The organism is Marinithermofilum abyssi (assembly GCF_014641195.1).
GTDB lineage: Bacteria > Bacillota > Bacilli > Thermoactinomycetales > DSM-45169 > Marinithermofilum > Marinithermofilum abyssi.
The window spans coordinates 55165-111076 of sequence record NZ_BMHQ01000007.1 but is presented as its reverse complement, the minus strand read 5'-3'; the positions used below and the strand labels follow the sequence as shown (position 1 = coordinate 111076).

Sequence of the window (55912 nt, the reverse complement as noted above, 5' to 3'; positions counted from 1 at the left end):
CCGGCGGCCACCTCGGTGGCGGGATTACCGGATCCCCGTGGCGAGGATTGGCCCGATCGGATGCTGGCACACATGACATTGGAAGAAAAAGTGGGGCAAATGCTGATGGTCGGCTTTCACAACGGCGATGCCCCGGCCTATGAAATGAACAGGCAAGCTCTCCGTCTGGTGCAGAAGTACCACGTTGGAGGCATGATTTTGTTTGACCGCAATATTGAGAGTCCCCGTCAGGTAACTCGGCTGACCCGGCAATTGCAAGGTCATGCGTTGGGTTCCTCTCCGGGGATTCCCTTGTTGATCAGTGTGGATCAGGAAGGGGGCAAGGTAAGCCGTTTTGATGAAGGAGTGACCCCATTTCCCGGCAATATGGCACTGGGAGCCACCCGGGATCCCGCTCTGGCGTTTCAGGCGGGGAAAATAACGGGAGCAGAGTTGCGATCCATGGGGATCCATATGAATTTGGCACCCGTGATGGACGTGAACAACAATGCCGCCAACCCGGTCATCGGTGTGCGCTCTTTTTCCGGAGATCCTGAGTTGACAGCGGTGATGGGCTTGGCGCAGATCCGTGGCTATCATGAAGGACAGGTATTAACGGCGGTAAAGCATTTTCCGGGACACGGGGATACGGATACGGACTCCCATCTGGATTTGCCGACAGTGAACCACAGCATGAAACGGCTGCATGAGGTGGAGCTGGTCCCTTTTCGGCAAGCGATCCAACGAGGGGTGGATGCCGTCATGTCGGCCCATATCACGTTTCCGGCGATTGAAGGGAAAGGGGGGATACCGGGTACCTTGTCCCACCGGGTATTGACCGGTTTGCTTCGGGAGCGGATGGGGTACCAGGGGGTGATCATCACCGATGATATGGAAATGGGGGCGATTGCAGAACACTTCGGCTCGGCCAAAGCAGCGGTGCGGGCGGTTCAGGCTGGTGCCGATCTCATCCTGATTTCCCATGATGAGGTCGTACAGCAAAAGGCGATGGCAGCGCTGGTGAACGCAGTCCGGCAGGGGACGATTCCCGAAAAACGGATCGACCAGTCCGTACGGCGCATCTTGCAGTTAAAGCAGCAACGACTGGGGGCCCATTCAATCGTGCGGGAACCCACGCCGAAATCTCTGCCGGCGGAGAAAAATTGCAGCCGGATTGCGGAAGAGATCGCCGAACGTGCAGTTACTCTGGTACAAAACCCGCAAAACATCCTTCCGCTGAAATCGGAGAAACACAGGAGGCTGCTGGTGATTGCACCTGTTCGCGGGGAGTTGTTGGCACAGGCGTTCCGAGAGTCGGGTTTCCAGGCAGCCTCCCGTGAAATGTCCCTTGATCCCGATCCGAAAGAAGTGCATTTATTGATCGAGGCAGGGAAAAAAGTGGACGCGGTGATCGTAGCTGTTTCCCAATCCCAGTTACACAAAGGGCAGCAGAAGGCCGTTCGAGGGATTTATTCGACACGCAAGCCGGTGGTGGTTTTGGGTTTGGATACTCCCTATGATGTTCTCGGGTTGCCAAAAGAGGTTCCCTATCTGGCACTGTACAGTGCTCACCCCGCTTCGCTGAGGGAAGCCGCCCGGATTGTTGCCGGAGAGGCAGAGGCTGCGGGACGATTGCCGGTGGAAATTCCCGGCCGCTATCCGATGGGGTACGGTTTGTCCCTGAAAAAGTGAATTTCATTTGAAAAAAGCCTTCCTCAGGGAGGCTTTTTTGCTTTGGAAATGGTATCCTTTGTGATAGATGTCCTTTTTCACGAATGTTTCTGACGATGTCAGCCTCCTGTGTTGCGTTTCAGCGGGAATCTCTGGGGAACAGGTGGAAGGAAGGAGGAGGGACAGTGGTAATCGAAATCAGTGTGGCTGTCATGGCCGCAGCAGTCGTTGCACTTGTAATCTATTTGATCCTTTCCCTGAAAAAGGTGAACCGAACACTGGACACCTTGGATCAGACTCTGAACCATTTAAAGCCCAAAGTGGATGAGGTAGTGGAAGAAACCAACCGGACTCTCCGGGAAACCCGTCAATTGGTGGAAGAGATCCGGGTAAAAACCCAGAAGACGGACGCTCTGTTCGACTCCCTCGGACAAGTGGGAACCAGTCTGCAGGAATTATCTACCGGCATATCCCGTACGGCTGTTCAATACAAGGAAAGATTGGGAAGGGTGGTTGCCCTGGCGGATACCGGTTTGAGCTGGATTCACCGGTTGCGCGGGTCCCGGAGTTCACAACATAAACCGATGAAAGTGAAATAACGAAAGGGGATAGACTATGGCCGATCAACACGGATGCAAAGGCAAAGGTGTATTTGTGGGGGCTGTCATCGGCGGATTGGTGGGTGCTGCTGCGACCCTTCTGTTGACACGGAAGGAAACCCGCGAAGATCTCCTGAAAGGACTTGCTGTTGCCAAGGAACTGTTGAAAGAACAGATGGGCGATGTTGCTGAACACGCGGTTGAAGTGAAAAGCACCGCTTCTGAAAAATGGATCGACCTGAAAGAGGCCATGTCCAAGAAAAAGGCGTAAGGAAAAAAGCCGCATTGATATGATCCCCTCTGGGTGACAGTAAGAAGCAACCCCCTTACTGTTAACTTGGAGGGGATATTTTTTATGGGGAAATTCGCAAAACCTACTCCAAGGTATGGAAGTGACGAGCAGTACGAATGCAAGATCAATCGTCAAGCTTTTTTATGCCTATCGCCATGTCTATCTTGTCCTCCTCACTCATATATATGGGACAAACTGAACGTTGGGGGACAGGAACATGAGCAAAGAATTCTTATATGCACTGCTGGCGGCACTCAGCTTCGGCATCGCCCCCATTTTTGAGAAGTTGGGCTTGGAACGGACGGAGCCAACGACGGCGTTGTTGATTCGGGCGGGGATTACTACCCTGTTGGTTTCCTTATTTATGTTGGGAAGTGCAAAGTCGGGAACTTGGGTGATGCCGGACGGGCGCTCCCTGATGTATATCGTGTTGGGCGGTATGTTCGGGGTACTGTTTGCGCAATTTTTTTATTTCAAGGCGCTTCAGTACGGCGAAGTGGGCCGGGTGATGCCGGTGGTAGGGAGTTTTCCGGTGTTGGCATTTCTTTTGTCGGTCCTTATTTTTGGAGAGACGGTTACCCCGGCCAAAGCAGCCGGCATCGTGTTGGTGGTAGTTGGAGTGGTTCTTCTGAGCGATTAACTGCAAAATCAAGTATATATCAGAGATAGCGACAGTATACGCGACCATGCAGTCACCCATTCCGTTGGAAGTGGGTTGTGCTTTTTCGTTGGACATGTTTCCCTTTTAAGTGTAACCTGGCCTTTATCTGTTTTTTTTGTTCTTCTTTTATGGATGAAATAACGAAAATCGCAACCGAGAACATTCAGGAGGTTGTTATGAGTTTAGAAGATACGGGCAAAAGGACGGTAACGGACGAGTTTCTGGAGCGGTTGCAACAACACCGCCGTTACCTGTATTCCATCGCATACCGTCTGACCGGAAATCCGGAGGATGCCAAAGATCTGACCCAGGAAACGATTTGGCAGGCCCACCGGAAGTCGAGTAAATACGTTTATGAAAAGTCCCTGAAAGCATGGCTGCGCACGATGATGACCAATCGCTTTCGGGATCAAAAACGGAAAAAAAGTTTGAAACTGGTTGCACTGGAAGATGCGTTTATTCAATCAGAACCGCCTCATTCCACCAATATGATGTCGGTGGAGGAGCAAGTGGAACAGCGGTTATTGCTGGAACGGGTAAAAGAGGAGATTCAAGATCTTCCGGAGATTTACCGGAGGGTGATCGTGTTGCGCCACTTTCACTCCTACTCCTATACCGAGATCAGCGAAACCTTGGAGATTCCCGAGGGGACGGTGAAAACCCAGCTGTTTCGCGCGCGGAAGATGTTGAAGGAGCGACTCTCCAAAAAGTAAGGGGATCAATGAATGTCTTGCAGGGATATGGATCGGCTGATTCAGTTGTATGTGGACCAAGAGATTACAGCGGAGGATCGTGTGCGGTTGCGCCGGCATGCTGCCGATTGTGAAGAATGTAGATCAAACCTGCAGGAGATGATCGCCCTCGTCCAATCCCTGGAGGAAATACGCCTGCATGCAGAAGCTGACCGGCAGTTCCATATGCCCACGTTATTCAAATGGGTCGCAGTCTACACGACCATCTTTGCCATGGTGTATTTTTCCCCCCAGATGGAACGGGAGCAGGCCGATCTCCCTGGCACTTCCTCGGTCAGATCGGTGGCTACTTCGTCCGCAGGCAACACGGACACCGTCCGGTCACAAGTGGCGGTGCTGGCTACGCAATCGGAAAAACTGCACATTCCCGATGGAGATTACATTCATGTGATTCCGCCCCGGAGCGGAACGGAAGATGTCGATACGGAGACGGCGTGGGTGTATCCCAGTGCAGTCCCCATTTTGATCAAGGATCGGCCCCCGTGGTACCGGGAATTTAAACGTTTGGTCTTCGTTCGTGTTCCAGATAATAAAACCTTGATCTCTCTCGCCAAAACCGCCGGGTTGGATGTAGAGAAAAACTACTCATCCCTACGCAACATGGCTTTTCCTACTTCCGTCATTTTAACCACGGGAGAACAACCGCATGTGCAGACATTTACGTTTCCACAAAAAGAAGAAAATATCGCGCGTTGGTTTGATAAATTGGCAACTACGCAATCCTTGCGCTGACTTGGTTCACATCCACACCCTTTGGGTGTATTTTTTTGTTTAAAACAATCATTACCCACTGACAGGTACTCGATGGTTCGATATAATAACCGTTAAATATCTTTTGAGGGAGGTCCTCCAATGAGCAACAAGCTGGAAGAATTGCGTCAGCAACTGGATGAAATCAATGGAAAGCTCTTGGAATTAATGAATCAACGGGCAGCCGTTGTCCAACAGATCGGTGAAGTCAAGAAGCAACAAGGGGTTAATAAGTACGATCCGGTTCGGGAACAAGATATGCTGAATCGGTTGGTGCAAGCCAATACGGGACCCTTTGACGATGGAACGATTCGCCATCTGTTTAAGCAGATTTTTAAAGCCTCCCTCGACTTACAACAACAGGATCAGAAAAAAGTGCTGTTGGTCAGCCGGAAACGTCAAACGGAAGATACCGTGGTCCAAGTGGGAGAAGAAGCTGTAGGGAATGGAAGCAGTACGGTGATCGCAGGTCCCTGTTCCGTGGAATCGGAAGAGCAGGTGCGTCAAGTCGCCCATGCCTTGAAGCAGCAAGGGGTGCGCTTGTTGCGAGGCGGTGCTTTCAAACCGCGGACATCTCCCTACGATTTTCAGGGACTGGGAGAAGAAGGCCTTAAAATTCTGCGCAAAGTGGCGGACGAAACCGGTTTGAAAGTGGTCTCCGAAATCGTCAATCCCGCTGATATGGAGCTGGCGGAACAATACGTGGACGTGATTCAGATCGGCGCGCGCAATATGCAAAACTTCGAATTGTTGAAAGCCGCAGGTTCGACACGGACTCCGGTATTGCTGAAACGGGGTATGTCCGCGACGGTAGAGGAATTTCTCTTTGCGGCGGAGTACATCGTTTCCAGGGGCAATACCCAAGTGATGCTGTGCGAGCGGGGGATCCGCACCTATGAGAAATGGACCCGTAACACCCTGGACATTTCCGCTGTGCCCTTGATCAAACAGGAAAGCCATCTGCCGGTTTTTGTGGACGTCACCCACTCGACGGGTCGTCGGGACATCCAGCTTCCGGTGGCGAAAGCGGCCCTGGCAGCCGGTGCAGACGGCATTATGCTGGAGGTACACCCCAATCCCGCAGTGGCATTGTCCGATTCCAACCAGCAGATCGATATCGAGCAGTTCAACAAGTTTATGCAAGAGATGCGCCGCGCTGGTTTCCTGAACCAAGAACTGGTCGGGGCTGATAAAGCCCATCTTTGAAAAAGAAGAGAGTTTGCTAAAAAATGACCTTTGAACGACATACCCAGCTTTGATGCACAGGACCGAGGCGGAGAGCAGGCTTTTTTGCTCCGCTTCGGTCATCGCTTCAGAGCGGGCAGAATCGTCGGAGAGAGAGCGACGGCAGGGAGTTTAGCGAAACCGGTTTTTCCGGTTCTTTTTTATTTTCACTGGACAAAATAAACCAAAACCAAAAAGTTAGGAGAACGAATGCGTTTGCACAGCGTCAGGTTTTGTCGTATCCTTACAGTGGATTCATCAATCGAAAATAGCAAACTTGAAATTGGGTGTGATTGAATAAATGGGAAAGAAAAAAGAAACGATTACGATTTATGATGTAGCCAGGGAAGCGGGAGTTTCCATGGCTACGGTTTCCCGTGTGGTCAACGGCAATCCCAATGTGAAACCTGTCACGAGGAAAAAGGTGTTGGAGACGATTCGTCGTCTCGGTTACCGTCCCAACGCAGTAGCCAGAGGGCTGGCCAGCAAGAAGACGACGACGGTAGGCGTGGTCATCCCGGATATCTCATCGGCTTTTTACGCGGAACTGACCCGGGGAATTGAAGATATCGCCAATATGTATCATTACAACATCATTTTGTGCAACTCCGACTTGAAGAAAAATAAGGAGTTGCAGCTGATCGATGCCTTGCTGGAGAAACAGGTGGACGGGTTGCTCTTTATGGGCGGCGAAGTAACGGAAGAACACCGGGAAGTGTTTGCCGGTGCTTCTGTCCCGGTGGTACTGGCAGCTACTCATGATGAAGAGCGCCCCTATGTAACCATCGATCAGGTGAAGGCGGCCAAGGATGCCACCTCTATCTTGATTAAGGAGGGAAATCAACGGATCGGATTGATTGGCGGTCCTTTGACTGATGCCATCATGGGGCAGCCTCGTTACCAGGGCTATCGGGAGGCCTTGGAGGAGAGCGGGATTGGCTTTGAAGAAGAATTGGTTCGCTTGGGCAACTATCGCTACCAGTCCGGTCTGGACGCCATGCAGGAATTGCTCGCCCTGCCGGAACCGCCGACTGCGGTATTTGCAGTGAATGATGAAATGGCGGTCGGTGCCATCCATGCCGTGCAGGATGCAGGGAAAAAGGTACCGGAAGACGTGTCGGTCATCGGATTTGACAATATTCCCCTGGCTTCCCAAGTGCGTCCCCGCCTGAGCACTGTAGCCGTGCCCATGTACGATATCGGGGCGGTAGCCATGCGTCTGTTGACCAAGTATATGAATGACGAAACGATTGAAGACAACCAAGTGGTGCTGGAATACCGCATAGAACTGGCGGATTCCACCCGGTTGAAAAACGAGGGAGAAGAGTAACTCCGGCGAAAGGATGAATAAGCTCTTTTGCTTTCACACAGATTCGGTTCACTGTGTCAAAAGTGAACCGAAGGGCAACCGTGATGAGCGAAAGGGTTTGGAATGTCTTGAAGAGAGCTCTTCTGCGGCGTCGGAAAGGGAGCATGGGCAGAAGAGCTCTCTTCCGTAATGGAAAAGGTCTTTCGGCTATCGGGCACATAGAGGAAAAAAAATGAATCACTTTGGGAGAGGAGAATGACCATTGATCGGCATCATCGGAGCGATGCAGGAAGAAATCGCTCTCTTTTTGGAGGAGATGGAGCGGGAAACGACGGAGAAGGTGGCAGGGATTGAGTATCATGTAGGCACCTTGGCCGGGGCGCAAGTCGTGCTGTGCCAATCCGGTGTCGGTAAAGTGAATGCCGCGGTGTGCACCCAGGCGATGATCGACCGGTTCCAAGTGGATTCCGTTGTCTTTACCGGAGTGGCAGGCGCAGTGGACCCTGCTTTGGATATCGGAGACATCGTCATTTCTGAAACCTGCCAGCAGCACGATATAGATGTGACAGCGCTCGGCTTGCCCAAAGGACAGATCCCGTTTCAGGAAGTGTCCATCTTCGAAGCGGATCCCGTATGGATGCAGGCTGCGGAGGAAGCGGCCCGGGAAGTGACGGAAGGCAAAGTGATCACGGGCAAAGTGATTTCCGGTGACCAGTTTATCGCCAGCCCGAGTATGGTCGTTCTTTTGCGCGAGGAGTTTAAGGCCGCCTGTGTGGAGATGGAGGGAGCGGCAGTGGCTCAGGTGTGCCACATGAACGAAATCCCCTTTGTCGTGATCCGGTCCATGTCGGACCGGGCAGATCACTCGGCCAACATCAATTTTGCCGAATTTGCCCAGACTGCCGCCCGCCGTTCCAATGAAATGGTAAAGCGGATGATTCAAAAACGGCAGGGATAACGATCTGCCGCCTTGCTAAGGAGATAAACCAAACAAAGGATACCAGGATACCGGCCAAGGCGAACCAGATTTTATTCGAACCGTGGTATGGCACGGAACCGGCTCCGATCACACCGATGGTGTCCAGAACGCCGGGATCAACCGATGGATCTTGACACGCAGGTGGCCAAAGTGAATCTTGACATGAGCTGAAGAACTCTTTTGCCCGAGCAGCGACTTTTGACGACGAACTGAGCGACAAGAGAGGAACGAGACAAAAAGCGGTGCATAGCACGACCTGGGAGTTTGCGACCAAGGCGTGACTTGTACTTTTTGAGTGCACTCCGCATGGTGCCGCGTCTCGTTGAATCTCTTGGAGCGGACAGTATGACTTCTGCGTCGGAGAAAAGGGAGCAACTGGCAAAAGAGTCGAATCTATGATAAAAGTTTGTCATTAATCTGGAAGCCCTTCAAGGGGCTTTTTTGTGGCGCCGTTCCTTAACCTCAATTCTCCTTTATCGCCTCGTTGTCATTGTTTCATTGGTCCGGATCTTTGTGCTGTTCGGATGTTTTCTTTCCCTGGAACGAAGGAGTCATTACGGAGAACAATATCAGGCCGGTGATTCCGATTCCGATCAGGACCCCACTCTCTACAGCCACACCAACGATCAACAGGAGCATCAACACTGCCAGCAAAACAAAGTACTTGACAGGGTGGTTCATGGATAACCCCTCTTTTTAATTTTGGGTTCCAAACGGACGCAAGAAAATACCTCTTTTGTTCATCGCCCATTAAAATGGACAAATCGTTGGCTACCTCTGCGAATTTTCGCTAGATGTGCGTAACTCCTTTATACATATATTCAGACCAGAGGAGATGATGATCCTGCCTTTGGAATGCGGTAAAGGATTTTTGGCAAGTCACAAATACTGCAACACTTGATCGACGACGGTCCGGTTTTTTTGTGTGATTTCCTCCCGGCGGGGAATCGGTTCAACTATCCCTTCTGGATCGTGCAGGGTATGCGGAAGCTCTACCGGACTCTCCCTTTGCCACCGCTTTCTCCACGCCGCGGGAATGTCGACTTCCCCGAGGGGTTGGTCGGACATTTCCGCCCATAGATAAGTCCAGGCCCGTGGAACGACGCGCCAGATGTCATAACCGCCGCCGCCTACTGCTACCCAGCGTCCGTCGCACCATTCATGGGCCCATTCGTGGAGGAGGCGGGGCATCTCCCGATAGATGCGTATGGTGGCGGACAGGTGGGTCAACGGGTCGTAGTGATGGGCATCACATCCGTGCTGGGAGAGGATGATGTCCGGCTGAAACTTGCGGATGGCGCTCGGGATGACCCGTTCAAAGGCCTCCATCCAGGAATCATCCTCGGTAAAGGCGTCCACTGGAATATTGATGCAGGCGCCGAATCCGGCATCGTGCCCCCGTTCGTAGACATTTCCCGTACCGGGAAAGAGGTATCTTCCCGTTTCATGGATGGAAACCGTCATTACATCGGGATCACCGTAAAAGGACCATTGCACCCCGTCGCCGTGATGGGCATCGGTATCGATGTACATCACCCGCGCATCGTATTTTTCCCGCAAATAGGCAATGGCGACGGACGCATCGTTGTAGACGCAGAAACCCGATGCTTTGGCGCGCAAGGCATGGTGCAGGCCGCCGGACAGGTTGAGGGCGTGGGGACGAGCCCCGGACATCACCTGTTTCACGGCGGTCAACGTTCCTCCTGTGATCAGGGCGGCGATGTCATGCATGCCGTCAAAAACAGGGTTGTCTTCGGTGGAAAGGCCGAACTCCAGCAGGCGGGATTCCGGTATCGTCCCTTCATGGGCGGTTTTTACGACCTCGACATATTCACGGTCATGGGTGAGATACAGCTCCTTGTCGGTGGCGGCTGTGGGCTCATACAGGTGATGGTCTTTTAACAGATTCAACGACCGGATCAGATCCAAGGTCAGCTCCAAACGTTGGTTATTAAAGGGATGATCATCGTGAAAGCGGTATCGAAAAAAAGCATCACTATGAATAAACAGGGCTTGTTCACTCATGGCACTCCCCCGGTTTTCCTGCATCCGGCGGCAACGGGGGCCACAGCACTCGGTGTCCGGCGCTCACAATATCGCGAAGTGCCCCCAGCATATTTATTGCCTGCACCCGAAACACCAGTTTCAACCGCCCCGGCTGTCGGCCCGGATACACCATCACACGATGAATGTTGGTTTTATGTTGGCTGAAGATGCGGGAGACTTCTGCCAGCACTCCGATTTTGTCCGCCACTTCCACTTCGACGTGTTGGCTGGGTTGATGGACGCCGAACATTTCGATCAGGGTCTTAAAGACATCTTTGCGGGTGAGAATCCCCGTCAGTCTCTCCCCGTGAACTACTGGGAGACACCCGATATTGTGCTGGTAGAGAAGGCGGGCGGCTTCCTCGACGAAATCCAGCGGATGAGCGGTGATGATCTCCCTGCGCATCACTTCGGAAACGGGGTGTGCCAAAGCTTCTGCTGCCGGCTCGTCATCCACCATGTGCAGGAGGGCGTGCCCCAGATCCCGGTCGGTGATAATCCCGACCAGCCGCCCCTCTTTTACTACGGGCAAATGACGGATACGATGTTGGCGGGCCACCTGAAAAGCTTCGCGGATGGAAAGTTCCGGTTCGACAGTATGCACAATCCGGTGCATGATTTCTTCCACCAGCATGCGGTTCACCGTCCTGTAAAGGGTTGATTCAGTATAAGTATCGGTAACGGAAGCGCAAACGGTCAAAGCGTTCCACAGACTCCATGGGCACGTTTTTGCCGATGCGGGCCATCAGGCAGTTGGCAGGATGTGCCGTGATCTCGGGATCATCGGTGGCAAACCACTCCAGGCCGACGCTCCCCATCACCTTTTCCATTACACGCCGGTATTCCCATACGTCCAGCCCGGTTCCTTGCAGATCCCAATGCCAATAATACTCTGTCGAGATAACGATGTAATTTTCCATGTAGGAGTCCTGAAATGCTGTTTTTAGCAAGGCTTTGGCTACTCCATACTTCCGGTAGGGAGCGGCTACTTCGATCGCACCCAGTTCCAAGAGATCTTCCATGTTGCCTTTGGACCAGTGTTCCAGCGGGTCGGGATGGAGAAAGGTGACGTATCCGACGATCTCTTTCTCGGTTCGGGCAACGATGATGCGTCCTTCCGGCAGGCGGGCGATGTCGACGATCGCTTCATGCTGCTCTTCAGGCGGGCGAAAAGCGACCAGCCCGGAGTGAAAGGGGTATTTCTCCAGCTCCTCCGGCGGAACGGGCCCTTCCACAGTCAGCTCGCCACTTCCGGCCGGGAGGGTGTTTCGGTAATAGGTTTTGAGATGCTCCATGGTTTGGGGCCTCCTCCGATTTTCGGCGGATCGGTATGGATCCTCCCGTTCAGTATAGCCGGAAGCACCTTGATGAGCAAAGGGGACAGACATTCGCCGAGAATTGCGAATGTTTGGTTCTGTGCTATAATGGGAGTGGATGAAGCCGTTTTCATATCGGCCGCTCCTTTCCCGTTGCGGTCGGCGGGCATTCGTGGAAGTGACGCACTCTTTTGAAATCACCCGTCAAAACTGCGTCAACCAACAGGGTGGAATCTGGGCCACCGTGAACAAGTTGACAAAGGAGGGCATCTGTTGTGAAACAAACGGAAATCATTGACGTGAAGACGACAGGCAATAACCTTACCTCTTATGAAGAAGCGTACCGCAATTTTGACTGGAAACAAGCGGAGGAAGCGTTCTCATGGCACCGGACGGGAAAAGTGAACGCTGCCTATGAAGCGATCGACCGCCATGCGGAAAACGGGCTGGGAGACAAAACGGCCTTGTTGTACAGCGATCCGAAGCGGGAAGAGTCTTATACCTTTCAGGAGATGAAAGAGCAGTCGAACCGTTTTGGGAACGTGCTGAAAAAAATCGGCCTTACAAAAGGGGATCGGATGTTCATCTTCATGCCCCGTTCACCGGAGCTGTATTTCAGCTTTTTGGGGGCGCTCAAACTCGGGGTGATCGTGGGGCCGTTATTTGAAGCCTTTATGGAAGGGGCGGTCCGGGACCGACTGGAAGACAGTGAAGCCGTGGCCTTGGTGACGACGCCGCAACTGTTGGAGCGCGTGCCGGTGAAGGAATTGCCTGCGCTCAAACACGTGATTCTGGTAGGTGCCACGGGTGAACAGGAGGAGGGCTTCTACTCCTTTGAAGAGGAGATGAAACATGCCTCACCGGAACTGGAGATCGAGTGGGTCGACAGGGAAGACGGGATGCTGCTTCACTATACCTCCGGTTCTACGGGCAAGCCGAAAGGCGTGCTGCACGTTCATAATGCCATGATCCAACATTACCAAACCGGCAAATGGGTGCTGGATCTTCAGGAAGACGATATTTACTGGTGCACGGCGGATCCTGGTTGGGTGACGGGAACCTCCTACGGGATTTTTGCCCCCTGGCTCAACGGAGTGACCAACGTCATCCGCGGCGGCCGCTTCAGTCCGGATGACTGGTATCAGACACTGGAGAAGAACGGCGTAACGGTGTGGTACAGCGCACCGACGGCTTTCCGGATGCTGATGGGAGCGGGATCCGAAGTGGTAAAGCAGTTTGATCTGTCCAAGCTGCGACATATCTTAAGCGTCGGTGAACCGCTCAATCCGGAAGTGGTACGGTGGGGGTTGAAGACCTACGGACTCCGCATCCACGACAGCTGGTGGATGACCGAGACGGGCGGGATTCTCATCTCCAACTATCCGCAAATGGAGATCAAGCCGGGCTCAATGGGCAAGCCATTCCCTGGCATTCAAGCGGCGATCATCGACGACCAGGGGAATGAGCTGCCTCCGTACCGCATGGGCAACCTGGCGATCCGCACCCCGTGGCCTTCTATGATGCGCAAGATCTGGAACAACCCGGCCAAGTATGAAGAGTACTTCCGGATTCCGGGCTGGTATGTTTCCGGCGACTCCGCCTATATGGACGAAGACGGCTATTTCTGGTTCCAGGGCCGGATCGACGACGTGATCAACACCTCCGGCGAACGGGTGGGTCCCTTCGAAGTGGAAAGCAAGCTGGTGGAGCACCCGGCAGTAGCGGAAGCGGGTGTCATAGGCAAACCGGATCCCGTCCGCGGGGAGATCATCAAAGCTTTTATCTCGCTCCGTGACGGATTTACGCCCTCCGATGAGTTGAAAGAAGAGATTCGGAAGTTTGTCAAAGAAGGGCTGGCCGCCCATGCGGCTCCCCGTGAAATCGAATTCAAAGACAAACTGCCGAAAACCCGGAGCGGCAAAATCATGCGTCGGGTGTTGAAAGCCTGGGAGCTGGACCTTCCGACAGGTGACCTGTCCACGATGGAAGAATGAACAGGAGAAAGGAACAACGGAACAACGCGAGCCAAGAGGGCTCGCGTTGTTTTTTCTTCATATCTTTACAAAATTCATCTTGACGAAGATTCCAACGGAGAGTACCATTTGTCTTAAATTGCAACAAACACGATTCAACCGCTGAATCCGTAAGGAACGGGGGACCCGTTTTTTTGGGGTGAATCCTGTATTGCAACATGCAGGTAGGGTGACCTCTCCGTATACCCGAACCCGACAGCTAACCTCGTAAGCGTTGGAGAGGAGTGGTGCTTTCGTGCGTGGTGGCTGATCAAAGCCATCGGGGCGGCCTGCTTCGATGGTTTTTGTTATGGAATTTTATTGTTATTGTTGGATTGGGATGGATTGGAATGGATCGGGAAGCCTAGTACCAAGATCTTCGACGGAGGAATGCAGCACAGTAATGTATACCACTTTAAAACGCTGGATTATCGGGAAACCGCTGAAGTCAGAGCAATTAAAAGAGGAGAAGCTGCCCATCTGGAAGGCGTTGCCCATTTTGTCTTCCGATGCTCTCTCCTCTGTAGCATACGGGACAGAACAGATTTTGACCGTTTTGGTTGTAGCGGGGTCGATGGCCCTTTGGTATTCCCTGCCGATTTCGGGTGCGATCGTCGGGTTGTTGTTTTTGTTAATTCTCTCCTACCGACAAGTGATCGATCAGTACCCCGGCGGGGGAGGAGCTTATATTGTTTCCATGGATAACATCGGTTGGTTTGCCGGCACGATTGCAGGTGCTTCATTGCTCGTAGATTACACTTTGACCGTAGCGGTCAGTGTAACAGCTGGAGCGGCAGCGATCACCTCAGCTGTGCCGATTCTGCATGATCATGCCGTTTTACTGTCCGTCAGCTTTGTCCTGCTGATTATGATATTGAACCTGCGGGGGCTGAGAGAATCGGGTACTATCTTTGCATTTCCCACCTATATGTTTATTATCGGGATCTTGAGTTTGATCTTGGTCGGTATATTTAATGTACTTAAGGGAGGTATACCTGCCAATGTCCCGCCGGTCACCAGCCATCTGCCGGAAGGGCTGACCTGGTTTTTGCTGTTGCGGGCGTTTTCCTCGGGGTGTTCGGCGTTGACCGGGATAGAGGCGATTTCCAACGCCACACCTACTTTTCGCCCCCCGGAAACGAAACATGCCGCCAGGACATTGGCGCTCTTGGGTGTGTTACTGGCCACTTTGTTTGCCGGGGTCAGTCTTTTGGCCTACCTTTATCACCTGACACCGGATCCAAAACAAACGATTATATCGCAAATCGCTGAACAAACGTTCGGACGTACGATCCCTTATTATTACGTGCAGGCCACCACGGCATTGATTCTCATTTTAGCAGCCAATACCGCCTACTCGGGTTTTCCATTGCTGGCTTCCATCATGGCAAAGGATAAACTGATGCCTCGCATGTTTATGACACGCGGCGATCGCCTCAATTTTTCCAATGGAATTATCGCGTTGTCCATTGCAGCAATCGTGTTGATTCTGGCGTTTGGCGGTGATATTGATCGCTTGATTCCCTTGTATGCCATCGGCGTGTTCACGTCTTTTACGTTGGCTCAACTGGGAATGGTTCGCCGTTGGCTGAAACACAAACCGACAGGATGGAGAACCAAACTGGCGATTAATGCCACGGGTGCGGTAGTTTGTTTTATAGTATTGATGATTTTTGCTATCACCAAATTCCACGAAGGTGCTTGGTTGATTGTGCTGGTGATCCCGATGTTTATCCTGCTCTTTTCCCAGATATACCGCCATTATCAAGGCATTGCGGACGAACTGCGGCTAGACAGGTCTACAGAAAAACCGGTTACCCAGGATCAATTGTTGATTATTCCGGTGGGAGGCGTCAATCGGGTCGTGCGCAATACGATTTCTTATGCCAAGTCCCTAGAGGTAGAAGCTGTAGCTTTGTATATCGCCTTTGAAAAAGAGGATCAAGAAAAGATGAAAAACAAATGGGCCGAATGGGATCCCGGTATTCCTCTCGAAGTAACATACTCACCCTATCGGAGTGTGATTCAACCGCTGTTGGATTTTGTTGACCAGATGAAGGCACGAAACAAAAACTGCCAAATTACTGTTTTGATTCCGCAGTTTATCCCCCGGCGCTGGTGGCACAATTTGTTGCATAACCAAACAGCGTTGATGATCCGGTTCATTCTGTTGTGGAAAAGAGATGTCGTAATCGGAACCGTTCCTTTTCACTTGAAGAAGTGATGGGGTGGTCAAAACCTTTGAACCCTCCTGCTCGGGACGGATCGTCCATGGATAAAAGGATGGTCTATGACTGTATGGATGGGGAGGATGGGATGGATGCATGTTCCCGGCTTGTCGGGGTGGATTCTCATTTTGTTGGTGGCGTTGATCATGTTCGGGCCCAAAAAGCTTCCTGAGATCGGCCGATCATTGAGCAAGGGAATTCGGGAGTTCAAAGAGGAGCTGAGTCTGAAAAGCGGGCAAGAAACCAATGAAAAAGAGAAAGAGTAACATGCGAGTGAAGCCGTCCCCATAGGACGGCTTCTTTGTTGTAATCCGAAAACATGGGCACTGTCCCGAAGTAATATATATTATCAATCGATCTGTAAGGAGGCGGGCTGATGAAAATTGTATTGGATTTCACTGCGGAGGAATGGTCCGTCACCCATCGATGCATTGAACGGCGATATCGGGATTTGCGGCAAAAAATACTTGAAGGGGACCGAAAGGGAAGAGGCGTCCGCCGCTATATAAAAGAAGCAGAGCTTTTGGAGAAGCTCCTTCAAAAAATGAAGGTGCCACCTGAGGAAGGATAATCCACTTCCTTTTTCTTATGCAGAGCTTGTGCTAAAATTAATTTAGTATTAATATTCGTAATATGAACAACATTAGATCTATCATTCTACAAACAAAGAAGGAGGGGGTAACCATTATCACTTTTGAAAATGTGAACAAATGGTTCGGGGATTATCAGGTGTTGAAAAACATCAACCTGAATATCCGCGAAGGAGAAGTTGTGGTTATCCTGGGGCCATCCGGATCGGGGAAAAGCACGTTGCTGCGCTGTATCAACCGCTTAGAGACGGTAAGTCAAGGGGATTTGACCGTGGATGGAATGAAGGTGACAAGCCCCAAAACTGATATCAACCGTTTACGGCAAGAGATCGGGATGGTCTTTCAACACTTCTACCTGTACCCCCATAAAACGGTACTGGAAAACATTACGCTGGCTCCGATCAAGGTGAGGAAGCTACCGAAGGATGAAGCAGAAAAAACAGCTCGTCATTATCTGGAAAAAGTGGGCATCCCGGAAAAAGCGAATGCGTACCCGTCGCAGCTTTCCGGTGGTCAGCAACAACGGGTGGCGATCGCCAGAGGATTGGCCATGAAGCCGAAAATCATGTTGTTTGACGAACCCACCTCCGCCTTGGATCCGGAGATGATCGGCGAAGTATTGGATGTTATGCGGGAACTGGCCAAAGAGGGCATGACCATGGTCGTCGTTACCCATGAAATGGGGTTTGCCAGGGAAGTGGCTGATCGAATCATTTTTATGGACGAAGGCATGATTGTGGAAGAAGGCGAACCCACAACCTTTTTCGATAATCCCAAAGAAGAGCGAACCCGGCGTTTCATCAGCCGGATTCTCAAACATTGATAACAAGGGGGATGTCTGATGAGATTTACTCACAAGTGGTTGATTTGGCTGTTTGTTTTGGGATTGGTGTTTTCCACAACAGCTTGTGGCACCAACGAAGCGGCCAAAAACAATTCATTGGATGCTATCAAAAAACGGGGCAAATTGGTGGCAGGTATTCGATACGATGTATATCTGTTTGGTTATAAGGACCCCTCCGATGGTCAAGTAAAAGGGTTCGAAATTGATCTGATGAAAGAGCTGGCCAAAAGAATGCTGGGAAGCGAGAAGAAATTGGAGTTGAAAGAGGTTACCTCCAAAACGCGGATTCCGATGTTGAACAACGGAGATGTAGACCTGGTGGCAGCGACGATGACCATTACCGAGGAACGAAAAAAGCAATTGGATTTCAGCCATGTTTACTATCTTGCGGGGCAGTCATTACTGGTTCGGAAAGACAGCGACATCCAAGGGGCAAAAGATTTGAACGGCAAAGTGGTCATGACAGCCAAAGGAGCCACCAGTGGACAGGTGATACGAGATATCGTGCCAGGTGTCCAATTGAAGGAATACGAAAATTATGCGGATGCCTTTACCGCGCTGAAAAGCGGTAAAGGGGATGCGGTGACCACTGATGACAGCATTTTGCTCGGGATGGAACAGCAAGCACCGGATCAAGTGAGACTAGTGGATGAACAGATCACTCAGGAGCCCTACGGATTGGGCATGGCCAAAGGGAATAAGAGCCTTGTGAAGTACGTCAATCAATTCTTGAAGGAAATCCAAGAAGACGGCACTTACGATAAGCTGTACAAAAAGTGGTTCAAAAAGGACCCTCCGAAAGATATTCCGGAAGAAGCGGTGCAAAAAGTATTGAAACAATAGAGGAAATAGGGAAGGGGGTGGGGGGGAACCTTCGCCTCCTTCTGTTTCCGGGTGAAAAGGAGGGGTGTCCGTGGGTTGGGATTTCACGGTATTGGAGGCTTACCAGCAAGATTTTATCGACGGTTTTTCGGTCACCTTATCTGCCAGTTTGCTGGCTCTGATCTTGAGCCTGATCGTGGGTACATTTGTCGCGCTGGCACGCATCTCCCCGATTCGGCTTCTGCAAGGATTGGGAACTGCTTATGTCGAGTTTTTTCGCAACACACCGTTGGTAATCCAAGTGTTCTTCTTTGCCATGGGTCTTCCCAGCATCGGGGTTGATATCTCCGAATTTGCGGCTGGAGCTCTGGGGTTATCCGTCTACACCGGAGCATTTATCGCCGAAGCCATTCGTGCCGGAATTCAGTCGGTGCCAAAAGGACAGATGGAAGCGGCTCGCTCATCGGGGATGAGTTATATGCAAGCGATGCGATATGTGGTTTTGCCGCAAGCCTTTAAAATCGTGATACCACCGCTGGGAAACCAGTTTGTCAACTTGGTGAAAAACTCCTCCGTATTGGCCATTATTGCGGGCGGAGATTTGCTGTACCACGCCGACTTGGTATACTCCCAGATCTTTAACGTTACCATGGTGTATGGATTTGTGGCTCTGTTGTATTTGGTGATTACGCTGCCGTTGAGTTACGGCGTCAATCGTTTGGAGCGAAGGTTGGCACGGAGTCACACTTGACGCGGGGGGATGGAGGATGGACTTTCAACAAGCATTTTCTCCGGAAAATATTCTGTTTTTGCTGCAAGGATTTTTGGTAACGCTGAAGGTTGCTTTTTTCGCTATCTTGTTTAGCTTTATCTTCGGCATTTTGCTGGGAATCAGCCGGTACAGCCGAATCCCCGTATTGTCCCATCTTTCGGTGGTGTATATCGAGGTGATTCGAAATTTACCCCTGTTGCTGATCATCTTCTTCGGTTTTTTTGCCTTTCGGGAATGGGGGTTACAGCTTCCCATCACCACTTCGGTGATTGTCAGCATGACCATATTTACGTCCGCTCTGGTGGCGGAGATTGTGCGCAGCGGTTTGAATTCCGTGGACAAGGGGTTGATTGAAGCGGCCCGTGCCCAGGGATTTACCTATGGGCAAACCATGATCCACATCATCCTGCCTCTCGGTTTGAAACGTACCATACCGCCCATGGTCAGTCAGTTTATCAGCTTAATCAAGGATACATCCCTGGCGGTGATCATCAGCTTGCCGGAGGTTACCCATAATGCCCAGATTATTTATAACAAGCATTTTAATGCAACCATCCCTCTTCTGATCATTGTGTCGTTGCTGTATTTTACAGTGAATTATACTTTGTCCCTTACAAGCCGCCGTTTGGAACAAAAATTGGTGGGATAAACGCATACAGCAAGAAGAGCATGCCCCTGATCATGGGAGCAATGATAGGGTGACATGCTCTTTTATTGCATCAAAACTGGAAAAAAGGCCAGCGTTTTTTGGCTTTCGTCTCCTCGAGCGGGTTGTCGGAAGGATCGAGGGGGGTAGCCGGTTCCGATTCCAGTCCCGCAACATCGACAGCCTTCACCTCATAATGTCCTGCAGGCCCGCTGTACATCAGGGGACAACCCAGCGGCAGGCTGGCTACTCGCTGTCCGTCGCGGTAGACGTGGTATCCTGCCACGCTGGGTTCCCCCGTATGTCCCCAGGTCAGAGTGACGCTCCCGTTTGTGGACACACCACGTACGGAGGGGGAGGCGGGGTTCCCATGGCTGACCCGATCATCCGATGCTTCCGGCAGCACCACTCCCGTGAAATGCTCTAACCAAGGAGTATCTTTGGGAACTCGGATACCTGTTTCTGTTTGGACGAGATCCTCCGGTGTCTGGTCTTGAGCCGCCATGCGCTGTCCATCTGCAATGACTATCCGTACGGTGTCATGGAGGGTGCAAGTCTCCTGGGGTACGGATTTTTCCGGCAACAATTCAACGGTGGCTTCTCCGGCGTTCCGGCAATGTTCCGTGGCTCGTTGTCCCGAGATGCTGCACATTTCCACTTGCGTTAGTCGGCCCGGCTCAGCAAACCGGACCCCGGCTGGAGAGAGTTGCGGTCGGGTCTGCTGTATGGAACGAAACAGGCGGGACCAGACCATCTTGGCTCGTCTGTCATTCGGCAGCGGATGGTTGTAATCGTAGCCGACCCAGACGCCCAAGGCGATTCGCGGCGTATATCCCAAAAACCAGACATCGTGACCGTTTTGCGTGGTGCCGGTTTTTCCGGCCAGATCATGCCCCGGTGAACGAACGCCCACATATCGTCCAGTGCCTGACCGGATCACATCCCGCAACATGTCGGTAGTAAGATAGGCGGCTTCCGGCGACAAGATCCGAACGGGGCGGTCTTGGTGACGATAGAGGAGATGGCCTTTGGCATCTTCGATGGATTCGATTAGATAAGGTTCCCGGTACAATCCGCCGCTCGCCAGCATCGCATAACCGGAGGTCACCTTTTCCACCGTAAACCCTCTGGTAAAACCGCCGATGGCGGAAGCTTCCCCGTCCATCGGCAATACGGGAAAATCCATTTTCCGCAAATAATCAAGGCCGTTGTCCACCCCGATCTCCCGCAGCACTTTGATGGCGGGGATGTTCAGGGAAAGCTTCAGCGCCTTGCGTGCCGTAACGGGTCCCATATATTTGTCGTTGTAGTTTTTGTAGGTTTTTTCCTGGCGGGGGTCGCGGGCGACCAAGGGCTCATCCACCAGTACGGTTCCGGGTGTGATCCGCTGCTGATCCAGCGCTGGACCATAATCCAGCAGAGGCTTGATAGTGGAGCCGGGCTGACGGCGGGAGTCCAGCGCGTGGTTGGTCTGGCTTTGCATAAAATCCCGTCCGCCCACAAAGGAAAGCAGGGCTCCCGTTTTGACGTCGATGAGTGCGGCGCCCACTTCCTCCCGGGCATTCTGGATCGTTTTGGATTGTCCGCCTACATTAACGGTGTAAGTGACCGGTTTTGCATAGAGCCGCTCATCCCGGGCGGTCCGGTTCATCGCTTCAAACAATCGGGGGTCCAGCGTGGTTGTGATCTTGTATCCGCCGGTTAATACTTGCTGACGATAACGTTCCAACGTACTCCGATACAAACCTTGCCGGCTTAAAGCTTCAGCGCTTTGCCCTTCCGCTTTCATCAAGATCTTGGCGGCTTCCTCTTCCACCTCATCCATGATAAAAGGATAACGCTGGTACGCATTTGCTTTTTTCGGAGCGAGGGAGCTTTTTAGATCGAAAGCAAGAGCTTCCTGGTATTGACGGGCGTTGATGCTGCCATTGCTTCGCATCCGTTTTAATACGGTTTGCATGCGCTTCATTCCCCGTTCCAAGGAAGCCTCGTCAAAGGGGTTATATGCATTGGGACGTTGAACCATGCCCGCTAGGTAAGCAGCTTGGGGCAGGTTGAGGTCCTTGGCGTCCACGCCGAAAATACCCTTGGCCGCTGCCTGGATCCCCATCAGGTTGCGCTGGTTGGCTCCTTTGCCGAAAAAGAGGCTGTTCAGGTAGTAGGTAAAGATCGATTCTTTGGGAAAGAGGCGTTCCAACCGCAAAGCGATCAGGATTTCCTTGGCTTTGCGTTCAAACACTTTATCCCGGTTTTCCAGGATCACGTTTTTGACCAGCTGTTGGGTGATCGTGCTGCCGCCGGTCGCTTGGGGGTCGTGGGTGACATTTTGATAGGCTGCCCGTAAGAGTGACCGGAGAACAATCCCGTGATGATGATAAAACTCCTTGTCCTCGGTAGCGATCAGAGCCGCTTTGACAAAGTTACTCACCTGGTCCAAGGTGACGAGCTTTCGATCGGCATCCGCGCGCAGCGAACCGATGGGAGTATGATCCCGAAAGTAGGCATGGCTGGTCTGTGTCCGGTTTTCCAGTTTTCGTTCCAGATCGGCCTTGACCCAAACCGGTTCCTTTTTGGTCCATGCTGCCAAGTAGCTGGCGGTTACTCCGGCAGCGGTAACTGCTCCCGTCAGTAAAATGAGAAAGAGGATGCCCAGCGCTGTCAGTGTTTTTTTTACGAGGCGTTTCCACAACATCCCTTGAACCCCTCCTGATTCTTGGGTAAACTAAGTAAAAGTGACAGAAACAATCCCTTTTATAGATGCAATGACGTTGAACAGGATCCAGTAGCACGAAGAAAGGCAGCCCGCAGAGAGCTGGTGGTCGGTGCAAACCAGCGCGCCTCTTCGCGTGAATTACACCCTGGGAGTCATGATTCGGATGAACGAATCCGGCAACCCGGCCGTTATCGGGCTGAGCGGGAAACGGAGTCTCCGTTTCCAACAAGGGTGGTACCGCGGGCTGGAACCCCGTCCCTTTACAGGGGCGGGGTTTTACTATTTTGCGAAAAACATCCGTTTTTTACTACACGCAGGTGGTGAGGAAAATGCAAGAGGAAAAAGAGATGACACCGGAAGTCAAAGAACAGGTGGAGCACCAGCTGGAAGTGATCCGGCGCGGAGCAGCGGAGCTGATCCCTGAAGAAGACCTGGTGAAAAAGGTGCGCCGATCCGTGGAAACGGGAGAACCGCTGAAGGTGAAGCTGGGGCTGGACCCCTCCGCACCGGACATCCATATCGGCCACACCGTGGTGTTGAATAAACTGCGCCAGTTTCAAGAGTTGGGTCACTTGGTCCAGTTGGTTATCGGGGACTTTACCGGACGGATCGGGGATCCGACCGGGAAATCGGAAACCCGGAAGCAGTTGACGGAGGAAGAAGTAAAGCAAAACGCCCAAACTTACGCTGAACAGCTCTTTAAGATCCTGGACCGGAACAAAACGGAAATCCACTTTAACAGCAAGTGGCTCAGCCCGTTGGATTTTGCCGCAGTGGTGGACTTGGCAGCCAAAACCACCGTTGCCCGAATGCTGGAGCGGGACGACTTTTCCAAACGCTACCACAGCGGACAGGCGATCAGCATTCACGAGTTTTTCTATCCGTTGATGCAAGGGTACGACTCGGTCGCCCTGGAAAGCGACATCGAGTTGGGCGGTACCGACCAGAAGTTCAACCTGCTGATGGGTCGGCAGTTGCAGCGGGAGTACGGGCAAGAAGAACAAGTCATCTTGATGATGCCGCTGTTGGAAGGGCTGGACGGCAACAAAAAGATGAGCAAAAGCTTGGGTAACTACATCGGTATCAACGAAGAGCCCAATGAGATTTACGGAAAAGCGATGTCGATTCCGGATGAGCTGATGCTAAAATACTTTGAGCTGGTCACGGATCTCTCTCTGGGAGAATTGAAGGAGTTGAAAGCTGGACTGGCAGATGGCAGCATTCATCCCCGTGATGCCAAAATGCGGTTGGCCCGCCGGTTGACTGCGATGTACCACGGAGATGAAGCGGCGGAGGAGGCAGAAGCCCATTTTAAACGGGTCTTCCAAAAACGGGCTCTGCCAGACGAAATTCCGGAAGTGGAAATTGCCGCATCCGAGCTGGAAGAAGGGCGCGTCTGGGTAGTGGAGCTGTTGAGCAAATTGAAGCTGGTGTCTTCCAAAGGCGATGCCCGCCGAATGATCAAACAGGGAGCCGTCCGGATCAACGAGGAAAAAGTAACCGACGGCAATGCCCATATCACTGTGGAAGACGGCATGGTGGTCCAGGTGGGCAAGCGCAAATTCGCCAAGGTGAAGCTGGCTTGATCCTTTAAAGCCACGATTACGAGGAAAGGAACCCTAAAATATAAACAACCCCGCCTGCATCGTGCAGACGGGGTTGTTTTTCGCTTCATTAACGGGAGTAGAACTCAACGATTTGACGCTCGTTGATTTCCGCCGGCAGTTCGTCCCGTTCCGGCAGCCGGGTGTAGGTACCTTCCAGCTTGTTTTCGTCGAAAGAGAGGTACTCCGGCAGGTAGGAGCGCTCTTCCAGCGCTTCCTTCACGACAGTCAGGTTGCGGCTTTTTTCCCGCAGACCGATCACGTCGCCCACTTGCACCAGGTAGGACGGACGGTCCAACTTTTTGCCGTTGACGGTGATATGCCCGTGTACGACCAATTGCCGTGCTTGAGCGCGGGTGCGGGCAAAGCCGAGACGGTACACCAGGTTGTCCAGGCGGGATTCCAGGAGTTTCATGAAGTTTTCACCATGAACCCCTTTCATCTTGCCGGCGCGCTCAAAGAGGCTGCGGAATTGCTTTTCGTTCAAGCCGTACATGAAGCGCAGTTTTTGTTTTTCCTGCAGCTGAAGGCCGTATTCGCTCAGCTTACGGCGTTGGTTCGGGCCGTGTTGTCCCGGAGCGTACGGGCGCTTCAGTTCTTTGCCGGTGCCGGAGAGAGAAATCCCCAGGCGACGGCTCAGTTTCCAACGAGGTCCAGTATAACGTGCCATGGATATCTTGCTCCTTCCTTTTTTGCCTAATAGCAAAACAGGGTCTGGCAGGTTCGCTGATATTGCCCTCACTTTCCGGATAGCGGCGAAAAGCGGGACACCTGCGAGAAAGAACAGCCGCGCCTCGCAGGGCGAACCTGTGAGGGTGAATCCTTCACCTATTTTTGCTGTGCTATCCTCAAGCTCCCAATGAAGGAACACATTGAGCCATACAAACCAATATTATAGCGCATGTATGGAGAAAGTCAAGGCAATAAGGAGAATCCCTTGAACTCTTTTTACTTCCCCGGATTTTCGGCCATCAGGAAATAGATCGGCATCCCTCGGGAAACAAATTTCTCTTCATATTCCGTCATCACATTGTCCACAGCAAAGGGACTGTTGTGAAGATCCCGCGTTTGTTCCAACAAACGGAAGCCGGCAGCTTCCAGTTGTTCCAGGGAGAAGTCAAACAACTGCTCGTTATCGGTTTTGAGAATGACATGGCCGCCGGGACGCAATACTTGCTTGTATTTTTCTAAAAAAAAGGAGTAGGTCAAGCGGCGTTTGGCATGTCGTTTCTTGGGCCAGGGATCGCTGAAGTGCAAATAAATCCGATCCGCTTCATTCTCAGCGAAAGCTTCATCCAATTGGCGGATGTCCATCCACAAAAAGCGCAGGTTTTCGCATTCGGCTTCTTCCGCTTTTTGTAGAGCTTGGAGAAGCACTTCTTCGATCCGTTCCACCCCGATCCAGTTGATGCCGGGCTTTACTTGGCAAACCGTAGACAAAAAGCGGCCTTTGCCCGTTCCCAGTTCCATGTAAATCGGCTGATCGTTGCCAAATAAATTCCGCCACCGGCCTTTTACTTTTTCCGGCTCCATCACTGTCAGCGGATGCTCCATCACTTTTTGTTTTGCCTCAGGTTTCCGTCGTAGTCGCATGGCTGACTCCTTATCCTTCTGAATTCATCTTTACCATTATATCCAATGGCGGCAGTGGTACAATAGGAAGTCTATCCAAGGTCGGCAACTGCAAGGGAGACCTGACAAAGAGAAAGAAAAGAACACATCTCGGTATGGACAGTATCCCATCTGTGACGCGGAAATAGATATGGATTCCTTTGAACCCTGCTTTTTTCTATTCTTGACAAGATATTGGGGAGATTTTTTACGGAGTGGGTAGCATTGGCGTGAGAAGGGTGACTCTGTCTGGGATGAGCATTGTATAATGAACAGGATGGAGAATCGTTTGCAAAGGAGGGAGAACCATCGAACTAAGTCGCGTGGAACGGGACAAACACCGGAAAAGAAGGCGCAAGTGGTGGTTGTGGACACTCAGAATTTTATTTTTGTTGGCGCTGATGTATGGTGGATATCTGTTTTATCAAGTTTATAACGCTTATCAAGATTCCTATCAACCTTTGGACCGTGAAAAATCGGATAAACGGGAGCAGGCGGTTACGCTGAATGATCCGTTTACGGTCTTGTTAATCGGTACAGATGTCCGGAATGCGTCGGATCAGGACTGGCGTCCGGATGTTTTGATGGTGGCTGCGGTCAACCCGAAAAAGCATTCCATCAAAATGGTAAGCATTCCCCGGGACACCTATACGGAGATTGCCAATGCCAACGGATTGAAAACCAAGATCAACTCCTCCGCATACTATGGCAAAACCAGCGGCGTGGGGGGAGTGACCAATACCGTCCAGACGGTGGAAAACTTTCTGAATATCCCGATTGACCATTATGTTAAAATCAATTTCAACGGGTTTATGGACGTCGTAGATGCTGTGGACGGCGTGGATGTCAATGTGAAGTTTCCTTTCGCCGTCCGTCTGTTCGGGAAAATGCAGTACTACGAACCAGGTCCCCAGCAACTCAATGGGGAGCGGGCTTTGGGTTATGTAAGGATGCGAAAATCCGACCCCCGTGGTGACATGGGACGGAATGAACGGCAGCGGGAAGTGCTGCAGCAGATTATGAGCAAAATTGTCAGCATCCAGTCTGTTCACCGCCTGGATGACATCGTCCGTTCTGTTGGAAACAACGTGCAATTCAGCTTCAGCTTTCAGGAACTGACTGACCTGCAGAGCGTCTACCGGCAAACGCCCAAAAAGAACATCGAAAACCTTGAAGTGCAAGGGAAAAATGATAATCACAACCCTCGCGGCATCTGGTACTTTTACGTCACCGATCAAGAGCGGCTGCGCCTCAGCCATTTGCTGCAAAAGCAATTGGAACTGCCATTGGAGGACCTAAACGGCCAACCGTATCACGGACCGAATCCCGCCGGAGGCGGGCAACCGGGTACCGGTCAACCTTCGACCTCCGGCGGGGAAGCTCCCGCAAATGGGACTTCCGGTGGAGTACCTTCAACCGGTACCTCGTCGTCCAGCGGAACCGGCACGCCGTGAGTGCATCATCAGAACAGCCATCTCGCTGATGGCTGTTTTTTTGTATCTATCCGTTGGCTGGTTCTAACCACTCCGTAGCCCAATTATATAGAGAGAGCATAAAACTTGTGTAAAGGTCCTCTTAGGATATCGTGAAAAACGATCAATGGATGTGTGTTACCGGCTTTTTCTAGGAAAATCGACCTAAAAAAAAGGTTGCAAGTTGTGGGAATCTTATTTATCCTCATATTAGGAAAACGTTTTCCTGTAACAAACTGCATGCGCTTACATAGGTGGGGCGGATGCGGCAGGTAGCAGTAATGGGTTTTTGTTGTTGGAATCGTTCCATTATTAAAACAACTATACCGTCAAGGAGGCTGCCTTATGAAACTGGGTGTGTTTACCGTTCTCTTTTCGGAAAAGCCCTTTGAAGAAATGCTGGACTATGTGAAAGAAGCGGGACTGGATGCAGTGGAAATCGGTACCGGGGGTTATCCGGGGACGGCTCACTGTGACCCGGATCTGCTTCTCGAAGATGAAGGAAAGCTGCGGGCATTCAAGAAAGCGGTGGAAGATCGCGGACTGACGATTAGCGGTTTGAGCTGTCACGGTAATCCCCTGACACCGGATGCAGCTTTCGCCAAAGCTTCCCATGAAACGTTTGTGAAAACGGTTCAATTGGCAGAAAAGTTGGAAGTGCCTGTGGTCAATTGTTTCTCCGGAACTCCGGGTGACCACGACGGCGCCAAATATCCCAACTGGCCGGTGGCTCCCTGGCCCAACGAATTCCGTGAAGTGCTGAAGTGGCAATGGCAGGAGAAAATCATCCCGTATTGGAAAGAATGGGGCCGTTATGCCGCCGACCACCATGTAAAAGTTGCTCTGGAGCTGCACGGTGGTTTTTCGGTACATACCCCCGGCACATTGTTGAAGCTGAGGGAAGCGGTTGGGGAAGTGATCGGAGCCAATCTAGATCCCAGCCATCTGTGGTGGCAAGGAATCGATCCGGTGGCTGCCATCAAAATTCTGGGCCGTGCCGGAGCGATTCACCATTTCCATGCCAAGGATACCTATCTGGATCAGGATCAGATCAATATGCACGGATTGACGGATATGACTTCTTATGCGGATTTGCAGGAGCGGGCATGGATTTTCCGTACAGTGGGTTACGGTCACGACATGAAGGTGTGGACGGATATAATCAGTGCCTTACGCATGACGGGATACGATTATGTCGTCAGCATCGAGCACGAAGATGCTTTGTTGTCCATCGAAGAAGGATTTCATAAAGCCGTACAAAATCTGAAACCGATCATCATGAAAGAAGAACTCACCGATATGTGGTGGGTATAGGAGGATCCCCATGAGCAAGCTGAAAATCGGTATCATCGGTTGCGGCAGTATCGCCAAACACCGGCATATTCCTGAATATGCCCAGAACCCGAATGTGGAGTTGGTTGCGTTTTGCGACCGTGCAGAGGAGCGGGCCGCCGCCTTTGCAGAGCAATACGGCGGAAAAGCTTTCACCGATTACGAGGAACTGCTGGCACTGGAGGAATTGGATGCGGTCAGCGTCTGTACGCCCAACGCCCTTCACGCCCCGATCTCCATTGCGGCGGCACGGGCGCGCAAGCATGTCTTGTGCGAAAAGCCGATGGCGACTTCCCGTGAAGAAGCCCAGGCGATGATCGAGGCGGCGAAAGAAGCCGGCGTCATTCTTATGATCGGGCATAACCAGCGCTTGATGCCGCCTCACGTCAAAGCCAAGGAAATCCTGCAAAGCGGAACCCTCGGCAAGGTGCTCACTTTCCGCACGGCTTTCGCCCACGGCGGGCCGGAAGCATGGAGTGTGGAAGGAGCCGGCGGTTGGTTCTTCCAAAAGGATCAGGCCTTTGTAGGGGCCATGGGAGATCTCGGAGTACACAAAGCGGATCTGATCCGTTGGCTGTTGGACGATGAAGTGGTGGAAGTGGGAGCCTTTGTCGGAACGTTGCAAAAGGAAAACACCGATGTGGACGACAACGCCGTACTCATCCTGAAAACGGAGAAAGGAACCATCGGTACCATGGCTGCCAGCTGGACCCACCAACCAGGGGAAGACAACAGCACCACCCTATTCTGTGAAAAAGGTGTAGTGGAGATTGGCACGGATCCGGTGGACCAAGTAATTGTTCGCCGCGTGGACGGTTCGGTGGAGAAATACCAGGTAGGAGCCATCGCGACCAATGAGGAAGGCGGCCAAACGGACAGCGGTGTGATTGCCGCTTTTGTAGAGAGTATCCTAGCGAAAAAACCGTCGCCGATTCCCGGAGAAGAAGGGTTGAAATCCTTGGAAGTGATTCTGGCTGCATTGGATTCTGCTGAGAAAAAGCAAGTCGTGCAGGTAGTGCAACCGATTGCCCGTTAAGTAGGAAAAGCGTCGGCACCTTTGACAGGCTTGGAAGGGAGGTGATCCGTTCCGCTGTTCTACTCTATGAGAGGCATCGTCGGGAAGGGATGAGGACACCTGCTCAAGGGGGAGATGTATTGTGAAATGGCAGCGCTTACTCAGTTTCGCGTTGATTGGCACTCTGATCTTGCCGCTTGCTGCATGCGGGAGCAGCGGTGCGGGCAAGGAAGCGGAATCCGATGATCAGGTGAAAATAGTTTACGCCCGAGGCAAAGATGTCACCGGTGCCACGCAGAAAATCATCAAGGCTTTTGAGAAGAAACATCCCAACATCGATGTGGAATACCGGGAAATGCCGGCAGACACCGGGACGAGCCATGATCAGTATGTGACCATGCTGAGTGCCAAGTCCTCTGAAATCGACGTGTTTGACCTGGATGTGATCTGGCCGGCGGAGTTTGCCCAAGCCGGATATCTGGTGCCGTTGGATCGGTTTATTCAAAAGGACGGCCTGGACCTGGAGAAATACAACGATGCCGCGATCGAAGCCGGCAAATACAACGGCAAGCAATGGACCATGCCGGCATATATCGACAACGGCCTTCTGTTTTATCGCAAAGATATCGTGAAAAATCCGCCGAAAACATGGGATGAGCTGATCCAGCAGGCGAAGCGGGATCAAGGTGAAAAAGGGACCAAGTACGGGTATCTGATGCAAGCCAAACAGTACGAAGGGCTGGTTTGCAACTTTATCGAGTTTGTCGAATCTTACGGGGGAAAAGTTCTGGACAAGAACGGCAAGGTGGCGATCAACAGTCCGGATTCGGTGCAGGGATTGAAGAAGATGATGGAGCTGGCCCAGTCTGATGTGGTGCCGGGGAATATTACGTCCTTTACCGAATTGGAATCCCACACGTCTTTTATCGAAGGCGAATCCCCCTTTATCCGGAACTGGCCCTATCAATACGCCTTGGCTCAGGACAAAAAGCAGTCCAAAATTGTCGGCAAAGTCGGGGTGACACAACTGCCCGAAGGGGATGAAAAGAGTGCGGCTACGCTGGGTGGATGGGCCACCGGAATCAATAAATTTTCCAAACACAAAAAAGAGGCTTGGGAATTCATGAAATTCTTGAACGGCCCCGAGGGACAAAAGATCGCCGCAGTCCACGGAGGCCGGGCACCGACGTACATGCCGCTATATGATGATGCCGAAGTGAAAAAAGCAAGTCCGCTGTTTGCCGACAAGGCGTACATCGAAGGGGTGAAGAATGCGGTTCCGCGTCCGATATCACCGCAATACCCCGAGATCTCCGACATCATCCAAATCGAGGTGTCCAAAGCCTTGGCCGGAAAGCAGTCCGCTGAAGAAGCCGTCAAAAACATGGATCAGAAGCTGAAAAAAGTGCTGAAGTGAGCGGTTTAAAGGAGGGAGACTGGAATGAACGGTTGGAAAAAATGGCTGGCAGCCGGGTTGGCTTTCGTCATGGTCGGCTCGCTGGCCGCGTGTAGCAGCGGTGGCAATGAGGCAGAAGAAGGCGGAAAAGTAAAGCTGATTTATGCCCGGGGGAAAGATGTGACCGGTGCGACGACACAGTTGGTGAAGGAGTTTGAGAAACAGCATCCCAATATCGATGTGGAATTTCGGGAAATGCCGGCAGATACCGGGCAGAGCCATGATCAGTATGTCACCATGCTGAGTGCCAAGTCCTCCGAGATCGACGTGTTTGATCTGGATGTGATCTGGCCGGCGGAATTTGCCCAAGCCGGATATCTGTTGCCGTTGGATCGGTTTATCCAAAAAGACGGCATTGACATGAGCCAATACAACGATGGGGCTGTGGAGGCCGGCAAGTATAACGGCAAACAGTGGACGATGCCCAAGTTTATGGATGCCGGGCTGCTGTTCTATCGGAAAGACATCGTGAAAAATCCGCCAAAAACATGGGATGAGCTAACCAAACAGGCTGAACAGTATAAAGGTAAAGGCGGAACCAAGTACGGGTATCTGATGCAAGCCAAACAATATGAAGGGTTGGTCTGTAACTTTGTCGAGTTCGCCGGCGCCTACGGCGGCAAAGTGTTGGATGACAAAGGCAAAGTGGCTGTAAACAATCCGGGCACGATCAAAGGGTTGAAAAAGATGATGGAAGTGGCCAAGTCCGATTATGTGCCGGGGAACATCAGTTCCTTCACCGAGCTGGAATCCCACACGGCCTTTATCGAAGGACAATCCCCCTTTATCCGGAACTGGCCTTACCAGTACGCGCTGGCGCAAGACAAAAAGCAATCCAAAATCGCCGATAAGGTCGACGTGGCTCCGCTTCCTGCCGGAGATCAAGGCCGGGCTGCGACCCTCGGCGGCTGGCACACCGGAATCAATAAATATTCCAAGCACAAAAAAGAGGCTTGGGAGTTCGTCAAGTTCATGACCGGGAAAGAAGGTCAAAAGATTACAGCGATCAAGGGCGGTTCCGCTCCGACCTACATGCCTCTGTACGATGATCCCGAAGTGAAGAAAGCCAGCCCGCTGTTCGCCAACAAAGATTTCGTAGAGGGCATGAAAAACGCCATCCCGCGTCCGGTCTCCCCGCAATATCCGGAGATCTCCGACATCATCCAGATCGAAGTCTCCAAAGCCTTGGCCGGAAAGCAGTCGGCAGAAGAAGCGGTTAAAAATATGGATCAGAAGCTGAAAAAAGTGGTGAAGTAAGCTTCAAGTCTGACTGGCGGAAAGCCGCAGAGGCCGTTCTTTGCGGCTTTCCTTCATCATCCCGTGCGAATTCCTGCAAAAGTAGGTGAAAAACATGAAGCAAGGAAACAGGAGAGGGATTTCCGAAACGCAGATCGGCTATCTGCTCGTTATTCCCGCCCTGCTCGTGATCCTCGTCATCGCGATCTGGCCGGTGATTCAGTCGTTTTGGCTCAGCTTACACGATGTGCGTTTGAACGATCCGGCCAAGAATAAAATTCATTCGGATTATGCCTTGAATTTAGAGCAATACGCGGACACGATCCCGTATTTTGGGCCCAACCTGGACAAGGAAATCAAAAAAGCGGACGCCAAGACAAAAGAACGGCTTGAGCGAGTCAAGCAGAATTTCCAAGACTTGCAGGCAGAGTTGAACAAAGATCCGGAGTTTGCCAAGAAGTATGACAAAGTGGATGAGTTGCTCCTCAACTTCGAAACGATCCCTGAAGATCTGAAGTTCGTGGAATTGCAGCCCGCTCAGGCCAAAGCCGCCAAACAGAAGCTGGACAGTGTCTACCGGGAGTTGGCGGCGTTGGATAAGGAGAAAAAGCTGAAAAAGCCCGACGATACCCTGGGGCTGGTAAAAGGGTTACGGGATTCCATGGTGGAACCCAACTTCGTCGGTTTGAAATATTATCAATATTATTTGAATGATAACCGCATGTGGACCTCCCTGGAAAACACCATGGTATTTACCGTGATATCCGTGACCCTGGAGTTGGTACTGGGGTTGTGGATCGCCATGCTGATCAACAAGCACTTCATCGGCCGGGGGTTGGTTCGGGCTTCGGTGTTGATCCCCTGGGCGATTCCGACAGTCATCTCCGCTTTGATGTGGAAATTTCTGTTTGATGGACAAAACGGCATCATGGCCAAGCTCTTTGCGGAGATCGGATTGATTCCCGATATGGGAACGCTTTTAACCACGAAATTCTGGTCGATGTTTGCAGTGATATTCTCCGATGTGTGGAAAACAACACCCTTCATGGCTCTCTTGATTCTGGCGGGATTGCAAACCATTCCCCAGAGCTTGTACGAAGCGGCCCGGGTGGACGGAGCTTCCAAAGTACAGCAGTTTTTTACCATTACGCTGCCTTTGCTGAAGTCGACCATTTTGGTGGCGCTGTTGTTCCGTACGCTGGACGCATTCCGGGTGTTTGATTTGATCTATGTGTTGACGGGGGGCGGTCCGGCTAACGCGACGGAGACCATTTCCGTCTATGCATATAAAGTGATGTTTGCCCAGACCAACTTCGGAGCGGGATCGGCACTGGCTGTGATTGTGTTCTTCTGTGTGGCGATTATCAGCATGGTTTTCGTCAAATTCCTCGGCAAGGACTTGGTCAGTGACGGCCGCGGACGATAAGAACGGCAAGGAAGGAGTGGGCAGGGATGCAGAAAAAAGCAGGACCGATGTTTTATGTATTTTTGGCTGTGTTTGTTTTCGCCGTACTGTTTCCTTTTCTCTGGATTTTAAGCGCTTCTCTAAAGCCGCCGAGTGAGCTGTTCGGGGATCATGCCTTCCGGGTGTTGGCTAACCATCCCACATTGGAAAACTATGAGCGTGTCTTTACCCAGCGTCCGTTTGTCACTTATCTGTGGAACAGCTTAGTGGTGGCGGCGTTGACCACCTTGTATTCCATTTTTATCGCCTCGATTGCCGCCTACGCGATCGCCCGGCTGCGATTCCGGGGTAAAACCGTTATTTTGGGAATCGTGCTCGCAGTGTCGATGTTCCCGCAGATTGCCACGATTTCCCCGATCTTTCTCTTTATGCAGGAAGTGAATCTGACCAACTCGTATCTGGGGTTGATCATCCCTTATACTACGTTTGCTTTGCCGCTGGCTATCTGGAATATGACGATTTTCTTTCGGAAAATCCCCTATGACTTGGAGGAAGCGGCCAGGGTGGACGGGGCTTCCGTGTTCCAGACAATGCGCAAGGTGATCTTTCCCTTGGCGTTGCCGGGAACGTTTACTACGGCCATCTTGGTCTTTATCGCAGCATGGAACGAGTTTTTCTTTGCCCTGACCATCAACACCGAAGAGAGCATGAAGACGGTTCCGGTGGGGATTGCCCTGTTTCAGGGGCAGTATACGATGCCTTGGGGAGAGATCTCTGCTGCTGCGATTGTGGTGACCATCCCCTTGGTGATTATGGTACTCATTTTCCAGCGGCGCATTATTTCCGGCTTGACTGCCGGTGCGGTGAAGGAATGAATGACGCATAAATAAGCAGAGGTAGACCAACGGGGCGGGTGGTTTGTTCATGAGTGTAACCATACGGGACGTAGCGAAGCGGGCAGGGGTATCCATCGCTACGGTTTCCCGGGTGCTGAATCAATCCAAGCCCGTCAGCGAGTCCTTGCGGAAAAAAATTATGAAAGCCGTTGAGGAGACCGGTTATCGACCGAATGCCGTAGCCCGCAGTCTCATTCATAAGCGGACCGGTTTGGTTGGGGTTATCATTCCGGAGATCTACAATCCTTATTTTTCCGGATTGGTGCAAGGGATTGAAAGTATCGCCCAGCAATCCGGGTATTCGGTTATGTTGGCGGTTTCCGGGAAAAGTGTGGAGCAAGAGCTGGAAATGCTGCAAATTTTTCAAACCCGTCAGATGGAAGGGGTGATTCTGGCTTCCAGCCGGTGGAGCAGGGAGCACCGCCGCTGGTTTACTCAGGCGCCGATGCCCTGTGTGATTATCGGTCGACCAGCGGGATCCCTTTCATCAGTCTGTACGGCAATCATCGATAATCGGAAGGCTGCCTATGAAGCCGTTCGCTACCTGATTCAGCTGGGGCATCGCCGTATTGGGATGATTCGGGGACCTAAGTGGGACCGGGCTTCTGGAGAGGAGCGATATGCGGGTTATCGGGATGCGCTGCGGGAAGCTGATATTCCGCCCCGGCGTCAGTGGGTCGCGGTGCGGGAAGAATTTCAAGTGATCGATGGGTATCAAGGCATGAAACAAATCGCTGCAGCCAAGGAGAAGCCCACTGCCGTATTTTGTGCCTGTGACCGGATAGCAGTAGGTGCGATGCAGTATTTGGAAGAGCAGGGGGTGAGCGTACCCGGCGATTTGTCGATCGTTGGATTTGATGATGAGGAACTGGCCCGGATCGTCACCCCTTCGCTTACCACCGTGCGACATCAGCCTTTTGAGATGGGTGTACAGGCGGCAACCATGTTGACCGAACAAATGCTGAATCAACAGAAAATGGGGAAGGAAGCTGTGCTTCCCCACCAATTGGTTGTCCGGAACAGCACGGCTCCGCCATCCGAATGAAACAGGCATCGTTCTCCCGTCTGCTGTTTAGAGGGAAAAGGTGGCTGTTTCATTTCGCCAGGCCGGATGGCTGACTCAGGCGAAAACCGCACATTCCTTGCTCCATCTGTTAATCTATGAAGAGTGTGAACAACCAAGAGCGGTTGTTTTGGTTGGTCGTTAAAAAAGGAGTGAGGTCGGATGGACGGAGTCTGGGATTTCTTCGGGTTGGCGGTTCTCTATGGATTGGGAATCAACGGCTATGCTTATTATCTCTTTCGCAAGGATAAACGGCAGGCACAGCAGGGCGGCTGGCGTGTGCCGGAACGATCCCTCTTTATAACGGCTTACTTGGGCGGCGGCTTTGGAGCCTGGCATGGCATGCAGACTTTTCACCACAAAACCCGGCAGCCCCGGTTTTTGTGGGGGGTTCGAGGAGCGATGGTGCTCAATGTGCTGTGTTTTTTGGGGTTGTGTTATATCCTGTTTGTGTAACTAAGCTCGTCACAAAAAGTGACGAGCTTGAGACTGCTGACAAAGTTTCTTGATATGAGCTGAAGAACTCTTTTGCCCGAGCAGCGACTTTTGACGACGAACTTAGCGAAAAGTGAGGAGACGAGACAAGAAGCGGCGCATAGCACGACCTGGGAGCTTGCGACCAAGGCGTGACGTGTGCCCTGTGGGTGCTTGTACTTTTTGAGTGCACTCCGCATTGTGCCGCGTCTCGTTGAATCTCTTGGAGCGGACGGTATGACTTCTGCGTCGGAGGAAAGGGAGCAATGGGCAAAAGAGTCGAAGCGATCATACAGGTTTGTCATCAATCTGGCCACGTACCCACGGCGGCTTTTGCTATCATTTAAACGAATAAGTTCAGTTTGGCATCATAAGCTTCACCGAGATAAGCGGCCACTCCGCCGGTTTCGATGCCGTCGATCAACTCGTCTTCCCGGATGCCCAGCACATCCATGGACATGGTGCAGGCTACCATTTTGACATCCAGTTCTTTGGCCATTTCCATCAACTGCGGCAAGGTGGAGATATTTTTCCTTTTCATCGCGTATTTCATCATCTTTGAACCCAGTCCGCCCATATTCATCTTCGAGAGCCCCAGCTTGTTGGGCCCCTTCGGCATCATGACGCCGAACATTTTTCCATCCACCCTTTTTTAGGCGGGACGGCGTTTTCCTTCCGCAGGATGTTCAATCCCCATAACGTGAAGAACATGGTTACTTGATAGCCGCAACCCCTGTAGCGATGATAAAGCTGGCAATGGCTTTATCCAGGTCGCCGCTGAACACAATCAATGTGGGTTTCGGATCAATGGATTGTGGACCAGTCGGCAGCCAGCAGTCCATATATACAGATGTCCACATATGAACCCTGTTTCAAGTAGGCCTGACGGAGTTGACCTTCCAACCGGAAACCGAGACGGAGCGGAACAGCTTGACTGGCTCTATTTTCTTTTTCACAGCGGATCTCAATTCGATGAAGCCGAAGTTCCATAAACAGATAGTCAATCAAGGTCCGGACCGCTTTGGTCATAATGCCTTTTCCGGTATGGGACTGAGCCAGCCAATATCCAATCTCTGCCGAATGATTCTGCTCATCCAGCCGTTCCACCGTCACAGAGCCGACCAGTGCCGGTCCGTTCCAAATACCAAAATGAGCTTCTCCTCTGCCGGCAAATCCAGAAAGGGATCGGAGGATATAGGCTTCGGCATCTTGTTGGGAATGAATACCGTCAATCCAGGAGATCCATAGCCGAAGGTGGTTCCGGTTGGATTGAATCACTTGAAATAAAGCAGAAGCATGGGAACGGTCAAACTGACGCAACTGAAGGGATGGTTCAACCATGAGAGTCAGCATAGGCATTCCTTCTTCCATAAGTCACCGATACAGGTTCGGATATAGTCTTAAAATGCGAGGGCTGCTCTTATACGTTCTTGGTCATGGTCATTTTGGCAATCATTCGCTAAGATAGAAATATCACGTGTTTCAGGGGTGGAGTGGCATGTCCTGCGGGCGGAAAATGATGGTTGCTTTGATCACCTGTGGTCGGAACAGCGTCTGATGAAACTGGCTGCCCACTGGTTGAAAGGGAAGGCCCGGATTCATCAGAAGGGGTGCTGTATCAGGCTGACGTCGACCGGTTTATTTTGATGGATACCCATGAAGAGGTACTGTTCCGAGGAAATGAACCCTGTCTGGTGAAAAAAGAGAGAGTATTGGTCGATCCCTCTATTCCGGCGGGGCCCAATGTTCGGTATCGGTTGCTGTTGACCCGAGGGTTATCCAAGGGCGGACAGCCGGAAAAGGTATTGACAGTGGATTAATGGCTGGGGAAAAGCAGGATGGTACGAAGTTATCAGTTGCGTTAGAATCCAAAGGAAGAGCAGGTGCACGAAGTAATTCACTCAGAGAAATAATCCGGGGAGGGAGCATGGATGGAAACCCAGGTCTATCTCATACGTCATGGCGAAACAATGTGGAACCGAGAGAAGCGAATTCAGGGACACCGCAATATTCCGCTGTCTCAAGAGGGGGTTCGCCAAGCGGTAAAGCTGGCAGCCGCCATGCAGGATACTTCTTTGGATGCGATCTACAGCAGTGACTTGGATCGAGCGGTCCAAACAGCGCAATTCATTGCGGAGGGTAAGGGGTTACCGGTGACAAAGATGCCGGAATTGCGGGAGCGTCACTTTGGGCAGTGGGAGGGCTGTACCCTGGATGAAATTCAGGAACAGTATCCTCTAGAATGGCGGGAGGTGTGGCATAAGGGCGGGGCGTACGATATCGAGCCTTTTGAACACACTCGAGGCCGTATGTTGAATCAAGTGCGGCAACTGGTGGACCGACATCCTGGAGAAACCATCGCGGTGGTCAGCCATGGCGGCAGTATCAACGCAGTTCTGGATGTACTGACTGAAGGGGAGTATGGGCCAGGAAAACACCGTCTCGGCAATACCAGTGTTACCCGCCTGGTATATCATCCAAAGCGAGGCTGGTCCGTCATAAAAGTGAATTGTACGGTTCACTTGACGGAATCATCCCAGACTGCGCTGTAAAGGCGTCATTGATACCTTTGTCCCTTTAGTTGGGCTCCCTATGTTACTGATGCCGTTGACCGGCATCCTTTTCCGGAATGGATGGAGCGGTTATCCGAGGAAGAACAGAGTAAAGGAACTGTTGGAAGAAGGGGGATACCGTGGTGCAAAACCAGCAATGTCCATCACGGGAAACCAAAACTTTAACAGTACAGCTGATCGTGGGACTGGCTATAACCCTGGCATGTATTCTTTTGTTTACCGAGTTGGGGGAAGATGTGTCCCAACGGGAAACGTTTGTGGTGGATTTGTTGTTGATCCGTTGGGTAGAAGCACTTCGTTCACCTGGGGTGACCAAGTGGATGAATCATGTAACGGATCTCGGGTCTGTCACTTGGCTGACCATGGCTACTATCATTACAACGATTGCCTTGTGGAGGCGGGGAAAGCTGCGGGACGGAGTGATGGTTGCGGCGGGAATGGCGGCGACCAGTATTCTAAATACAGCTCTGAAGGACATGTATGAACGGCAGCGGCCGGAAGATGCTTTGATTCACGAGATAGGGTACAGCTTTCCCAGCGGGCACGCGATGGGGGCGATGGCCTTTTACAGCTTTTTGCTGTATCTGATGATCAAAAGTACATGGCAGCCATGGATCAAAAGCTGTACGGGATTGCTGCTGCTCGGTATTATTGCGGTAGTGGGATGGAGCCGGGTCTACCTGGGCGTTCATTATCCAACGGATGTGATCGCGGGGTTTGTGGCTGGTGCGTTCATCGTCATCACGTCACTGTGCATCCGGGAGACGTATCGCCGTTATCGGCAGCGAAGCTCCTGGTCTTCCTCTTAGTTCAACAACCGTCCTGAAAAAACAGGACGGTTTTTTCATTCCTCCAATATTTCTCCTACATACATAGATAAATGACCGGGCAATATCGACAGGTTCACCGGGGTAAACTCCCCCTTTTCCCCGTCGCAGTCGATTTCTTGTGGAGGAGAGGCGGAGATCGTCAAGTCTTTGGCGTGAAAATACATCAGATCATCGCTGTCCGGCCATTCTTTGGTAAGGATGGACATCAGCATCGACCATATGCTGTCAAGGGAAGTTTCCTTGATCACCAGCACATCCATCTGACCGTCATCAATACGGCTGTGGGGGAAGAAGGCTTGCACACCCCCGATGTAAGAGCCGTTGCCGACCAGAAGCATGGTGGCTTCTCCTTCAAAAGCGATGTCTTCTGATTGAATCCGAAGCTGGAAGGACTTTTGATCCCACAAGTTTTGAACGGCACTGAAGTAATAAGCCAGACGGCCTAACCGCTCCTTGGATTGATTTTGGATATCCAGGGAGACTTCTGTAATCAGTCCGATTCCCCAAAAGTTGAGAAAATAACGCCCTTGGCTGCTCATCCCCACATCGATGCGGCGCTCCCGTTTCTGCAGAATCTGTTTCACTGCGGCGAGAGGCTCCTGTTCCATGCCGAGGGCGCGGGAAAAATCGTTGCATGTACCGCCGGGAAGGATGGCCAAGGGGGGGCGCTGGACCAGGGAAGACAACGCGTTGGTTAACTCATGGACCGTTCCGTCCCCGCCGCCGGCGATGATCAGGTCTCGATCAGTCGCCACTTCTTTCAGGCGCAAAGCTCCGTCTCCGGGTTGAGTCGTTTGGTAAACGGTTACTTGGTCAAATCCTGTTTGCAATAAACGGGTGATATCGTCCAGTGCGTAAAACAACTGGCGCCGTCCGGCGGCCGGGTTAAGTATCAGTTCGGCGTGTGTCATAAATCAGGCGGCGTCCTTCCTTTCATAATGAATGATTTCTTTCCATATTTTATCGCAGCCCGATGGTTTTTACTAGTTTTCCTGCATCGACAGGCCCAAACTCTTTCGAGATGGAGGGCCCTATACCGACAGACTGAACTCTCCGAAATATGGGATGCTAACAGTCCGTCGAGATCTGACTGTAACCGGAGGATGACAGCAGACCGGCTGGTCTCCGGGCTTTCACAGGACATCATGGTCATGGATCAAGGGTGTTTACCAAACATTTCACATAGAAAGGAAAAAAGGACTATAATAATATCAAATACAGATTAAACCACTCGGGATAATGGAGATGAATCGTGATGGGTGTAGAGTTTAACGAGCTGTTTGATCAATGGGCAGCGTCTTATGATGCCGCAGTGGCTGGTCAACATCCCGAATACCGGGAAGTGTTTGAGAAATACACTGATATTTTGAACAGAGTGGTTCGGACTTTAAGCTTGCCCCAGGGGTCGCGTGTTTTGGAAATCGGGGTGGGGACGGGCAACTTGACCCATCGATTGATCCAAGCTGGATATGAAGTAACGGGTGTAGAGCCCTCTTTGGAAATGCGGCGTCAAGCACTGCAAAAGCTACCTCGGCTGAATCTCTATCCGGGACACTTTTTAGATCTTCCCAATGGTAATTATGACGGGGTGGTCAGTACGTATGCTTTTCATCATCTGACAGATCCAGAAAAAGAAACAGCACTGGAAATGTTGGCAGAACGATTGGGTCCGAAAGGGCGTATCATTTTTGCCGATACGATGTTCCGGGATGACGAAACAAAATCGGCACGCATTCAGGAAGCGGAAAGGCGCGGAATGAAAGAATTAGCTGCGGATTTGCGGCGGGAGTATTATCCCACCTTGCCAGTCATGAAAAAGATTACGCAAAAAGCGGGGTTGAAGGCGGAGTTTATTCCGTTGAACAGGTATGTATGGTTGATGGAAGCGCGCAAAAATCTGGCGGAGTAATCGATTGGCATCGGTAAAGCCCTGTGAGGATGTGGCAAATCTCGTAATGGAGCTGACAGAGGGACGCGGCGTTGATGCTATTGTCGATCCGGTCAGTAGCGATAGTGTCTGCTGGCTATTTACGGATTGGCTCATCGGCAGTTTTGCGATCACGGTGATCATAACGCTGGCAGTACCGATCGAATCGGCATTGCCTCGACAAACGGGTTGGGTGTGATTGACTCGCGCACCTTCCCCCATTCTGGTAAAATGAAATTGCTGTACCCGATTGGAAAATCTTCTCCCTTTATCGGTCATACTGAATCTTGACGGGTCTAGAAGCCTTATAAGAGCCGACGGATGGCTGTAAAACACATCTGGAAACAGCACGAAAGAAAGAGGCAAGCAAAACGATGACTTTAGACGGATTGATGCAAGAGCTGAACGATTTAAACAGCAACGAAGTGGAAACGATTCACAAACTGGTGCAAGCACTGAAGCGAACGCGGGAAAGTCCGTTGGCGTACATTGAGGAATTGATGAACTTTCAATCCTTGGGCTTTGACGAAGAGGCGAAAGCATACGTACACCGCATGCTGGTTACCGATGAGTTGAAAAACCGCTACAAAATTTTGCACGGCGGCATAACGGCTACTTTTATTGATACGGCCATGGGCTCCACGGTATTTCAGGAAGTGGGGGTTGATCGGCGGGCAGTTACGTTGGATCTGAATGTCAGCTTTCTGGCTCCCGCTTTGGATGGGTGGTTGACGGCCCATACGGAAGTGGTGAAAAAAGGACGCACCATCCTCGTGCTGGAAACCAAAGTGTGGGATGAACGGGGCAAGCTGATCGCCCGGGCAAACAGCCATTTTTTTCGTCAAAGTGACAAACCGGGAACGTGAGAACGGTTGGGGGGTTGGGATGAAGAAACCATATAAAGTGGTGGCCAAAGCGATTATCTTTGACCAGGGACGGGTGCTGGTCCTGCGCAAATCCATGGCAGAACGGAGCGCGAAAGATACCCACGGCTGGGATTTTCCCGGCGGCGGGCTGGAGCCTTCGGAACCGCTGATGGAAGCCCTCTACCGGGAAGTAAAAGAGGAGACGGGCCTTCATGTTAAAGTGGTAGCACCCGCCTATATCTATGACGAAATCCAGGAAGAAAAACATCTGGTGATCATCAAGTTCGCCTGTCATCAACCGACGGGGGAACTTCGTCTCAGCGCAGAGCATGAACAATACTTCTGGACACCGGTGGAAGATCTTCATCAGTCGCCGTATCCTGAGTGGATGAAGGAGGAAATCCGACGGGCCTACCGGGTATTTGAAGTATGCCGGGGGACCAAGTAAAAACCAGCCTGACTGCACGTGGCAGCGGGCTGGTTTTTTGTTCAGGACATCTTGGACCAATCGATGTTGTCCTGCAGGACGGCAGCGAATTGCTCCAGATAGGTTTGATCCTCTTCGTCAAAGCGTTCCGGTTCCGGACTGTCGATATCCAGTACGCCGACGACATTTCCTTCGTGAAAGAGCGGAATCACGATTTCGGAACGAGTGGCAGCATCGCAGGCAATATGACCGGGAAACTTTAGCACATCCGGTACCCGCTGTGTTTGTTTTTCCGCAAACGCGGTACCGCAAACGCCTTTCCCGGCCGGAATGCGGATGCAGGCCGGCTTTCCCATAAAGGGACCGAGAACCAACTCTCCTTCCCGGTACAGATAAAATCCGGCCCAGTTGAGTCGATCCAAGGCATGATACAAAAGGGAAGCCGCATTGGCCAGATTGGCGACCCAGTCCGTTTCGTCAGCAAAAAGCCCCTGGGCCTGTTTCAGCAGATGCTCATAGACTTCCTGCTTACTTCCTTCCACTCGTTGAAAGGTAAACATGGCGATCCCTCCGCAGCAAAAAATGGTTCATTGAACCATGTGTTTGTTTGTAGATATACCCCTTCATTTTAATAAGAAACACGTTTGCTGGCAATGATGCCTTCCTTTCGGCTGCATGTTACAATATGGGTAAAGGGGCGGAAAATTCCGGTCGATCGGAATGGTTCGCCCCCATTTTAGCCTGAGTACATACGGGAAAAGGGGCAGAGGATAATGCGTGATCCACGAATGACCAAGTTGGCCCGCCTGTTGGTCCAGCATTCCATCCGTGTACAGCCGGGGGAAAACGTACTGATCGATGTGTTCGGGGAAGACAGCAAGGACCTGGCCCGGGCGATCATTCCCGAAGTGTTTCGTGCAGGAGGATATCCCTTTGTTCAATTGAACGACCATGCCCTGTTGCGGCTGCAGTTGTTGGGGACCGATGCGGAGCACATGGAACGGATGGCCCGCTATGATCTGGAAAAGATGAAGGGAATGGACGGTTACATCGCCATTCGCGGCCCGGAGAATGTGAACGATTTGGCGGATGTGCCGGCGGAGAAGATGAGACTTTACATGGACAAGTTTAACAGTGTGGTTCACGGTCAACGGGTAAACCACACCAAATGGGTAGTGATGCGCTATCCCAACAACGCCATGGCTCAGCTGGCCAACATGAGTACGGAAGCATTTGAGGATTTTTACTTTGATGTATGTACGGTGGATTATGAGCGGATGGATCAAGCGATGGAGCCGTTGGTGAAACGGATGGAACAGACGGATCAGGTACGCATTGTCGGTCCAGGAACGGACCTGACCTTCTCCATCAAGGGCATGCCGGCCATTCCGTGTGCCGGATTCAACAACATTCCCGACGGCGAAGTGTTTACGGCTCCGGTCCGGGATTCTGTGAATGGCGAACTGACATACAACACGGCAAGCGTTTACCAGGGGACTACTTTTGAAAATATCCGTTTCCGTTTTGAAAATGGCAAGATCGTGGAGGCAACCGCTAACAATACCGAACGGATCAACGAAATCCTGGATACCGATGAAGGGGCCCGCTACATCGGGGAGTTCAGCCTGGGGATCAACCCGGATATCCATCACCCGATGAAAGACACGCTCTTTGATGAGAAAATCAACGGCAGCTTCCACTTCACGCCGGGAAGAGCTTACCAGGAGTGTGACAATGGCAACACCTCCTCTATCCATTGGGATATCGTCTGCATCCAGCGGCCGGACTACGGCGGCGGGGAGATCTACTTCGACGGTGAACTGATCCGCAAAGACGGCCGGTTTGTCGTTCCGGACCTGGAACCGCTCAATCCGGAACACCTGCGGGGATAACAATAAAGCACAGGCTCACAGGCTGAGGGCCTGTGCTTTCAATGGATATGACAAAAACCACTTTGAGTGAAAAAAGCCCCGATGGACGGATCGGGGCCTTTACTGCTTTAAAACTTCCGAATGATGAAGTTCTTTTTGAGTAGGGGCCAGTTGCTTGGGAAATCTTCCCCAAGGACCCAATAGCTGATACCTCGAAGACCGTATTCTTTGACCAAGTTGAATTTGGCTTGAGCGCTCTGCTCGTTTTCAAACCAGACTTCGTGTTTCTTACCATTGGTGTCCGTGTAATAAAAATATGGGGCTTGGTCCCGGTTGTTGTATTGAATCTTCAGCGACCTCTGTTGGGCTAAGTCTTCGGCCTCTTTGGGAGAGATCCGCTTGGCCGGGGGACCTCCTTTTCGGTACGGTAAGGTCCAGTCATAGCCGTACAGGGGAGCACCCATCACGATTTTTTTCCTCGGTATCTTGGTAACCGCATAATCCAATACGTTACGAACCTGGGGAATCGGAGCAACAGCCATGGGAGGCCCTCCCGTCCAACCCCATTCATAGGTCATCAGAATGACAAAGTCCGCAATTTTACCATGAAAGGCGTAATCGTGAGCGCCATGCCAGGGACCTGCTTGTGTGTCACTGTTTTTGGGCGCCAGGGCAGTGGAAACAAGATACCCTTCTTTTTTCACTCGTGGCAATATCGTCTCTAAAAAGCCGTTATAGAGTGTTCGGTCGGCTTCCCGGATATGTTCAAAATCCACATTAAGAGCCCGATATCCCTTTTGCTTCATGACTCGGATCACATTGTTAATCAGGCGTTTGGATGCGGAACGATCGGTGAAGATACGATGGGCGATATCCGGGGAGAAATTCCCTTCGGCGAAATTGGTGATCACCAACATCGGGACCGCGTTGTTCCGGCGCGTGGCCGCAAGAGCAGCATCATCCTTTAAAGGAATCAGATCTCCGTTGGATTTGGCCCGGTAGCTGAAAAAACTGACATAAGTCAAGTTTTTAGCGGACTCATTCACATCGGAAACCGCTTGTCTAGGGTCCGTCGGTTCCAGAAACCCAATGGTCTCAATCCTTTTTCTGTCTCTTTTCACACGATAAGTGTTTTCGCCCCTTTTGGTTCGTACCTCTCTTCCTTTGCTTTTCATGGGTACCGCCTCGGGCTTGGCCGACTGGTTGGTCTCCTGCCGGGGGCTTTTGTCCTGCGCGCCCGGCTTTTGATTCCAGGCGCACCCTGACAAAAGAAAGATGGTAGCCAAGAAAATGATATGGATTCGTCTCATGTTTATCACCCTGTCGTTCTAAGTCGTTAAATATAACATTCTACAGATTTCTGCTTTTATTCATCCGGCAACGGAACCAACCGCAAACTATTCTTTGTAAAAACAACAATAATCATCTAAGCGTCACCCGACCCGGATTATTGGAGACGGGGTCGGACTTTGGTGATCACCTGCTCAAGTTCGTTTTGACAGGCGCGATACATTTTTTTGGCCTCCGGGTTGTTCGTATCCAATGCGAATCCTTTTACATCAGCCAGAGCTTTTTCCAAGGTGGCAAGCAACAACTGACGGGTTTTCGGTTTTGGAACCTGAATGGTATCGTCGAATAAGTCGAGATATAATTCCCCCATGTCATCCACTTGCCCGAGAAAGACATTTTCGACCGATACTCCCGCTTTCTTCAACTCGGTATGCAACCACCGACGATTTAGCCCCAAGTTGTGAAGCGAATGATCTAAGATCTTTCCGTCCATAATGACGGTTTGTGGTACGGTTTCATGCGGAATACGTATCCCTAGATCCTTGGGGGTTAATGGTTGATTTTCTTTCCTGGGAAATACATTGATTTCGCCGTTCGGTTCCATAATGGCAAATTCCACGTCGGCGACTTTAAACATGTTTTTCTGCCGTAACCGCGTTAACAACTCATCACTCGTGATACGGATTTTCTTTAAATTGTCCTCTAATATCTTTCCGTTTTGAATCAGAACCGTTCCTCGGTGATCCATAAAATCCCGAGCCTTTTTGCTTTTCAATTGCAGATACTCCATCCCGATCGTTACCCCACCCCAAGTGACGAGCGATACTACACCTAAATACCAACTCGTATTGATCTCCACACAAATATAGGCCGCGATGCTTCCAAGTGTGATCCCGGTTATGTATTCAAATAAGGACAGCTGGGAAATTTGTCGTTTTCCGAGAAGTTTGGTCATAAAAAAGAGCACCGCAATAGCTAATAACGAACGTAAAAAAACGATGATCCAATCCGGCACTTGTTGAACTCCTTTCCGCCTAACCGTTCGGTTAGAATCCTTTGTACTGAGGTTCTTCGAATTCCAACTGTTGCATTCGTTCTTCGAGCTGGTCGATCACCTGTTCCACCTGCTCTGTGGCTTCGTGAAATATTTGTTTATCTTTCTCTTGCTCAATGATCTGGGCGTACATCGCCAGCGTGGCATGTGCGCCTTTTAAGCTGGCAACGGTTTGTTTTACCTTTGAACCTACCGTCATAACAGCCCCCCCCCCCCTAATCATAGGTTCCTCTTTTAGATTTTGATACGGGAACCGTTTTTTTATGCAGTCGATCAGAAGTAGCCAAGGGCTAACTGGCTGAACCCAGGGAAACCAAAGGCTTGGCTTGTAAAATAGATCGCAAACGTTCCACGTCTTCTTCCGAATACACTCGGTATTGTGATTCGGTTCTCTCGGGTGGGTCGACCCGACTTGTTCATAATGACGGCCAGCGCGTTTTTTATTAGATCAAGTTGTCGCAACCCTCCTTGGATTCATCTTTCTTATTGTAGGTATATGAAACCACCGGCAGGACTTTATCGGAGAAAATAATGGCAAAAGATTCAGGAATCTGGTTGGGGTGAAGCAGGATAACAGTCAACTCCTCCAGAATATAAAAGAGAGCCATGAAAGGATGAGAAACACATTCGTCCGATACGGCGATGGATTCGTGATAGGAAAGCCCTTTTATCTGGTCGAAACGGAATCATATGACAAATGAAAACAATATCTTCCATGATGTCGAATGTACGATTACATTCTGGTATTTGGTGGTATAGAAATATCACAGCTTTATAGAGTCCAAATGGAGGTGGAACATATGAAAGCCACGGGAATCGTAAGAAAAGTGGACGAGTTGGGTCGAATCGTGCTGCCGGTAGAGTTGAGAAGAACCATGGACATCGATGTACGGGATCCGTTGGAGATTTATGTGGATGGATCCAATGTCATTTTGAAGAAGTACTCCCCCTCCTGTATTTTCTGCGGCAAGGTGGAAGAAGTTCGTGCATACCGCAATAAAAACGTGTGCGTCCAATGTTTAACCGAACTGGCATCTGCCGTGGAAGAAGCGTGACAACTTCTGACAAACTCCATCTTTGAGAAAGAAGAGACACCCCTCTCACGGAGCAACAGCTTTGAGAAGCGATTTTGTCTGTATTCAAAAGATATTCCATGAAGCCGAAGCCGCGAGGGCTTCTTTTTCTTTTTGATGACAGAACATTTAGGCTTATAATGGGGAGGGTAGCTCAAACGGAAAAGATAAGGAAGGAAGTTGGAAATGAATGCTATTGTTGAACAGTTGGTGGAACTGGTGAAGATTCCGAGTCCTACTGGGCGAACGGAACAAGCCGTGGCATATTTGGAAAACCAAGTATCCGACTTGGGTTGGAAAGTCCGCAAAAGCGCCAAGGGTGGGTTGTGGGTCACCATCCCTGGAGAGGATGCTCAACATCACCGTCTCCTGACCGCGCATGTGGATACACTGGGAGCGATGGTCAAAGAAGTCAAACCGGAAGGACGTCTCCGGCTGACAAACATCGGCGGCTATGCTTGGCACTCGGTGGATGGAGCCTATTGCATGGTGGAGAACAACGAAGGAAAATGGATCACCGGCACCATTCTGGCGACTCATACTTCCGTCCACGTGTACGACGATGCTCGCAAACAAGAGCGGAAAGAGGAAAACATGGAAGTGCGGCTGGATGCCCCGGTCAAATCCGCAGAGGATATTCGGGAGCTGGGGATTGGCGTCGGGGATTTTGTGGCGTTTGACCCCGGCATTCAAGTGACGGAGACAGGATTTATCAAAGGGCGCCATATGGATGACAAAGCGAGTGCCGCCGTGTTGCTGCAACTGATTCGGCAAATCAAGGAAGAAGGTTTGACCCTGCCGCACACCACACACTTCTATTTCAGCAACTGTGAAGAAGTAGGCGTGGGAGCCAATGCGGAAATCCCGGCTGCCGTACGTGAGTACCTGGCTGTGGATATGGGAGCGATCGGCGAGGGACAGACCACCGATGAATTTTGCGTCTCCATCTGTGCCAAAGATTCCACCGGGCCCTATCATTTCGGATTGCGCAAAAAGCTGGAGCGTTTGGCCGTTAAGCACGACATTTATCATCAGGTGGACATCTATCCCCATTATGGTTCCGATGCAGGTGCCGCCTTGCGCGCCGGGCATGATGTGATGCACGGCTTGGTGGGCCCAGGTGTGGATGCGTCTCATGCCTATGAACGCACCCACCGGGATGCGCTGGAAAATACATACCACTTGTTGTATCACTACATCCAAACGCCTTCGCTGTGAAAGAAGGAAAGGTGGGGAATCGTATGACATGGGAGGAAGAATGGCAGGAGATTTTGACCAACGGCACCGACGAGGAGAAGGAGATTCTTCGGTTGGCGACGGCGGCGATCCGGCAGAAACGGGAACGTCAGAGTGCTTATCCTTCCGGGTTTTTGGGACTGAAGGGAGAGTTTGTAGAGAAGGGGGTATACCAGTTTCGCATTCCGATCACACCTTACATGTTGAATCGGGGCGGGGTGGTTCACGGCGGAATTCTTGCCACCCTGGCGGACTCCACGATGGGCTCCCTCATTAACAAGAGCTTGCCGGAGAACGCGTTTGCAGTAACGGTGGAGATGAAAGTGAACTATGTTCGCCCCGGTACGGGGACAGAGCTGATCTCCCGGGCTTCCTTGATCCGGCTAGGTCACACGTTGGCGGTTGCGGAGTGCCGCATCGCCAACGAGAAAGGGTCGGAGATAGCGGTTGCCATCGGCACATTTTCCATTCAAAGCCGCCGCGGTTAAAGCTCGTAAAAATGTAAAAAGCCCCCGGGAGTTTTTTTCCTACCCGGGGGCCTTTCCTGTTCCCCTTTACACCACTTCCAGACGGGTGATGGCACCGATCGGATTCTCCTTGTTACTGCCGTCGCCGAAATAGAAGAGTGCCGGACCGTTGGGGCGGATCGGCTTTCCGTCCCGGGCAAATTGAAGTACGGCTTTGCGGGCCATCTTCAGGGGAACAACCGTTTTACTCCCATCTTGCTGATGGATCACCACTTTGGCTGCGTCGGGTTTCGGTTGGGCATGCTCCAAGAAAGGAGCCAACTCCATACCCAAACCGTTTACTCCGAACCGTTCCTGCATATCGAAACGACGGTCGTCAAAAATCCAAATGGTGGGGTCCAGATTGATCTGAAACGCCACATTTCCCGTAATTAGGATGACATCATTCATCGCTGCAACGCTCCTGTGAATAAAAAGTTCGTCCCTCATACGCATCTTTTTTTTTTCATTCCCATTATACATGATCGAAGGCGGTAGAAAAATAAAGGGGACGGATGACAAAGGAGGAAACGGATATGCAGGAGTTGTTGGAGCGGTTGCTGGAAAAAAACCGTCCCTTGACCCAAAAAGGAAAGTTGGCGAAGTACATACCTGAATTGGCCCGACAGGATCCTTCCACATTGGCGGTTTCCGTAGTGACTGTCGACGGAGAAACGGTCACAGCGGGGGAATGTCCCCAGAAGTTCACGATACAAAGTATTTCCAAGGTGATCACCTTGATTCTCGCTTTGATGGATCATGATGAAGAGGACGTGTTTGACAAGGTAGGGATGGAACCGGCTGGTGACCCATATAATTCCATCTATAAATTGGAAATGATGACCCCGGCCAAACCCCTTAATCCGATGATCAACGCCGGTGCCCTGGTGGTCAGCTCCATGATCGTCGGCGGCTCCGTCAGCGAACGGTTGGAGCGCATCCTGGATTTGGTGCGCCGCATGGCGGACAATCCGGAGATCGGGATCGACTCGTCCACTTTTCGGTCAGAGCTGACTACGGCTTACCGCAACCGATCCCTCGCGTACTTCTTAAAAGAGTACGATGTGATCGGCGATGTAGAAGAAACATTAGAGCTGTATGTGAAACATTGCGCCATTGCCTTGAACTGCTTGGACCTCGCCCGGGTCGGCTTGTGTTTGGCCCAATACGGGAAAAATATCCGGGGCGAGCAGGTAATCCCCAGGGACTTGGCCCGATTAGTCAAAACCTTTATGGTCACCTGCGGTATGTACAATGCTTCCGGCGAGTTTGCCATTCGGGTCGGCATCCCTGCCAAAAGCGGTGTTTCCGGAGGGATTCTGGCATCCGTTCCGGAAACGATGGGCATTGGGGTCTACGGTCCGGCATTGGACGACAAAGGAAACAGCATCGCCGGGATCCGTCTGTTGGAGGATCTGGCCAAAGAAAAAAACTTGAGTATCTTTTGACCGAACCCATTCCTTGCGGCTGCTCTTTGCAAATGGACGCTGCTCGTGTTACACTTACTGTAAAACCTGATTGGATTACGGAAGGTCTTTGGCGAACAGTTTGGCGACAAACTGTGCGGAAATGGGGGGGTTTCATTGTCTACGCCGACTCAGACCGATTTAAACCAGCGGGCGGAGCAGCTCCTGCGCGAAGACGCACAAAAAATCCAACAGTTGATCAAAGTTCAGCTGGAAAACCTGACCGCGCCCAAATGTCCGTTGTATGAGGAAGTACTGGACACCCAAATGTTCGGCCTTTCCAGGGAGATCGACTTTGCGGTGCGTGCCGGCCTGATCACCCGTGCCCAGGGCCGGGAGATCATCAGTGATCTGGAACAAGAGTTGGCTCACCTTTACTCCATCGTACTTCCCTCCCCGACTGAGCAGCAGGAATCTGAATAATGGTTCATACACCAGACTCCGCAAGGGGTCTTTTTTATTTTTTCCATAGAAAAAACAGCCGCTTAGTGCGGCTGCTTGGCGATCCATTCATCCCATCACACCATAAAGAAGGCTGTTCCCAAAATGATATAGACCAGCAGGAGTAAAACCCCTTCGAACCAGTTGGTGGAACCGTCCTGGGAGATGGACTTGGCGATAAAGGCGGCCACGGCGATAGCGGCCAACTCGTAGCCGGTGAAGACGAAGTCCATCGGCTGGCCGAAGAGCCAGCTGACGAAAACCAGCACCGGGGCGACGAAGAGGGCCACCTGAAGGCTGCTGCCGATCGCGATTTCCACCGCGGCGCCGATGCGGTTTTTCATGGCCAGGAAAATGGCGGCGCTGTGTTCAGCGGCGTTTCCGATGATGGCGATGAGGAAGCCGCCGACGAACAGCTCCGACCAGCCGAGGGTATGGGCGACGGCTTCCACGCTGCCGACCAGCCATTCGCTTTGCAAGGCTACGAATGCAGTGGAGACGATCAATAATAACAGCGAGATGCCTTTAGACCAGTCCGGGCTTTCCTCTTCGGCTGCGGCAACCACTCCGGAAGCGGGAGTTTCGCCGGATTCCCGTTGAATTTCTTTTTTTTCATCGGCGGGCAGTCCGTCGATCCCTTCACCCAGTTCTTCCTTGTGCGTGATCATGGAAAAGAGCAGCCAAAGGAAATAACCGAGAATCAAAAGAGAGGAGATGACCAGACTCAGGGTATGTACTTCCGACTTTTCCAGCCCTTTCATAAAGGCGGCCGGAATAAAGAGAGCGATCACAGACAGCAGCATCAGGGAAGCGTTATGGCGTGCTAGCATGGAGTTAAAGCGCTGGATTTTGTATTTGAGTCCGCCGAAAAAAACACTCAGCCCCAGCACCAAGAGAAGGTTCCCGATGATGGATCCGGTGATGCTGGCTTTTACCATCTCAAACAAGCCTTCCTGGACCAGGAAAATGGCGATGATAAGCTCGGCGGCATTGCCGAACGTAGCGTTGAGAAATCCGCCCAGCCGCTCTCCCGCATAGTGGGCCACGTTTTCGGTGGCTTTACCCAGCAAGGCGGCCCAGAAGAGGAGGGAGAGACAGGCAGTGGCAAATTTGAGAGGTTCGCTGTGGGTGAAAAAGTGGGCACCCACACTAATCAGCGTAGAAAGGATCAATAGAGAAAAAAACCATTTTGAGTTCAAGACAAGATTCACTCCCTTTATATAAGATGACATCATTTTAGCATACTGTCTTAGGTCCAATGTACAATATGTAGCTGAACACCAGAAAGCATGCCCCATTCGTGCCGAGAAATACAGATACCTTGATACTTGGGCTTCCTTCCGGTGCATGCTATAATAAGGGAACAAACGACTAGAATAGTTCTCACAAAAGAGGAAATCATTAACGCTTCTCGGGGTTCTAAAAAATTGCTAATAATCCGGCAGTAAGGGGTTGGAGCATGAATTTGGGGTTACAGGGAAAAGTGGCATTGGTGACCGCATCCAGCCGCGGGCTGGGCAAAGCGATCGCTATGGAATTGGCTCGTGAAGGCTCCCGGGTGGCCATCTGCAGCCGAAGCCGGGATCGAGTGGAAGAAACGGCGGCTGCGATTCGGCGACGAACGAATGCCGAAATCCTTGCCTTGACAGGAGATGTATCCCAGGGAGACGACATCTCCCGTATCGTCGAACAAACGATTACGCAGTGGGGCAGGATCGACATACTGGTGTGCAACGCCGGAGGTCCTCCCAGCGGTCCCTTTGAATCCTTTGATGACGTTGCATGGATGCGTGCTTTTGAAACCAATCTTCTAAGTGTAGTCCGGTTGGTAAGGGCGGCGCTACCTCACATGGACAGGGGCGGAAGGATATTGACCATCGCTTCTTCTTCCGTTAAGCAGCCGATTCCCGGATTGATCTTGTCCAATACGATGCGGGCGGGAGTAAACGGGTTGATGAAAACCCTGGCAGAGGAACTGGCCCCCCGCGGCATTTTGGTCAACACCATCTGTCCGGGACGGATCGCGACCGGTCGTTTGCAAGAGCTGGATCAGGCGGCGGCAGAGCGGGAAGGAATCTCCCCGGACGCCGTGCAAGACCGGGTGGTTCGGCAAATCCCGTTGGGTCGGTATGGTGAACCGGAAGAATTCGCGCGGGTGGCGGCCTTTTTGGCATCCGACGCCAACAGCTATGTGACGGGTGCCACTCTACTGGTGGACGGAGGTATGGTGAAGGCGCTTTAATCGAGAAGGAAAGAGAGACAACCTTTATGGGAGGGTGTTCAAATGGCAGAACAACCAATCGCAGGCGGCGGTGCCATTCGGATTGCAGATGACGTGGTGGCGGTGATCGCCGGTCTGGCGGCTACGAAGACGGATGGGGTGGCCAGCATGTCCGGCGGGATTACCGAAGGTTGGGCAAAGCGGGTAAGCGGCAAAAATGTAACCCGCGGCGTGACGGTGGAAGTCGGTCAGGTGGAAACGGCCATCGACCTTCGGGTGATAGTGGAGTACGGGGTGAAAATCCAGGAAGTGTCCCGCCTTCTCCAAGCCAATGTGAAAGAAGCGGTAGAAACGATGACCGGGTTGAGTGTGGTCGAGGTTAACGTCAAGGTGGAAGGCGTTGAAATTAAAGAGGAGCCGGCAGCGGAAACAGGGCTGAAGTGAAGGACGAGGGAAAACCAACACGATAAATAGCCCCATGGCAACCGTCCATCTTCGCTGTCGGAAGGGGAGCTGCGAGTCGAGGTGTGCGTTTCATCTGTCGTAAAGAACGCCCGTACCAATAGGTACGGGCGGCTTTTTCAAGCGATCGTTTCTTTTACTTTGCCGAGCACCTCGTCTACCGTCTTTTTGAATTCCTCCGGGATTTCGGTATCCGGATCAAGGCCGTGGGGGAAGATATGGCGGAGAAAAACCGGGTGATCCATTTCTACCACCGCTTTCGGGTTTTCCAGCTTTCCTTGAATCACATGGGCTTGAATACGCAGATAGTAATCGCTTTCTTTTCCTTCAAATTTCATATCAAAACTGGCCTTGTCGTAATCCCAGGCCCAGCGGACAAAACCGAGACGCTTCATTTCTTTTTCCAAGGAACCGAACTCTTTTTGAATCCCTTTTATTCCCGCGTCTTCCAATACCATGGATCGTTCCTCCTTTACTCTCTGAAACCGGGACGATTCTTTTTCATCATAGTATGTTCTTGAAATTCGCGCAATATGGGTAGGAGGCGGAGAACGCTTTTTCAGTATGGCGACAGGAGTGATGATATGACGAATCCGGATCGTGTGAAGCAATCCGTGGATCAATTATTTCCGCAGATGGTGGAGTGGCGGCAGTATTTTCATCAGTATCCGGAGCTTTCTTTTCATGAAGAAAAGACCTCGACCAAAGTGGCGGATATTTTGCGGAAAATGGGCTACCCAGTTCAAACGGGAGTGGGTGGGTTTGGCGTAACCGCGGTGTTGGAGGGCGCAAAGGCCGGTCGGACGATCGCCTTGCGGGCGGATATGGATGCGTTGCCGATTCAGGACGAAAAGGAATGTGAATACCGTTCCCAAGTGCCGGGGGTGATGCATGCTTGCGGCCATGATGCCCACATGTCCGTGCTGTTGGCAACGGCCGCGCTGTTGAAGGGGATGCGGGAACACATTCTCGGACGGGTGGTTTTCCTTTTCCAGCCGGCGGAGGAGATGATCCCCGGAGGTGCCCGGGACATGATTGGAGCGGGTGTGCTGGAAGGGGTGGATGCAGTGTACGGCATTCATTTGTGGACTCCGCTCCCCACCGGTGTAGTTGGATTAAAGCAAGGTCCGCTCATGGCCGCTTCCGATTCCTTTGCGATCGAAGTAAAAGGAAAAGGAGGGCATGGAGGTTTGCCCCATGAATCGGTGGATGCCATCGCGATTGCTTCTCACTTGATTGTGAATCTGCAATCTATCGTCAGCCGTCAGGTTGATCCGCTGAAGTCAGGTGTCATCTCCATAGGTACGATCGAAGGAGGCAAAGCTTTCAATGTGATTGCCGATCGGTGTTCGTTGAAAGGGACGGTGCGCACCTTTGATCCCCAGGTAAGGGAATGGATCCAGCGTCGAATCGGAGAAGTGGCTGAGCAAACTTGCCGGATGTACGGTGCAGAGTGCAACTATCAATATGGCTGGGGATATCCGGCGGTGGTGAATCATCCGGTGGAAGCGCACCGGATGGCGGAAGCGGCCCGTAGCTTTCTCGGCAACGAACAAGTGTGGGAGATTGCACCGGTAATGGCAGGTGAAGACTTCGCCTATTATCTGCAACAGCGACCGGGAGCGTTCTGTTTTGTCGGAGCGGGCAATCCGGACCTCGGGGCACAATATCCCCACCATCATCCCCGTTTCGACTTGGATGAATCGGCGATGAAAATCGCTGTTGAACTTTTTATCCGGACGGTAATGAAAGAGTTGGGAGAAGGGTTGTCTTAAGTCGTGAGAAAACGCCCCGGTTCAATAAACCGGGGCGTTAAGCTGTCCACTCTGACCAACCTGTATAATGCATGTATTTTTTACCCAACGGACATGATAACAAAAGAAAAGGAGGGTAAAACATG

General features: G+C 51.6%; 61 protein-coding genes, 1 pseudogene, 1 riboswitch and 1 other annotated feature (2 of these 64 running past the window's edge). Of the genes and pseudogenes, 44 read left to right on the top strand and 18 right to left on the bottom strand.

What is annotated here, in order from left to right; all coding sequences use genetic code 11:
• The 9 genes from nagZ to IEW70_RS10905 form a co-directional block, all read left to right on the top strand.
• Positions 1 to 1671, top strand: partial view of a beta-N-acetylhexosaminidase gene (gene nagZ / locus IEW70_RS10945; RefSeq protein WP_188647972.1) — the 3' portion only. 75 nt of this gene lie to the left of the window's left edge; only the last 1671 of its 1746 coding nucleotides appear in the window; its start codon lies beyond the left edge, outside the window; the stop codon is at positions 1669 to 1671.
• A gap of 164 nt (positions 1672 to 1835) precedes the next feature.
• Positions 1836 to 2249, top strand: a complete 414-nt coding sequence (locus IEW70_RS10940) for a DUF948 domain-containing protein (protein ID WP_188647971.1) — start codon at positions 1836 to 1838, stop codon at positions 2247 to 2249.
• Between the two features lie 16 nt (positions 2250 to 2265).
• Positions 2266 to 2520: a YtxH domain-containing protein gene (locus IEW70_RS10935; protein ID WP_188647970.1), complete on the top strand. Its 255-nt coding sequence runs from the start codon at positions 2266 to 2268 to the stop codon at positions 2518 to 2520.
• A 238-nt stretch (positions 2521 to 2758) separates the two neighbouring features.
• Complete coding sequence (locus IEW70_RS10930; RefSeq protein WP_188647969.1) at positions 2759 to 3181, top strand: EamA family transporter; 423 nt, start codon at positions 2759 to 2761, stop codon at positions 3179 to 3181.
• Positions 3182 to 3378: 197 nt separating this feature from the next.
• Entirely contained in the window at positions 3379 to 3915 is a 537-nt protein-coding gene (locus IEW70_RS10925) for an RNA polymerase sigma factor (protein WP_188647968.1), read from the top strand.
• A 12-nt stretch (positions 3916 to 3927) separates the two neighbouring features.
• On the top strand, positions 3928 to 4686 hold the full coding sequence (locus IEW70_RS10920) for an anti-sigma factor family protein (protein ID WP_188647967.1): 759 nt from the start codon (positions 3928 to 3930) through the stop codon (positions 4684 to 4686).
• A gap of 120 nt (positions 4687 to 4806) precedes the next feature.
• A complete protein-coding gene (locus tag IEW70_RS10915) occupies positions 4807 to 5910 on the top strand; it encodes a bifunctional 3-deoxy-7-phosphoheptulonate synthase/chorismate mutase (RefSeq protein ID WP_188647966.1) in 1104 nt (367 codons plus the stop codon).
• 319 nt (positions 5911 to 6229) lie between these two features.
• Positions 6230 to 7258 carry a catabolite control protein A gene (gene ccpA, locus IEW70_RS10910; protein WP_188647965.1) on the top strand — a complete coding sequence of 343 codons (1029 nt, stop codon included), beginning with the start codon at positions 6230 to 6232 and terminating at the stop codon, positions 7256 to 7258.
• A 241-nt stretch (positions 7259 to 7499) separates the two neighbouring features.
• Positions 7500 to 8195 carry a 5'-methylthioadenosine/adenosylhomocysteine nucleosidase gene (locus IEW70_RS10905; RefSeq protein ID WP_268234862.1) on the top strand — a complete coding sequence of 232 codons (696 nt, stop codon included), beginning with the start codon at positions 7500 to 7502 and terminating at the stop codon, positions 8193 to 8195.
• Between the two features lie 516 nt (positions 8196 to 8711).
• Here IEW70_RS10905 and IEW70_RS10900 read toward each other — a convergent pair.
• From IEW70_RS10900 to IEW70_RS10885, 4 genes are all read right to left on the bottom strand, one after another.
• Entirely contained in the window at positions 8712 to 8897 is a 186-nt protein-coding gene (locus IEW70_RS10900) for a hypothetical protein (protein WP_188647964.1), read from the bottom strand.
• Between the two features lie 198 nt (positions 8898 to 9095).
• On the bottom strand, positions 9096 to 10241 hold the full coding sequence (locus tag IEW70_RS10895; protein ID WP_188647963.1) for an acetoin utilization protein AcuC: 1146 nt from the start codon (positions 10239 to 10241) through the stop codon (positions 9096 to 9098).
• The gene (locus IEW70_RS10890) at positions 10234 to 10896 is read right to left on the bottom strand and encodes a CBS and ACT domain-containing protein (protein WP_188647962.1); all 663 of its coding nucleotides are present in this window, start codon (positions 10894 to 10896) and stop codon (positions 10234 to 10236) included. Before IEW70_RS10890 ends, IEW70_RS10895 begins: the two co-directional genes overlap by 8 nt.
• 28 nt (positions 10897 to 10924) lie before the next feature.
• Positions 10925 to 11557 (bottom strand): GNAT family N-acetyltransferase, encoded by a 633-nt coding sequence (locus tag IEW70_RS10885; RefSeq protein WP_188647961.1) that lies wholly within the window; start codon positions 11555 to 11557, stop codon positions 10925 to 10927.
• A gap of 296 nt (positions 11558 to 11853) precedes the next feature.
• Between IEW70_RS10885 and acsA the strand changes: the two genes are divergently transcribed.
• The 8 genes from acsA (at position 11854) to IEW70_RS10845 (ending at position 19495) form a co-directional block, all read left to right on the top strand.
• Positions 11854 to 13572 carry an acetate--CoA ligase gene (gene acsA / locus IEW70_RS10880; protein WP_188647960.1) on the top strand — a complete coding sequence of 573 codons (1719 nt, stop codon included), beginning with the start codon at positions 11854 to 11856 and terminating at the stop codon, positions 13570 to 13572.
• 129 nt (positions 13573 to 13701) lie between these two features.
• A riboswitch (cyclic di-AMP (ydaO/yuaA leader) is annotated at positions 13702 to 13840 on the top strand.
• A 153-nt stretch (positions 13841 to 13993) separates the two neighbouring features.
• Entirely contained in the window at positions 13994 to 15814 is a 1821-nt protein-coding gene (kimA, locus tag IEW70_RS10875) for a potassium transporter KimA (RefSeq protein WP_188647959.1), read from the top strand.
• Between the two features lie 66 nt (positions 15815 to 15880).
• On the top strand, positions 15881 to 16084 hold the full coding sequence (locus IEW70_RS10870; RefSeq protein ID WP_308423154.1) for a twin-arginine translocase TatA/TatE family subunit: 204 nt from the start codon (positions 15881 to 15883) through the stop codon (positions 16082 to 16084).
• A gap of 110 nt (positions 16085 to 16194) precedes the next feature.
• Entirely contained in the window at positions 16195 to 16389 is a 195-nt protein-coding gene (locus tag IEW70_RS10865; RefSeq protein WP_188647958.1) for a hypothetical protein, read from the top strand.
• A gap of 113 nt (positions 16390 to 16502) precedes the next feature.
• Positions 16503 to 17231 carry an amino acid ABC transporter ATP-binding protein gene (locus IEW70_RS10860; protein WP_188648055.1) on the top strand — a complete coding sequence of 243 codons (729 nt, stop codon included), beginning with the start codon at positions 16503 to 16505 and terminating at the stop codon, positions 17229 to 17231.
• Between the two features lie 18 nt (positions 17232 to 17249).
• Positions 17250 to 18095 (top strand): ABC transporter substrate-binding protein, encoded by an 846-nt coding sequence (locus tag IEW70_RS10855; protein ID WP_188647957.1) that lies wholly within the window; start codon positions 17250 to 17252, stop codon positions 18093 to 18095.
• Positions 18096 to 18165: 70 nt separating this feature from the next.
• A complete protein-coding gene (locus IEW70_RS10850; RefSeq protein WP_188647956.1) occupies positions 18166 to 18825 on the top strand; it encodes an amino acid ABC transporter permease in 660 nt (219 codons plus the stop codon).
• A 16-nt stretch (positions 18826 to 18841) separates the two neighbouring features.
• Entirely contained in the window at positions 18842 to 19495 is a 654-nt protein-coding gene (locus IEW70_RS10845; protein WP_188647955.1) for an amino acid ABC transporter permease, read from the top strand.
• 70 nt (positions 19496 to 19565) lie between these two features.
• Here IEW70_RS10845 and IEW70_RS10840 read toward each other — a convergent pair whose 3' ends face one another.
• On the bottom strand, positions 19566 to 22184 hold the full coding sequence (locus IEW70_RS10840; RefSeq protein WP_188647954.1) for a transglycosylase domain-containing protein: 2619 nt from the start codon (positions 22182 to 22184) through the stop codon (positions 19566 to 19568).
• Positions 22185 to 22251: 67 nt separating this feature from the next.
• Positions 22252 to 22468 (top strand) — a binding site (T-box leader).
• 66 nt (positions 22469 to 22534) lie between these two features.
• On the opposite strand from IEW70_RS10840, the gene tyrS reads away from it, so the two are divergent.
• The gene (tyrS, locus tag IEW70_RS10835) at positions 22535 to 23791 is read left to right on the top strand and encodes a tyrosine--tRNA ligase (RefSeq protein ID WP_188647953.1); all 1257 of its coding nucleotides are present in this window, start codon (positions 22535 to 22537) and stop codon (positions 23789 to 23791) included.
• 88 nt (positions 23792 to 23879) lie between these two features.
• On the opposite strand, the gene rpsD is transcribed toward tyrS, so the two are convergent.
• Positions 23880 to 24479 carry a 30S ribosomal protein S4 gene (gene rpsD, locus IEW70_RS10830; protein WP_188647952.1) on the bottom strand — a complete coding sequence of 200 codons (600 nt, stop codon included), beginning with the start codon at positions 24477 to 24479 and terminating at the stop codon, positions 23880 to 23882.
• Positions 24480 to 24757: 278 nt separating this feature from the next.
• Positions 24758 to 25402, bottom strand: coding sequence for a tRNA (guanosine(46)-N7)-methyltransferase TrmB (trmB, locus tag IEW70_RS10825; protein WP_188647951.1), 645 nt, complete (start codon positions 25400 to 25402; stop codon positions 24758 to 24760).
• 383 nt (positions 25403 to 25785) lie between these two features.
• Between trmB and IEW70_RS10820 the strand changes: the two genes are divergently transcribed.
• The 9 genes from IEW70_RS10820 (at position 25786) to IEW70_RS10780 (ending at position 35751) form a co-directional block, all read left to right on the top strand.
• Positions 25786 to 26874: an LCP family glycopolymer transferase gene (locus IEW70_RS10820; RefSeq protein WP_229751936.1), complete on the top strand. Its 1089-nt coding sequence runs from the start codon at positions 25786 to 25788 to the stop codon at positions 26872 to 26874.
• A gap of 363 nt (positions 26875 to 27237) precedes the next feature.
• A complete protein-coding gene (locus IEW70_RS10815) occupies positions 27238 to 28206 on the top strand; it encodes a sugar phosphate isomerase/epimerase family protein (protein WP_188647950.1) in 969 nt (322 codons plus the stop codon).
• Positions 28207 to 28216: 10 nt separating this feature from the next.
• Positions 28217 to 29260, top strand: coding sequence for a Gfo/Idh/MocA family protein (locus IEW70_RS10810; RefSeq protein WP_188647949.1), 1044 nt, complete (start codon positions 28217 to 28219; stop codon positions 29258 to 29260).
• Between the two features lie 118 nt (positions 29261 to 29378).
• Positions 29379 to 30656, top strand: coding sequence for an ABC transporter substrate-binding protein (locus IEW70_RS10805; RefSeq protein WP_188648053.1), 1278 nt, complete (start codon positions 29379 to 29381; stop codon positions 30654 to 30656).
• A 24-nt stretch (positions 30657 to 30680) separates the two neighbouring features.
• Entirely contained in the window at positions 30681 to 31952 is a 1272-nt protein-coding gene (locus tag IEW70_RS10800; protein WP_188647948.1) for an ABC transporter substrate-binding protein, read from the top strand.
• Between the two features lie 94 nt (positions 31953 to 32046).
• Entirely contained in the window at positions 32047 to 33357 is a 1311-nt protein-coding gene (locus IEW70_RS10795) for a carbohydrate ABC transporter permease (RefSeq protein WP_188647947.1), read from the top strand.
• Between the two features lie 26 nt (positions 33358 to 33383).
• Positions 33384 to 34211, top strand: coding sequence for a carbohydrate ABC transporter permease (locus IEW70_RS10790; RefSeq protein ID WP_188647946.1), 828 nt, complete (start codon positions 33384 to 33386; stop codon positions 34209 to 34211).
• Positions 34212 to 34260: 49 nt separating this feature from the next.
• Positions 34261 to 35277 (top strand): LacI family DNA-binding transcriptional regulator, encoded by a 1017-nt coding sequence (locus IEW70_RS10785; RefSeq protein ID WP_188647945.1) that lies wholly within the window; start codon positions 34261 to 34263, stop codon positions 35275 to 35277.
• Positions 35278 to 35457: 180 nt separating this feature from the next.
• A complete protein-coding gene (locus IEW70_RS10780; RefSeq protein WP_188647944.1) occupies positions 35458 to 35751 on the top strand; it encodes a DUF1294 domain-containing protein in 294 nt (97 codons plus the stop codon).
• A gap of 361 nt (positions 35752 to 36112) precedes the next feature.
• Here IEW70_RS10780 and IEW70_RS10775 read toward each other — a convergent pair.
• Positions 36113 to 36611 (bottom strand): annotated as a pseudogene (locus IEW70_RS10775) (DsrE/DsrF/DrsH-like family protein).
• A complete protein-coding gene (locus tag IEW70_RS10770) occupies positions 36574 to 37122 on the bottom strand; it encodes a GNAT family N-acetyltransferase (protein ID WP_188647943.1) in 549 nt (182 codons plus the stop codon). Before IEW70_RS10770 ends, IEW70_RS10775 begins: the two are co-directional and overlap by 38 nt.
• A 257-nt stretch (positions 37123 to 37379) precedes the next feature.
• On the opposite strand from IEW70_RS10770, the gene IEW70_RS10765 reads away from it, so the two are divergent.
• From IEW70_RS10765 to IEW70_RS10755, 3 genes are all read left to right on the top strand, one after another.
• Positions 37380 to 37589, top strand: coding sequence for a hypothetical protein (locus tag IEW70_RS10765; protein WP_188647942.1), 210 nt, complete (start codon positions 37380 to 37382; stop codon positions 37587 to 37589).
• A gap of 111 nt (positions 37590 to 37700) precedes the next feature.
• Positions 37701 to 38321: a histidine phosphatase family protein gene (locus IEW70_RS10760; protein ID WP_188647941.1), complete on the top strand. Its 621-nt coding sequence runs from the start codon at positions 37701 to 37703 to the stop codon at positions 38319 to 38321.
• A 143-nt stretch (positions 38322 to 38464) separates the two neighbouring features.
• Positions 38465 to 39151 (top strand): phosphatase PAP2 family protein, encoded by a 687-nt coding sequence (locus tag IEW70_RS10755; protein WP_188647940.1) that lies wholly within the window; start codon positions 38465 to 38467, stop codon positions 39149 to 39151.
• Positions 39152 to 39186: 35 nt separating this feature from the next.
• Here IEW70_RS10755 and IEW70_RS10750 read toward each other — a convergent pair whose 3' ends face one another.
• A complete protein-coding gene (locus IEW70_RS10750) occupies positions 39187 to 40083 on the bottom strand; it encodes a diacylglycerol/lipid kinase family protein (RefSeq protein ID WP_188647939.1) in 897 nt (298 codons plus the stop codon).
• 344 nt (positions 40084 to 40427) lie between these two features.
• Here IEW70_RS10750 and IEW70_RS10745 point away from each other — a divergent pair, with 344 nt between their 5' ends.
• From IEW70_RS10745 to IEW70_RS10730, 4 genes are all read left to right on the top strand, one after another.
• Entirely contained in the window at positions 40428 to 41081 is a 654-nt protein-coding gene (locus tag IEW70_RS10745) for a class I SAM-dependent methyltransferase (protein ID WP_188647938.1), read from the top strand.
• Between the two features lie 31 nt (positions 41082 to 41112).
• Positions 41113 to 41298, top strand: a complete 186-nt coding sequence (locus IEW70_RS10740) for a hypothetical protein (RefSeq protein WP_188647937.1) — start codon at positions 41113 to 41115, stop codon at positions 41296 to 41298.
• A gap of 175 nt (positions 41299 to 41473) precedes the next feature.
• A complete protein-coding gene (locus IEW70_RS10735) occupies positions 41474 to 41965 on the top strand; it encodes a PaaI family thioesterase (RefSeq protein ID WP_188647936.1) in 492 nt (163 codons plus the stop codon).
• A gap of 19 nt (positions 41966 to 41984) precedes the next feature.
• Positions 41985 to 42413: an NUDIX hydrolase gene (locus IEW70_RS10730; RefSeq protein WP_188647935.1), complete on the top strand. Its 429-nt coding sequence runs from the start codon at positions 41985 to 41987 to the stop codon at positions 42411 to 42413.
• Positions 42414 to 42454: 41 nt separating this feature from the next.
• Here IEW70_RS10730 and msrC read toward each other — a convergent pair whose 3' ends face one another.
• Entirely contained in the window at positions 42455 to 42952 is a 498-nt protein-coding gene (gene msrC / locus IEW70_RS10725; protein WP_188647934.1) for a free L-methionine (R)-S-oxide reductase MsrC, read from the bottom strand.
• Between the two features lie 213 nt (positions 42953 to 43165).
• Between msrC and IEW70_RS10720 the strand changes: the two genes are divergently transcribed.
• The gene (locus IEW70_RS10720) at positions 43166 to 44284 is read left to right on the top strand and encodes an aminopeptidase (protein ID WP_188647933.1); all 1119 of its coding nucleotides are present in this window, start codon (positions 43166 to 43168) and stop codon (positions 44282 to 44284) included.
• A 107-nt stretch (positions 44285 to 44391) separates the two neighbouring features.
• Here IEW70_RS10720 and IEW70_RS10715 read toward each other — a convergent pair whose 3' ends face one another.
• From IEW70_RS10715 to IEW70_RS18530, 4 genes are all read right to left on the bottom strand, one after another.
• Positions 44392 to 45573, bottom strand: coding sequence for a glycosyl hydrolase family 18 protein (locus IEW70_RS10715; protein ID WP_188647932.1), 1182 nt, complete (start codon positions 45571 to 45573; stop codon positions 44392 to 44394).
• Between the two features lie 137 nt (positions 45574 to 45710).
• On the bottom strand, positions 45711 to 46568 hold the full coding sequence (locus IEW70_RS10710; protein WP_188647931.1) for a DUF421 domain-containing protein: 858 nt from the start codon (positions 46566 to 46568) through the stop codon (positions 45711 to 45713).
• A 31-nt stretch (positions 46569 to 46599) separates the two neighbouring features.
• A complete protein-coding gene (locus tag IEW70_RS10705; protein WP_188647930.1) occupies positions 46600 to 46806 on the bottom strand; it encodes a DUF1657 domain-containing protein in 207 nt (68 codons plus the stop codon).
• A gap of 91 nt (positions 46807 to 46897) precedes the next feature.
• Positions 46898 to 46978 (bottom strand): hypothetical protein, encoded by an 81-nt coding sequence (locus tag IEW70_RS18530; RefSeq protein WP_373285960.1) that lies wholly within the window; start codon positions 46976 to 46978, stop codon positions 46898 to 46900.
• 429 nt (positions 46979 to 47407) lie between these two features.
• Between IEW70_RS18530 and IEW70_RS10695 the strand changes: the two genes are divergently transcribed.
• From IEW70_RS10695 to IEW70_RS10685, 3 genes are all read left to right on the top strand, one after another.
• Entirely contained in the window at positions 47408 to 47662 is a 255-nt protein-coding gene (locus IEW70_RS10695) for an AbrB/MazE/SpoVT family DNA-binding domain-containing protein (protein ID WP_188647929.1), read from the top strand.
• 204 nt (positions 47663 to 47866) lie between these two features.
• Complete coding sequence (locus tag IEW70_RS10690) at positions 47867 to 48898, top strand: M42 family metallopeptidase (RefSeq protein WP_188647928.1); 1032 nt, start codon at positions 47867 to 47869, stop codon at positions 48896 to 48898.
• A gap of 23 nt (positions 48899 to 48921) precedes the next feature.
• A complete protein-coding gene (locus tag IEW70_RS10685) occupies positions 48922 to 49404 on the top strand; it encodes a PaaI family thioesterase (RefSeq protein WP_188647927.1) in 483 nt (160 codons plus the stop codon).
• A 66-nt stretch (positions 49405 to 49470) separates the two neighbouring features.
• Here IEW70_RS10685 and IEW70_RS10680 read toward each other — a convergent pair whose 3' ends face one another.
• Complete coding sequence (locus IEW70_RS10680) at positions 49471 to 49833, bottom strand: molybdopterin-binding protein (RefSeq protein ID WP_188647926.1); 363 nt, start codon at positions 49831 to 49833, stop codon at positions 49471 to 49473.
• A gap of 125 nt (positions 49834 to 49958) precedes the next feature.
• On the opposite strand from IEW70_RS10680, the gene glsA reads away from it, so the two are divergent.
• Positions 49959 to 50870 carry a glutaminase A gene (gene glsA / locus IEW70_RS10675; RefSeq protein ID WP_229751935.1) on the top strand — a complete coding sequence of 304 codons (912 nt, stop codon included), beginning with the start codon at positions 49959 to 49961 and terminating at the stop codon, positions 50868 to 50870.
• A gap of 135 nt (positions 50871 to 51005) precedes the next feature.
• A complete protein-coding gene (locus tag IEW70_RS10670) occupies positions 51006 to 51311 on the top strand; it encodes an Fpa/YlaN family protein (protein ID WP_188647924.1) in 306 nt (101 codons plus the stop codon).
• A gap of 95 nt (positions 51312 to 51406) precedes the next feature.
• On the opposite strand, the gene cax is transcribed toward IEW70_RS10670, so the two are convergent.
• Positions 51407 to 52528 (bottom strand): calcium/proton exchanger, encoded by a 1122-nt coding sequence (cax, locus tag IEW70_RS10665; protein WP_229751934.1) that lies wholly within the window; start codon positions 52526 to 52528, stop codon positions 51407 to 51409.
• 260 nt (positions 52529 to 52788) lie between these two features.
• On the opposite strand from cax, the gene IEW70_RS10660 reads away from it, so the two are divergent.
• Together IEW70_RS10660 and IEW70_RS10655 are read left to right on the top strand one after the other, a co-directional pair.
• Positions 52789 to 53571 carry an SDR family oxidoreductase gene (locus IEW70_RS10660; RefSeq protein ID WP_188647922.1) on the top strand — a complete coding sequence of 261 codons (783 nt, stop codon included), beginning with the start codon at positions 52789 to 52791 and terminating at the stop codon, positions 53569 to 53571.
• Between the two features lie 42 nt (positions 53572 to 53613).
• Positions 53614 to 53994, top strand: coding sequence for an Asp23/Gls24 family envelope stress response protein (locus IEW70_RS10655; RefSeq protein ID WP_188647921.1), 381 nt, complete (start codon positions 53614 to 53616; stop codon positions 53992 to 53994).
• Between the two features lie 137 nt (positions 53995 to 54131).
• Here IEW70_RS10655 and IEW70_RS10650 read toward each other — a convergent pair whose 3' ends face one another.
• A complete protein-coding gene (locus IEW70_RS10650) occupies positions 54132 to 54470 on the bottom strand; it encodes a YugN family protein (RefSeq protein WP_188647920.1) in 339 nt (112 codons plus the stop codon).
• A gap of 126 nt (positions 54471 to 54596) precedes the next feature.
• Between IEW70_RS10650 and IEW70_RS10645 the strand changes: the two genes are divergently transcribed.
• Together IEW70_RS10645 and IEW70_RS10640 are read left to right on the top strand one after the other, a co-directional pair.
• Positions 54597 to 55787: a M20 metallopeptidase family protein gene (locus IEW70_RS10645; RefSeq protein ID WP_188647919.1), complete on the top strand. Its 1191-nt coding sequence runs from the start codon at positions 54597 to 54599 to the stop codon at positions 55785 to 55787.
• A gap of 122 nt (positions 55788 to 55909) precedes the next feature.
• Positions 55910 to 55912, top strand: the 5' end (the start) of a protein-coding gene (locus IEW70_RS10640) for a CBS domain-containing protein (protein WP_188647918.1). 426 nt of this gene lie beyond the right edge of the window; the window shows 3 of its 429 coding nt (coding positions 1-3); the start codon lies at positions 55910 to 55912; the stop codon falls past the right edge of the window.

What these genes read in the sequence shown, in the direction of transcription:
- IEW70_RS10750 (WP_188647939.1), bottom strand. Translation starts at nt 40,083, where the DNA reads ATGACACACGCCGAACTGATACTTAACCCGGCCGCCGGACGGCGCCAG.
- IEW70_RS10800 (WP_188647948.1), top strand. Translation starts at nt 30,681, where the DNA reads ATGAACGGTTGGAAAAAATGGCTGGCAGCCGGGTTGGCTTTCGTCATG.
- kimA (WP_188647959.1), top strand. Translation starts at nt 13,994, where the DNA reads ATGTATACCACTTTAAAACGCTGGATTATCGGGAAACCGCTGAAGTCA.
- tyrS (WP_188647953.1), top strand. Translation starts at nt 22,535, where the DNA reads ATGCAAGAGGAAAAAGAGATGACACCGGAAGTCAAAGAACAGGTGGAG.
- msrC (WP_188647934.1), bottom strand. Translation starts at nt 42,952, where the DNA reads ATGTTTACCTTTCAACGAGTGGAAGGAAGTAAGCAGGAAGTCTATGAG.
- IEW70_RS10680 (WP_188647926.1), bottom strand. Translation starts at nt 49,833, where the DNA reads ATGAATGATGTCATCCTAATTACGGGAAATGTGGCGTTTCAGATCAAT.
- IEW70_RS10770 (WP_188647943.1), bottom strand. Translation starts at nt 37,122, where the DNA reads ATGCTGACTCTCATGGTTGAACCATCCCTTCAGTTGCGTCAGTTTGAC.
- IEW70_RS10720 (WP_188647933.1), top strand. Translation starts at nt 43,166, where the DNA reads ATGCGTGATCCACGAATGACCAAGTTGGCCCGCCTGTTGGTCCAGCAT.
- IEW70_RS10890 (WP_188647962.1), bottom strand. Translation starts at nt 10,896, where the DNA reads ATGCTGGTGGAAGAAATCATGCACCGGATTGTGCATACTGTCGAACCG.
- IEW70_RS10870 (WP_308423154.1), top strand. Translation starts at nt 15,881, where the DNA reads ATGACTGTATGGATGGGGAGGATGGGATGGATGCATGTTCCCGGCTTG.
- IEW70_RS10690 (WP_188647928.1), top strand. Translation starts at nt 47,867, where the DNA reads ATGAATGCTATTGTTGAACAGTTGGTGGAACTGGTGAAGATTCCGAGT.
- trmB (WP_188647951.1), bottom strand. Translation starts at nt 25,402, where the DNA reads ATGCGACTACGACGGAAACCTGAGGCAAAACAAAAAGTGATGGAGCAT.
- IEW70_RS10865 (WP_188647958.1), top strand. Translation starts at nt 16,195, where the DNA reads ATGAAAATTGTATTGGATTTCACTGCGGAGGAATGGTCCGTCACCCAT.
- IEW70_RS10920 (WP_188647967.1), top strand. Translation starts at nt 3,928, where the DNA reads ATGTCTTGCAGGGATATGGATCGGCTGATTCAGTTGTATGTGGACCAA.
- IEW70_RS10705 (WP_188647930.1), bottom strand. Translation starts at nt 46,806, where the DNA reads ATGACGGTAGGTTCAAAGGTAAAACAAACCGTTGCCAGCTTAAAAGGC.
- IEW70_RS10790 (WP_188647946.1), top strand. Translation starts at nt 33,384, where the DNA reads ATGCAGAAAAAAGCAGGACCGATGTTTTATGTATTTTTGGCTGTGTTT.
- IEW70_RS10645 (WP_188647919.1), top strand. Translation starts at nt 54,597, where the DNA reads ATGACGAATCCGGATCGTGTGAAGCAATCCGTGGATCAATTATTTCCG.
- rpsD (WP_188647952.1), bottom strand. Translation starts at nt 24,479, where the DNA reads ATGGCACGTTATACTGGACCTCGTTGGAAACTGAGCCGTCGCCTGGGG.
- IEW70_RS10795 (WP_188647947.1), top strand. Translation starts at nt 32,047, where the DNA reads ATGAAGCAAGGAAACAGGAGAGGGATTTCCGAAACGCAGATCGGCTAT.
- IEW70_RS10845 (WP_188647955.1), top strand. Translation starts at nt 18,842, where the DNA reads ATGGACTTTCAACAAGCATTTTCTCCGGAAAATATTCTGTTTTTGCTG.
- IEW70_RS10815 (WP_188647950.1), top strand. Translation starts at nt 27,238, where the DNA reads ATGAAACTGGGTGTGTTTACCGTTCTCTTTTCGGAAAAGCCCTTTGAA.
- IEW70_RS10915 (WP_188647966.1), top strand. Translation starts at nt 4,807, where the DNA reads ATGAGCAACAAGCTGGAAGAATTGCGTCAGCAACTGGATGAAATCAAT.
- IEW70_RS10900 (WP_188647964.1), bottom strand. Translation starts at nt 8,897, where the DNA reads ATGAACCACCCTGTCAAGTACTTTGTTTTGCTGGCAGTGTTGATGCTC.
- IEW70_RS10840 (WP_188647954.1), bottom strand. Translation starts at nt 22,184, where the DNA reads ATGTTGTGGAAACGCCTCGTAAAAAAAACACTGACAGCGCTGGGCATC.
- IEW70_RS10730 (WP_188647935.1), top strand. Translation starts at nt 41,985, where the DNA reads ATGAAGAAACCATATAAAGTGGTGGCCAAAGCGATTATCTTTGACCAG.
- IEW70_RS10695 (WP_188647929.1), top strand. Translation starts at nt 47,408, where the DNA reads ATGAAAGCCACGGGAATCGTAAGAAAAGTGGACGAGTTGGGTCGAATC.
- IEW70_RS10685 (WP_188647927.1), top strand. Translation starts at nt 48,922, where the DNA reads ATGACATGGGAGGAAGAATGGCAGGAGATTTTGACCAACGGCACCGAC.
- IEW70_RS10855 (WP_188647957.1), top strand. Translation starts at nt 17,250, where the DNA reads ATGAGATTTACTCACAAGTGGTTGATTTGGCTGTTTGTTTTGGGATTG.
- IEW70_RS10745 (WP_188647938.1), top strand. Translation starts at nt 40,428, where the DNA reads ATGGGTGTAGAGTTTAACGAGCTGTTTGATCAATGGGCAGCGTCTTAT.
- IEW70_RS10735 (WP_188647936.1), top strand. Translation starts at nt 41,474, where the DNA reads ATGACTTTAGACGGATTGATGCAAGAGCTGAACGATTTAAACAGCAAC.
- IEW70_RS10885 (WP_188647961.1), bottom strand. Translation starts at nt 11,557, where the DNA reads ATGGAGCATCTCAAAACCTATTACCGAAACACCCTCCCGGCCGGAAGT.
- IEW70_RS10810 (WP_188647949.1), top strand. Translation starts at nt 28,217, where the DNA reads ATGAGCAAGCTGAAAATCGGTATCATCGGTTGCGGCAGTATCGCCAAA.
- glsA (WP_229751935.1), top strand. Translation starts at nt 49,959, where the DNA reads ATGCAGGAGTTGTTGGAGCGGTTGCTGGAAAAAAACCGTCCCTTGACC.
- IEW70_RS10660 (WP_188647922.1), top strand. Translation starts at nt 52,789, where the DNA reads ATGAATTTGGGGTTACAGGGAAAAGTGGCATTGGTGACCGCATCCAGC.
- IEW70_RS10925 (WP_188647968.1), top strand. Translation starts at nt 3,379, where the DNA reads ATGAGTTTAGAAGATACGGGCAAAAGGACGGTAACGGACGAGTTTCTG.
- IEW70_RS10780 (WP_188647944.1), top strand. Translation starts at nt 35,458, where the DNA reads ATGGACGGAGTCTGGGATTTCTTCGGGTTGGCGGTTCTCTATGGATTG.
- IEW70_RS10930 (WP_188647969.1), top strand. Translation starts at nt 2,759, where the DNA reads ATGAGCAAAGAATTCTTATATGCACTGCTGGCGGCACTCAGCTTCGGC.
- IEW70_RS10935 (WP_188647970.1), top strand. Translation starts at nt 2,266, where the DNA reads ATGGCCGATCAACACGGATGCAAAGGCAAAGGTGTATTTGTGGGGGCT.
- ccpA (WP_188647965.1), top strand. Translation starts at nt 6,230, where the DNA reads ATGGGAAAGAAAAAAGAAACGATTACGATTTATGATGTAGCCAGGGAA.
- IEW70_RS10650 (WP_188647920.1), bottom strand. Translation starts at nt 54,470, where the DNA reads ATGGTATTGGAAGACGCGGGAATAAAAGGGATTCAAAAAGAGTTCGGT.
- IEW70_RS10760 (WP_188647941.1), top strand. Translation starts at nt 37,701, where the DNA reads ATGGAAACCCAGGTCTATCTCATACGTCATGGCGAAACAATGTGGAAC.
- IEW70_RS10895 (WP_188647963.1), bottom strand. Translation starts at nt 10,241, where the DNA reads ATGAGTGAACAAGCCCTGTTTATTCATAGTGATGCTTTTTTTCGATAC.
- IEW70_RS10655 (WP_188647921.1), top strand. Translation starts at nt 53,614, where the DNA reads ATGGCAGAACAACCAATCGCAGGCGGCGGTGCCATTCGGATTGCAGAT.
- IEW70_RS10715 (WP_188647932.1), bottom strand. Translation starts at nt 45,573, where the DNA reads ATGAGACGAATCCATATCATTTTCTTGGCTACCATCTTTCTTTTGTCA.
- IEW70_RS10785 (WP_188647945.1), top strand. Translation starts at nt 34,261, where the DNA reads ATGAGTGTAACCATACGGGACGTAGCGAAGCGGGCAGGGGTATCCATC.